Source organism: Austwickia chelonae (assembly GCF_003391095.1).
GTDB lineage: Bacteria > Actinomycetota > Actinomycetes > Actinomycetales > Dermatophilaceae > Austwickia > Austwickia chelonae_A.
Genome location: NZ_CP031447.1, coordinates 3227402 through 3284765 on the forward strand (window position 1 = coordinate 3227402; position 57364 = coordinate 3284765).

General features: G+C 63.5%; 54 protein-coding genes and 2 pseudogenes (2 of these 56 cut by a window edge). 35 read left to right on the plus strand and 21 right to left on the minus strand.

Translation table 11 applies throughout. From position 1 onward, the window contains the following. The 5 genes and pseudogenes from DX923_RS14160 to DX923_RS14180 form a co-directional block, all read right to left on the minus strand. Positions 1–159, minus strand: a pseudogene (locus tag DX923_RS14160) (IS481 family transposase); its annotated part reaches 827 nt to the left of the window's first position; the annotation flags it as partial. Positions 160–630: 471 nt separating this feature from the next. After that, positions 631–1386, minus strand: coding sequence for an ABC transporter permease (locus DX923_RS14165; protein ID WP_116115748.1), 756 nt, complete (start codon positions 1384–1386; stop codon positions 631–633). Then, a complete protein-coding gene (locus tag DX923_RS14170; protein ID WP_116115749.1) occupies positions 1383–2186 on the minus strand; it encodes an ABC transporter permease in 804 nt (267 codons plus the stop codon). The genes DX923_RS14165 and DX923_RS14170 overlap by 4 nt, the downstream gene beginning before the upstream one ends. Before the next feature lies 1 nt (position 2187). After that, a complete protein-coding gene (locus DX923_RS14175; protein WP_116115750.1) occupies positions 2188–3180 on the minus strand; it encodes an ABC transporter ATP-binding protein in 993 nt (330 codons plus the stop codon). Between the two features lie 124 nt (positions 3181–3304). After that, on the minus strand, positions 3305–3607 hold the full coding sequence (locus DX923_RS14180) for a hypothetical protein (RefSeq protein ID WP_116115751.1): 303 nt from the start codon (positions 3605–3607) through the stop codon (positions 3305–3307). A gap of 202 nt (positions 3608–3809) precedes the next feature. On the opposite strand from DX923_RS14180, the gene DX923_RS14185 reads away from it, so the two are divergent. Beyond that, complete coding sequence (locus tag DX923_RS14185; RefSeq protein ID WP_116115752.1) at positions 3810–4157, plus strand: peptidoglycan-binding domain-containing protein; 348 nt, start codon at positions 3810–3812, stop codon at positions 4155–4157. Positions 4158–4217: 60 nt separating this feature from the next. On the opposite strand, the gene DX923_RS14190 is transcribed toward DX923_RS14185, so the two are convergent. Together DX923_RS14190 and DX923_RS14195 are read right to left on the minus strand one after the other, a co-directional pair. After that, on the minus strand, positions 4218–4526 hold the full coding sequence (locus DX923_RS14190) for a monooxygenase (RefSeq protein ID WP_116115753.1): 309 nt from the start codon (positions 4524–4526) through the stop codon (positions 4218–4220). Between the two features lie 12 nt (positions 4527–4538). Then, positions 4539–6323, minus strand: coding sequence for an aminotransferase class V-fold PLP-dependent enzyme (locus DX923_RS14195; protein WP_116115754.1), 1785 nt, complete (start codon positions 6321–6323; stop codon positions 4539–4541). Between the two features lie 152 nt (positions 6324–6475). Between DX923_RS14195 and DX923_RS14200 the strand changes: the two genes are divergently transcribed. The 3 genes from DX923_RS14200 to DX923_RS14210 all read left to right on the plus strand — a co-directional run bounded on the left by DX923_RS14200 (position 6476) and on the right by DX923_RS14210 (position 9014). Next, a complete protein-coding gene (locus DX923_RS14200; RefSeq protein WP_116115755.1) occupies positions 6476–7855 on the plus strand; it encodes a UTP--glucose-1-phosphate uridylyltransferase in 1380 nt (459 codons plus the stop codon). 4 nt (positions 7856–7859) lie between these two features. Beyond that, on the plus strand, positions 7860–8534 hold the full coding sequence (locus tag DX923_RS14205) for a SanA/YdcF family protein (protein WP_116115756.1): 675 nt from the start codon (positions 7860–7862) through the stop codon (positions 8532–8534). A gap of 195 nt (positions 8535–8729) precedes the next feature. Next, positions 8730–9014 carry a pentapeptide repeat-containing protein gene (locus tag DX923_RS14210; protein ID WP_205413055.1) on the plus strand — a complete coding sequence of 95 codons (285 nt, stop codon included), beginning with the start codon at positions 8730–8732 and terminating at the stop codon, positions 9012–9014. Between the two features lie 40 nt (positions 9015–9054). Here DX923_RS14210 and DX923_RS14215 read toward each other — a convergent pair whose 3' ends face one another. Next, complete coding sequence (locus DX923_RS14215) at positions 9055–9819, minus strand: response regulator transcription factor (RefSeq protein WP_116115757.1); 765 nt, start codon at positions 9817–9819, stop codon at positions 9055–9057. A gap of 71 nt (positions 9820–9890) precedes the next feature. Further along, complete coding sequence (locus DX923_RS14220) at positions 9891–10961, minus strand: tartrate dehydrogenase (RefSeq protein ID WP_116115758.1); 1071 nt, start codon at positions 10959–10961, stop codon at positions 9891–9893. 133 nt (positions 10962–11094) lie between these two features. Between DX923_RS14220 and DX923_RS14225 the strand changes: the two genes are divergently transcribed. Then, the gene (locus DX923_RS14225) at positions 11095–11613 is read left to right on the plus strand and encodes an MFS transporter (protein ID WP_162873024.1); all 519 of its coding nucleotides are present in this window, start codon (positions 11095–11097) and stop codon (positions 11611–11613) included. A gap of 19 nt (positions 11614–11632) precedes the next feature. On the opposite strand, the gene DX923_RS14230 is transcribed toward DX923_RS14225, so the two are convergent. Both DX923_RS14230 and DX923_RS14235 read right to left on the minus strand, forming a co-directional pair. After that, positions 11633–12061, minus strand: coding sequence for a cytotoxic translational repressor of toxin-antitoxin stability system (locus tag DX923_RS14230; protein WP_116115760.1), 429 nt, complete (start codon positions 12059–12061; stop codon positions 11633–11635). Continuing rightward, entirely contained in the window at positions 12061–12474 is a 414-nt protein-coding gene (locus DX923_RS14235; RefSeq protein WP_116115761.1) for a prevent-host-death protein, read from the minus strand. Before DX923_RS14235 ends, DX923_RS14230 begins: the two co-directional genes overlap by 1 nt. A gap of 250 nt (positions 12475–12724) precedes the next feature. Here DX923_RS14235 and DX923_RS14240 point away from each other — a divergent pair, with 250 nt between their 5' ends. Next, entirely contained in the window at positions 12725–13774 is a 1050-nt protein-coding gene (locus tag DX923_RS14240; protein ID WP_116115762.1) for an NAD(P)H-dependent flavin oxidoreductase, read from the plus strand. Here DX923_RS14240 and DX923_RS14245 read toward each other — a convergent pair. Beyond that, positions 13738–14352, minus strand: a complete 615-nt coding sequence (locus DX923_RS14245; protein ID WP_162873025.1) for a TetR/AcrR family transcriptional regulator — start codon at positions 14350–14352, stop codon at positions 13738–13740. The genes DX923_RS14240 and DX923_RS14245 overlap by 37 nt on opposite strands. A gap of 182 nt (positions 14353–14534) precedes the next feature. Here DX923_RS14245 and DX923_RS14250 point away from each other — a divergent pair, with 182 nt between their 5' ends. Further along, positions 14535–17489: an FAD-binding and (Fe-S)-binding domain-containing protein gene (locus DX923_RS14250; RefSeq protein WP_116115764.1), complete on the plus strand. Its 2955-nt coding sequence runs from the start codon at positions 14535–14537 to the stop codon at positions 17487–17489. Here DX923_RS14250 and DX923_RS14255 read toward each other — a convergent pair. Then, positions 17444–18460 carry an ROK family protein gene (locus DX923_RS14255; RefSeq protein WP_116115765.1) on the minus strand — a complete coding sequence of 339 codons (1017 nt, stop codon included), beginning with the start codon at positions 18458–18460 and terminating at the stop codon, positions 17444–17446. The two genes, DX923_RS14250 and DX923_RS14255, sit on opposite strands and share 46 nt — an antisense overlap. After that, complete coding sequence (locus DX923_RS14260) at positions 18457–19713, minus strand: saccharopine dehydrogenase family protein (RefSeq protein ID WP_116115766.1); 1257 nt, start codon at positions 19711–19713, stop codon at positions 18457–18459. Before DX923_RS14260 ends, DX923_RS14255 begins: the two co-directional genes overlap by 4 nt. 256 nt (positions 19714–19969) lie before the next feature. On the opposite strand from DX923_RS14260, the gene DX923_RS14265 reads away from it, so the two are divergent. The 4 genes from DX923_RS14265 (at position 19970) to DX923_RS16350 (ending at position 23829) form a co-directional block, all read left to right on the plus strand. Then, on the plus strand, positions 19970–20491 hold the full coding sequence (locus DX923_RS14265) for a hypothetical protein (protein WP_116115767.1): 522 nt from the start codon (positions 19970–19972) through the stop codon (positions 20489–20491). A 751-nt stretch (positions 20492–21242) separates the two neighbouring features. Beyond that, positions 21243–22469, plus strand: a complete 1227-nt coding sequence (locus DX923_RS14270) for a TerC family protein (RefSeq protein WP_116115768.1) — start codon at positions 21243–21245, stop codon at positions 22467–22469. Between the two features lie 10 nt (positions 22470–22479). Next, positions 22480–23220, plus strand: a complete 741-nt coding sequence (locus DX923_RS14275; RefSeq protein WP_116115769.1) for a hypothetical protein — start codon at positions 22480–22482, stop codon at positions 23218–23220. A gap of 462 nt (positions 23221–23682) precedes the next feature. Next, entirely contained in the window at positions 23683–23829 is a 147-nt protein-coding gene (locus tag DX923_RS16350) for a hypothetical protein (protein WP_162873026.1), read from the plus strand. A gap of 54 nt (positions 23830–23883) precedes the next feature. Here the strand turns inward: DX923_RS16350 and DX923_RS14280 are convergent, their stop codons facing one another. Further along, positions 23884–24711, minus strand: a complete 828-nt coding sequence (locus DX923_RS14280) for a class II glutamine amidotransferase (RefSeq protein ID WP_116115770.1) — start codon at positions 24709–24711, stop codon at positions 23884–23886. Positions 24712–24887: 176 nt separating this feature from the next. Between DX923_RS14280 and DX923_RS14285 the strand changes: the two genes are divergently transcribed. The 5 genes from DX923_RS14285 (at position 24888) to DX923_RS14305 (ending at position 30066) form a co-directional block, all read left to right on the plus strand. Continuing rightward, positions 24888–25451, plus strand: coding sequence for a TetR/AcrR family transcriptional regulator C-terminal domain-containing protein (locus DX923_RS14285; RefSeq protein WP_240322654.1), 564 nt, complete (start codon positions 24888–24890; stop codon positions 25449–25451). A gap of 70 nt (positions 25452–25521) precedes the next feature. Then, the gene (locus tag DX923_RS14290) at positions 25522–26574 is read left to right on the plus strand and encodes a pirin family protein (RefSeq protein ID WP_162873027.1); all 1053 of its coding nucleotides are present in this window, start codon (positions 25522–25524) and stop codon (positions 26572–26574) included. A gap of 31 nt (positions 26575–26605) precedes the next feature. After that, positions 26606–27421, plus strand: coding sequence for a hydroxymethylpyrimidine/phosphomethylpyrimidine kinase (locus DX923_RS14295; protein ID WP_116115772.1), 816 nt, complete (start codon positions 26606–26608; stop codon positions 27419–27421). Continuing rightward, positions 27418–29217 carry an ABC transporter ATP-binding protein gene (locus DX923_RS14300; RefSeq protein ID WP_116115773.1) on the plus strand — a complete coding sequence of 600 codons (1800 nt, stop codon included), beginning with the start codon at positions 27418–27420 and terminating at the stop codon, positions 29215–29217. Before DX923_RS14295 ends, DX923_RS14300 begins: the two co-directional genes overlap by 4 nt. A 21-nt stretch (positions 29218–29238) precedes the next feature. Beyond that, positions 29239–30066 (plus strand): nucleoside phosphorylase, encoded by an 828-nt coding sequence (locus DX923_RS14305; RefSeq protein WP_116115774.1) that lies wholly within the window; start codon positions 29239–29241, stop codon positions 30064–30066. A gap of 94 nt (positions 30067–30160) precedes the next feature. Here the strand turns inward: DX923_RS14305 and DX923_RS14310 are convergent, their stop codons facing one another. Further along, on the minus strand, positions 30161–31846 hold the full coding sequence (locus DX923_RS14310) for a methyl-accepting chemotaxis protein (RefSeq protein WP_116116364.1): 1686 nt from the start codon (positions 31844–31846) through the stop codon (positions 30161–30163). 163 nt (positions 31847–32009) lie between these two features. Here DX923_RS14310 and DX923_RS14315 point away from each other — a divergent pair, with 163 nt between their 5' ends. The 4 genes from DX923_RS14315 to DX923_RS14330 all read left to right on the plus strand — a co-directional run bounded on the left by DX923_RS14315 (position 32010) and on the right by DX923_RS14330 (position 35569). Beyond that, on the plus strand, positions 32010–33059 hold the full coding sequence (locus tag DX923_RS14315; protein WP_116115775.1) for an NAD(P)-dependent alcohol dehydrogenase: 1050 nt from the start codon (positions 32010–32012) through the stop codon (positions 33057–33059). Positions 33060–33342: 283 nt separating this feature from the next. Continuing rightward, positions 33343–34440, plus strand: a complete 1098-nt coding sequence (locus DX923_RS14320; protein ID WP_430732281.1) for an IS630 family transposase — start codon at positions 33343–33345, stop codon at positions 34438–34440. Positions 34441–34534: 94 nt separating this feature from the next. After that, complete coding sequence (locus tag DX923_RS14325; protein WP_116115776.1) at positions 34535–35167, plus strand: Fic/DOC family protein; 633 nt, start codon at positions 34535–34537, stop codon at positions 35165–35167. Positions 35168–35194: 27 nt separating this feature from the next. After that, positions 35195–35569, plus strand: a complete 375-nt coding sequence (locus DX923_RS14330; protein WP_162873028.1) for a recombinase family protein — start codon at positions 35195–35197, stop codon at positions 35567–35569. Between the two features lie 79 nt (positions 35570–35648). Here DX923_RS14330 and DX923_RS14335 read toward each other — a convergent pair whose 3' ends face one another. The 3 genes from DX923_RS14335 to DX923_RS14350 all read right to left on the minus strand — a co-directional run bounded on the left by DX923_RS14335 (position 35649) and on the right by DX923_RS14350 (position 37461). Then, positions 35649–35900 carry a hypothetical protein gene (locus DX923_RS14335; RefSeq protein ID WP_116115778.1) on the minus strand — a complete coding sequence of 84 codons (252 nt, stop codon included), beginning with the start codon at positions 35898–35900 and terminating at the stop codon, positions 35649–35651. A 337-nt stretch (positions 35901–36237) separates the two neighbouring features. Next, the gene (locus DX923_RS14340; protein ID WP_116115779.1) at positions 36238–36462 is read right to left on the minus strand and encodes a hypothetical protein; all 225 of its coding nucleotides are present in this window, start codon (positions 36460–36462) and stop codon (positions 36238–36240) included. Between the two features lie 390 nt (positions 36463–36852). Continuing rightward, entirely contained in the window at positions 36853–37461 is a 609-nt protein-coding gene (locus tag DX923_RS14350; RefSeq protein WP_162873029.1) for a hypothetical protein, read from the minus strand. A 380-nt stretch (positions 37462–37841) separates the two neighbouring features. Here DX923_RS14350 and DX923_RS14355 point away from each other — a divergent pair, with 380 nt between their 5' ends. The 3 genes from DX923_RS14355 (at position 37842) to DX923_RS16355 (ending at position 40246) form a co-directional block, all read left to right on the plus strand. Next, positions 37842–38567 carry a recombinase family protein gene (locus DX923_RS14355; protein WP_116115782.1) on the plus strand — a complete coding sequence of 242 codons (726 nt, stop codon included), beginning with the start codon at positions 37842–37844 and terminating at the stop codon, positions 38565–38567. 117 nt (positions 38568–38684) lie between these two features. After that, complete coding sequence (locus tag DX923_RS14360) at positions 38685–40088, plus strand: IS1380 family transposase (protein WP_116113446.1); 1404 nt, start codon at positions 38685–38687, stop codon at positions 40086–40088. Continuing rightward, positions 40085–40246 carry a hypothetical protein gene (locus tag DX923_RS16355; RefSeq protein WP_162872817.1) on the plus strand — a complete coding sequence of 54 codons (162 nt, stop codon included), beginning with the start codon at positions 40085–40087 and terminating at the stop codon, positions 40244–40246. The genes DX923_RS14360 and DX923_RS16355 overlap by 4 nt, the downstream gene beginning before the upstream one ends. 395 nt (positions 40247–40641) lie before the next feature. Here the strand turns inward: DX923_RS16355 and DX923_RS16360 are convergent, their stop codons facing one another. Further along, on the minus strand, positions 40642–41220 hold the full coding sequence (locus tag DX923_RS16360) for a hypothetical protein (protein ID WP_162873030.1): 579 nt from the start codon (positions 41218–41220) through the stop codon (positions 40642–40644). Between the two features lie 952 nt (positions 41221–42172). Between DX923_RS16360 and DX923_RS14370 the strand changes: the two are divergent. From DX923_RS14370 to DX923_RS14390, 7 genes and pseudogenes are all read left to right on the plus strand, one after another. Further along, positions 42173–43286, plus strand: a pseudogene (locus tag DX923_RS14370) (IS630 family transposase). 231 nt (positions 43287–43517) lie between these two features. Next, positions 43518–44240 (plus strand): ABC transporter ATP-binding protein, encoded by a 723-nt coding sequence (locus tag DX923_RS14375; RefSeq protein WP_116115784.1) that lies wholly within the window; start codon positions 43518–43520, stop codon positions 44238–44240. Next, entirely contained in the window at positions 44240–45505 is a 1266-nt protein-coding gene (locus DX923_RS16365; protein WP_162873031.1) for a hypothetical protein, read from the plus strand. The genes DX923_RS14375 and DX923_RS16365 overlap by 1 nt, the downstream gene beginning before the upstream one ends. 10 nt (positions 45506–45515) lie before the next feature. After that, complete coding sequence (locus DX923_RS16370; RefSeq protein ID WP_162873032.1) at positions 45516–46148, plus strand: hypothetical protein; 633 nt, start codon at positions 45516–45518, stop codon at positions 46146–46148. 618 nt (positions 46149–46766) lie between these two features. Then, a complete protein-coding gene (locus DX923_RS17220) occupies positions 46767–47081 on the plus strand; it encodes a lactococcin 972 family bacteriocin (RefSeq protein ID WP_162873033.1) in 315 nt (104 codons plus the stop codon). 2 nt (positions 47082–47083) lie between these two features. Then, positions 47084–49081, plus strand: a complete 1998-nt coding sequence (locus tag DX923_RS14385) for a bacteriocin-associated integral membrane family protein (protein WP_116115786.1) — start codon at positions 47084–47086, stop codon at positions 49079–49081. An 11-nt stretch (positions 49082–49092) separates the two neighbouring features. Continuing rightward, a complete protein-coding gene (locus DX923_RS14390) occupies positions 49093–49827 on the plus strand; it encodes an ATP-binding cassette domain-containing protein (protein WP_116115787.1) in 735 nt (244 codons plus the stop codon). Positions 49828–49944: 117 nt separating this feature from the next. On the opposite strand, the gene DX923_RS14395 is transcribed toward DX923_RS14390, so the two are convergent. After that, the gene (locus DX923_RS14395) at positions 49945–51309 is read right to left on the minus strand and encodes an anaerobic C4-dicarboxylate transporter (protein WP_116115788.1); all 1365 of its coding nucleotides are present in this window, start codon (positions 51307–51309) and stop codon (positions 49945–49947) included. A 253-nt stretch (positions 51310–51562) separates the two neighbouring features. Here DX923_RS14395 and DX923_RS14405 point away from each other — a divergent pair, with 253 nt between their 5' ends. The 5 genes from DX923_RS14405 to DX923_RS14425 form a co-directional block, all read left to right on the plus strand. Beyond that, complete coding sequence (locus DX923_RS14405) at positions 51563–53167, plus strand: sensor histidine kinase (protein ID WP_275895853.1); 1605 nt, start codon at positions 51563–51565, stop codon at positions 53165–53167. Beyond that, positions 53164–53961 (plus strand): response regulator, encoded by a 798-nt coding sequence (locus DX923_RS14410; protein ID WP_240322655.1) that lies wholly within the window; start codon positions 53164–53166, stop codon positions 53959–53961. Before DX923_RS14405 ends, DX923_RS14410 begins: the two co-directional genes overlap by 4 nt. A gap of 92 nt (positions 53962–54053) precedes the next feature. Next, positions 54054–55256, plus strand: a complete 1203-nt coding sequence (locus DX923_RS14415; RefSeq protein ID WP_116115791.1) for an SPFH domain-containing protein — start codon at positions 54054–54056, stop codon at positions 55254–55256. Then, on the plus strand, positions 55253–56650 hold the full coding sequence (locus DX923_RS14420) for a hypothetical protein (RefSeq protein ID WP_205413057.1): 1398 nt from the start codon (positions 55253–55255) through the stop codon (positions 56648–56650). Before DX923_RS14415 ends, DX923_RS14420 begins: the two co-directional genes overlap by 4 nt. A gap of 91 nt (positions 56651–56741) precedes the next feature. Then, positions 56742–57364 carry the 5' portion of an LON peptidase substrate-binding domain-containing protein gene (locus DX923_RS14425; protein ID WP_116115792.1) on the plus strand. Its footprint extends 34 nt past the window's final position, so 623 of the gene's 657 nt are visible here — the first part of the coding sequence; the start codon lies at positions 56742–56744; the stop codon falls past the right edge of the window.

The following is a 57364-nucleotide window of genomic DNA, read 5'->3' on the forward strand; positions in this document are numbered from 1 at the left end:
CGCACCGAGTCCACGGTAACGAGCCACCCACTTCGACAGCGCGGTGCGGGATATCCGGAACTCAGCCGCGACGTGCGAAATCGGCCGACCAGCCTTGAATACCTGATCGACGGCACGCTGCCTTCCAGCAGGTGTGAACGGGGCATTACGGTGGGTCATGGAACGGGTCTCTTCCAGCAGGTGGACGGCTTCAACACCACCCGTCGTGCCGGTCACGGGGCCCATTCCTTCATTCCCGCCCCGTGACTACAACGTCATGACCCGCAACATCAGACGTCGTCAATCAAGGAGGGGTCCAGCACCTGCACTCCATGGTTGTTACACCGGCGGTGGGACAACCTCACCCTCTGGAGACTGGGCAGGGAGTACGCCCCCTATTGGTTTGAACTGGCCCGATGTCGCACCATAACTGGTATTTCGAGAGACCTCTGAGCCGCAGGACGTGGTGACAGCGAAGAAGGCCGAGGAGGTCAACTACGCCGTCCGCAGGTGTGTACTGCCGCAGTGCCCCGGCTCTCTGCTTCGACTGGTACCGCGAGGTGATCGCCACCCGAGGCGCTTCGCTGCGTTGACGGCCGGTCGCCGGTGGCCGGGTGAGCTTCCCCGCGGGGCGTCCGGCCACCGACGGCGTCATTTCTGGAGGAGCAGCCCGAGGCGACGCCGCGCCAGCCACAGCCCGCAGGCCCCCATGACGGCCAGGTAGACCACGGAGACGACGCTCGCCCAACCGGGGACGCCGATGGTCAGTTCGCGGCAGAGCGCCACGCCCCGGTAGAGCGGGGTCGCCTCGACGAGCCAGCGGGCCGGCCCCTCGACGGTGTCCACGGGGAAGAAGGTGCCGGAGAAGAGCGTCATCGGCATCATCACCAGGGTCACGAATTCGAAGTCCTGCCAGCTGCGCACATAGGTGCACGCCCACATGCCCACCCCGGCGAAGGCGAAACCGATGAGCAGGGTCGCGGGGACGGCCAGCAGCGCCCACCAGGAGAGGGTCAACCCCATGGCGGCCATCAGCCCGAGGAATCCTGTGGCATAGATCCCGCCGCGGGCCAGCGACCAGATGAGCTCTCCGACGGCGATGTCCCCCACCGACAGCGGCGTCGCCAAGGCCACCTCGTACACCTTCCCGTACTTCATCCGGAAGAACATGTTGAAGGTGGAGTCCATGACCGCACCGTTCATCGCCGAGGCCGCCAGCATCGCGGGGGCCACGAAGACGGCGTACGGGACGGTCTGCCCGGCGGCCTGGACGTCGTTGATCATCGCGCCGACGCCGACACCGATCGACAGCAGGTAGAACACCGGCTCCAGGAAGCCGCTGAGGAAGACCACCCAGGCACGGCGGTAGACGAGGGCGTGCCGGCCGACCAGTCGCCAGGCGTTCATGAGATGAGCCGCCTCTCCAGGCGTCGCAGGGTGACCCAGCCCCCGGCAACAGCCAGGACGACGAGGTAGCCGACATGTCCGGCGGCTGCGGGCCAGGTCACCAGACCGGACAGGAACATGCGGGTCAGTTCGACGCCGTGCCACAGCGGGGTCGCCCGGGCCAGCCATTGCAGGGGTTCGGCGAGATTGGTGATCGGGAAAAAAGCCCCGGAGAACAGGAAGAGCGGCATGACGACGAGCCGCAGGATCATCGAGAACCTGGCGTCGGTCTCGGCGGTGACGGACACGGCGTAGAAGGGCGTCGCGAAGGCCAGGCCGACGAGGAGCTGGGTGAGGAAGGCGGGCAGCGCGCCCCACCAGGTCCGGTAGACCCCGAAGGGGATCATGGCCGCCATGAAGACCGCGCAGGCGGTGGCGACCCGGAAGGTGATGAAGGCCAGGTGGGCGAGGAGGACGTCGATCGGCTGCAGCGGCGTGGAGATCTTCCCGAAGAAGGTCTTGTTCCATTTGAGCAGGCCCAGGACCGGCCACAGCACTTCCCCGACGGCCAGTTGCATGGCGTGTCCGGCGAGGATCCCCGGCGCCACGAAATGCAGGTACGACGGTGCCCCGCCGACGGTGTTCCCCGAGCCGTCGACGAGCCGCCCCAGGAGGACCCCCATCGCGGTGAGGTAGAGCACCGGGGTGATGAAGGAGTTCACCACCGATCCACGCCAGGTGCGCCGGTACACGGTGGCCCAGTAGTCGAACTGGCGGGCGACCAGGGCCAGGTGCCCGGGGCTGTCGGGGAGCGTCGTCATGTCAGTCGATCAGGGCCCGGCCGGTGAGCTGGAGGAAGACGTCCTCCAGGGTGGACCGGCGGGCCAGGGTCGTCTCGGCGCGCACCCGGGCGTGGACGGCGGCCAGGGTGTGGTCGGCGTCGTCGGTGTAGAGCAGGATCCGGTCGGGGAGGGTCTCGGTGCGGTCGACGAGACCGTCGAGCTTCGTGGCGACGGTGGCCATCTCCTGAGGGGTGATCGCCCCGAAGCGGGCTTCGACGACCTCACGGGTGGAATGGGCCCGGATGAGTTCGGCCGGTGACCCTTCGGCGACGATGCAGCCGCCGTCCATGACGACGAGGCGGTCGCACAGCTGTTCGGCCTCGTCCATGTAGTGGGTGGTGAGGATCTGGGTGACCCCGGAGTGCTTCAACCGGTAGAGCTGGTCCCAGAGCAGGTGACGGGCCTGCGGGTCGAGACCGGTGGTGGGTTCGTCGAGCAGCAGCAGGTCGGGGGTGTTGACCAGGGAGCGGGCGATGGTCAGTCGTCTTCTCATCCCGCCGGAGAGCTCCTCGACCTGGTCGTGGGCCTTCTCGGTGAGCTTGACGAAGTCGAGCAGTTCGTCGGCCCGCTGTTGCACGTGACGGCGGGAGAACCCGAAGTAGCGTCCGTAGACGGTCAGGTTCTCCCGGACGGACAGTTCCTTGTCGAGGGTGTCCTCCTGCGGGCAGACCCCGAGCCGGGCCCGGATCCGGGAGCCGTGGGCCGCCGGGTCCAGCCCGAGGACCTGAAGGTCACCACCGGTACGAGGACTGACCGTGGCGATCATGCGCATGGTCGTGGACTTGCCGGCACCATTGGGGCCGAGAAAACCGAAGAGTTCGCCACGGCGCACGGTGATGTCGATGCCCTTGACGGCCTCGAAGGTGCCATAGGCCTTGCGCAGGCCACGGGCCGAAACGAGGTCGTCGGCCGAGGGCGACGGGCTCTCCTCTTGCGCCGGATCAGGTGGCCTTTCCCTCGTACCGTCGGTCATCAGCTCTCCTCGGGGTCGGCTCACGCTAACAATTCGCCGCGGCGGTCTCCACCGCTTTTCCCGATGACGAAACCATCAGCCCACGCCCCCGGCGGGCATGGTGTTACCTGCTGTTCGCGGGTCGCTACCCGGCGCGGCTGCTCAGGAAGATCGACATCGAGAGGATGCCCCACCCCAGGGATCCGACGAAGTAGTACGGGGTGTGTTCGCGGTCCCCGCGGTATCCCTTCTTGATACCGAGGTAGAGGCAGAGCAGGCTTGCGGCCCCGGTGAGGACGATGGTCAACGCGATGCGGGACAGCGGCGGGAGCCCGCCGATCAGCAGGATCGTCGTGACGGCCATGACGACACCGAGGATCGACTCGACCCCGTCGAGCCGCGGCCAGGACCACCGCTGGTGGGTGTCCTCCGAACTGATCTCGCTCATCGCCACTCCCGGAAAAGTCTGATTTCTCCGGATTTTCACATGAGGGACGCGCTGCGCTGCGGCGACGCGCAGGACAGCGCCCGCTCAACGGCACCGGCCACCACGACGAGCCCCGGCGGAGGTGGCTTCACAGGCGAACAGAATCTCAAAATCCTCAGCGAACAAAGGGTAAAGAGCAAGGAAAAGCTGCACCTCGAAAATCATGACCGTGGGAATTGCTGCAGCACTAGCAGGAGCAGGGTTTATCTCCCCGTCCGCCTTCGCCTCAGAATCCACACAGTCCAACACCTCCACAGCGGCCTCCACTGCCATCGGAATCGCAGCGATAGACGTGGACGGATCCTTCGGTCCGGAGAGCGTCAAGGCACTTCAGCGGTTCCTCAACCGCGCCAATGAGGGTCTCGCCGTGGACGGCTCTTTCGGCCCTAAAACCATCAGCGCCCTGCAGAGATTCCTCGTCAGGTTGGGATATCACATCGCCGTGGACGGCTCCTTCGGACCCGCCACGGTCAGGGCCTTGCAGCAATTTCTCAACAAAGTGCGCGCTTGAACGGCTTGAACGGTGAAGCAGCGCGTCACTGGATAAGTGAGACGGGGAGATTCCTGTTCCTCAACGCACCGGCGCGTGGGTCTGCGCACTCAGCGGAAAATTCACGTCGAGGATCCGAGCCCGGATGTCGGTGATCCCGAATCCGGCCAGGCGGGCTTCGTGCCGGGTCAGATAGTCCTGGGCGTGGGCGCGGTCGGTGAAGAGATAGATGCCACCGGCGATCCCCTGGGCCGCGTCCTCCGTCCAGATCTTCCACAGCAGGCCGGGCTCGTCCGCGATCTGGCGGGCGAGCCCGGCGTAGGCCTCCGACATCTCCTCCCCCCACGGGCCAGGAGACGGGAAATCGATCTGCAGGGCGACGGCACTCATCGTCCTAGCCTGTCACTCCTCCAGGCAGGCCGCAGGCAGCTCGAACCACCGAAGGTGCTCGAATTCAGCTGAAGCAGCAGGCGTTCCCCAGCTCTGCGGGTCACGCTCGGGGTCTTCGGCGGCTGCAGTGAAGATCTTCTGCGCCTCCTCCAGGTATCCGGCCAAGGCGCGTTCCGGGGCGGTGACATGGGATGACGGATAGGTCAAGCGGCCTTCGTCCCAGTCCAGCATCGACAGGCGCAGCGGGGGTTCGACCGGCCCGGCCTGGTGCCGCCACCGACCGGTGGCCGGGTCGAAACGGTAGTCGGGCAGCAGCCGCCACCCCTCTTCCGCGACGAGTTCCACGGCGCGGATGACGTAGTCGACGACCCGTTCGGAGACGAAGTAGTTGAAGTTGACCCGCACCCATCCCGGTTTGATGCCCTCGCACCCGCCGGTGATCTCCACCTCGAATTCCTTGGACTGTTCCAGGTCGATACCGAGCAGGCGGTGCCCGTACGGCCCGGCGCACGAGCAGCCGCCCCGCGACTGGATTCCGAACAGGTCGTTGAGCAGGGCGACCACGAAGTTGTGGTGCAGATATTTCCCGGAGGGTGCTTTCACCACGAAGGAGGTGATCGAGAGGCGTTCGGCATCGAGGTTCCCGAGGATCTCGACCTGCGGGTGGCTGGTCCAGGCGCGGACGGCGCGACGCAGGTAGTGGTCCTCGAAGGCGCGGATGACATCGACGCCGACGGCTCGTTTCAGGTCGAAGACGAGACCGGCGCGGATCGATTCGACGATGGCCGGGGTGCCGCCCTCTTCACGGTGGACGACATCGGGCAGGTAGCTGTGGTCCACCGGGTTGACGTAGGCGACCGTGCCGCCGCCAGGAACGTCGGGTACCCGGTTGCGGCACAGCTCCCGGCGGACGACGAGTACACCGGGGGTGCTGGGCCCGCCGACGAACTTGTGCGGGGAGAGGAAGACGGCGTCCTTGTGCGCATCGGGGAAGGTCTGCTGACAGGGGTGCATGTCGATGTCGATGTACGGCCCGGCAGCGGCGAAGTCCCAGAAGGAGAGGGCACCGTGCCGGTGAAGCAGGGTGGCGACGGCACAGGTGTCGGTGACGATGCCGGTGACATTGGACGCGGCGGAGAACGAACCGATCTTCAACGGACGGTCGGCGTACTCGACGAGGCGGGCTTCGAGTTCTTCGAGATCGATGTGTCCGTCACGGTCCTCACGGATCTCGATGACATCGGCCGTGGACTCCCGCCAGGGCAGTTCGTTGGAGTGGTGTTCGTACGGTCCGATGAAGATCACGGGGCGCCGGTCGGCCGGGATGTGCTCGCCGAGTTGGTACTGGTCGTCGAGTTCGGAGGGGATGCGGATGCCGAGGATGCCGACCATCTTGTCGATGGCCGCGGTGGAACCGGCTCCGCAGAAGATGACGGCGTCGCCGTCGTCGGCACCGACGCATTCGTGGATGATCCGGCGGGCGTCCTCGCGCAGGCGGGTGGTCTGCAGGCCGGTACCGGAGGATTCGGTGTGGGTGTTCGCATAGGACGGCAGGACGGCGTCGCGGACGAAATCCTCGATGAAGGACAGTGCCCGACCGGAGGCGGTGTAGTCGGCGTAGGTGACTCGGCGGGGCCCGTAGGGGCCGGTCATCACGAGATCGTCGCCGATCACGGCTTCCCGGATGGTGCGCAGCAAGGGGGTCTCGACAGGGGCGACCGCAATGTTTCCGGGGTCGCCCGGCAGGGTGGACCCTGGTGTGTCGGTCACGTTCTGGTGTTGCGCAGCGCTGGTCATATCCCTACGTTGCGCTGCTGCGCGGCCGAGGACAAGAACAATCTGTTTCAGTCTTCCATAACATCAAGTTAATTTTTGAGTCAACAGACAAACCTTTTGTTAGCCCTACGACCTCCACCGGTAACGCCTTGTGCCCCAGATAAGCTGGTCGCATGAGCGCAGAGGGCTTGGTACAGGCGCAGGACAAGATGGCCCGCGAGGGCATCTGCCAGGAAGCGATCGACGTCTTCAGCCACTACTACCGAGAACTCGAGAACGGCGCCACCGGACTCATCCCCGAGAGCAGCATCGACCCACTCCCCCTGCCACCTCATCTGAACGAGATCGACGTCGACGACGAACAGGCCCGGGCCGCGCTGGACCGCACCGTCGTCCTCAAACTCAACGGCGGACTGGCCACCTCCATGGGCATGTCCAAGGCGAAATCCCTCCTCGAGGTCCGCGACGGACGCAGCTTCCTCGATCTGATCTGCGCCCAAGTACGTCATGCTCGCCAGGAACACGGTGCGCGTCTCCCCCTGCTGTTCATGAACAGCTTCCGCACCAGCGCAGACACCCTCGAGGCGATGAAGGCCCACCCCGACATCGCCTACGACGGGCTCCCCCTGGACTTCGTCCAGAGTTCCGAGCCGAAGCTGCGCGCCGACGACCTCACCCCGGTCTCCTGGCCGGACAACCCCGAGCTCGAATGGTGCCCACCAGGGCACGGCGACCTGTACACGGCGCTGCTGGCCACCGGCATCCTGGAGAAACTCGTCGAGCTGGGCTTCCGCTATGCCACCGTCAGCAATTCGGACAATCTCGGTGCCGCTCCCGACCCGCGTATCGCCGGCTGGTTCGCCGCCTCCGGGGCCCCCTATGCCGCCGAGGTCTGCCGTCGCACCGTCGGGGACCGTAAGGGCGGCCACCTGGCCGTCCGCAAAGCCGACGGGCGCCTCGTCCTGCGGGAGACCGCGCAGACCTCCGACGAGGACATGGCTTCTTTCACCGACGAGAAGATCCATGCCTTCGTCAACACGAACAATCTGTGGTTCGATCTCGAACAACTGCTGGACGTGCTGCGCACCCGGGAAGGCGTATTGGGCCTCCCGCTGATCCGCAATGCCAAGACGGTCGACCCGGCCGACCCCTCGTCGCCGAAGGTGTACCAGATCGAGAGCGCGATGGGCGCCGCCGTGGAGATCTTCGACGGAGCACAGGCCCTTGAGGTCGAACGCACCCGCTTCCTCCCGGTGAAGACCACCAACGATCTGCTGTTGATGCGTTCGGACGCCTACGAGGCCGCCGACGACGGCACTGTCACCCGGGTCAGCCCGACCATCCCGGCCATCGATCTCGACGACCGGTACTACCGGCGGATCACCGACTTCGAGGAGCGCTTCCCCCACGGGTCGCCTTCGTTGAAGGAGACGACCTCGTTGACCGTGCACGGCGACTGGTCGTTCGGGTCGGAGATTTCCTGCCTCGGCGAGGTCGTCCTGGAGGACCGCGACGAACCACAGAAGATCCCCGACGGCACGGTGCTGCGGTGACCGGGTGAGAAGGCCGATCGCCAGGGTTCTTCTCGGCACGGGCTGTCTCGCTGCCCTAGGTGCCGGAGCGATCTGCGGCGCGCTCGGGGCGAGTCGGCTGTGGGTCCGCCTGGCGTCCTCCGGCCGGATGTATCCGGTGGGGAGTGTTCCGGCCCGGGACGTGGCACTTGTCCTGGGGGCGGGGCTCCGCGCCAATGGCACGCCCACGCCGTACCTGGCCGGACGGTTGGACATCGCCCGCAGCCTGTACGCACGTGGCGCCGTCAAGGCGATCCTCGTCTCGGGAGACAACCGTCGGGACGACTACAACGAACCACAGTCGATGTACGACTACCTGGTCGGCAAAGGGGTGCCCGGCGAGCAGATCGTCCGGGACCATGCCGGCCTGGACACCTACGACTCGTGCCGTCGCGCCCGGGACATCTTCGGAGCCTCCTCGCTCGTCGTGGTCAGCCAGAGCTATCACCTGCCTCGTGCGCTGGCGATCTGCCATGCGCTCGGGCTGGACGCCGTGGGTGTCGGCGACGAGAGCGGGCGGCTGAGCGAGGACACCTGGGTCGCCGGCGAGCAGCGGGAGTTCTTCGCCGGGGTCAAGGCTGCCTGGGATGTGATCTCCCGACGGGACCCCGCGCTGGGCCAGGTGGAGACTTCTCTGTCGGACGCGGTACGTCACCACTGATTCTGACTCGGAACAGCCTTGGGGGACAACGCTTTCCGATCGATTCTTCCCTTCCCGTCACCTTCTGGTGAATTGCTCTGGATCCGGGGCTCCTACCCGCTTCACAGAAGCTTCACAGGCTCACTACCTGTGCTTTCACAGGGGCCGACTTGTCTGGTCATCAACAAGTTTCGCCTTTGCTTCCAGGAGGACCCCATGAATATTTCCCGCACCGCTGCTGCCGCCCTTCTCGGTCTCGGACTCGCCGGCGGAATCGGTGGCACCGCACATGCCGGAAACTTCACGCAGTCGAACTTCACCCAGTCGAACTTCACGCAGTCGAACTTCACCCAGAGCAACTTCACCCAGTCGAACTTCACGCAGTCCAACTTCACGCAGAGCAACTTCACCCAGTCGAACTTCACGCAGTCCAAGGCCGATACGCCGGCCAACGATCAGGATGTCATCGCCTTCTGGGCCGAGGCCGGGCTCTTCGGCTGACCCCGGTCACCGACCGGCTCCGTCGGCAGACCGACCCGGGTCACTCGGAGATCCCCGCTCTGGCAACCGAGTGCGCCCCCGACCAGGTGACCGGTTGGGGGCGCAGGAGGAATTTGTAACCGACACCGCGCACGGTGCCGATCATCCGCGGATGCGCGGCATCATCTCCCAGGGCCCTGCGAATATTACGGACGTGCACGTCGACGACTCGTTCATCGCCGTAGAAGTCGTAACCCCAGACGCGTTCGAGCAGTTTCGCCCGGGAGAAGACCCGCCCCGGATCCTCCACCAGCGCCCACAGCAGATCGAACTGCAATGTGGACAAAGAGACTTCGCACCCTTTGGCGTAGACCTCACGGCGGCGGCAGTCGACGATCAGATCCGGGAAGCGCCGGATCTCCCCGGCATCGATCAATGCGGGGTCCCCGATCGCCCGGCTGGCCCGACGCAGCACCGTATTGACCCGGGCGACGACCTCCCGGGGGCTGAACGGTTTGGTGATGTAGTCATCCGCACCGACCGCGAGTCCCACCAGCTTGTCGACCTCGTCGGTACGTGCGCTGACGAGGATGACACAGACGTCGCTGCCGGACCGAAGCCTCCGGAGGACCTCGAGGCCGTCGATGTCCGGTAGGCCGAGGTCGAGCAGAACGACATCGGGGTGGATACGTCGAGCCGTGCTGACGGCGTCGAGCCCTGTCGTCACTTCGTCGACAGCGAAACCGTCCTTTTCCAGGTACGGGCGCAGCAGGTGACGGACGTGGGCCTCGTCGTCGACGATGAGGACTTGTCTTCGCTGCGTCATATCACCTCCCGGCCCACCGACTCACTTCATTGTGAGTGGAATTCCTACTCCTGCGATGCCCGCTGCGCAGGTCAGCCCGCCGGGAGGCGTTCGATCACGGCGTCGGCCACCTCCCGCGTTGACGCCGAGCCCCCTAAATCTCTTGTGAGACACACAGATTGATTGACAACAGCGGTCATGGCACCGAAAACCTCGGCGGCCGCCTCCGCCTCACCCAGATGCTCCAGCATCATCACCCCGGCCCAGATCGCCCCCAACGGATTCGCCACCCCCTGCCCGGCGATGTCCGGTGCCGACCCGTGCACCGGCTCGAACATGCTCGGGAATTCCCGCTCCGGGTTGATATTCCCCGCCGGGGCGATGCCGATCGAGCCGGCCACCGCCGCAGCCAGGTCGGAAAGAATGTCACCGAAGAGGTTGGAAGCCACGATCACGTCGTACTCCTTCGGCTGTAGAACGATCTTTGCCGCGAGCGCATCGATGTGTTCGGAGGCGAAGTCCACGTCCTGGCCCGAGATACGCCGCTGCTCGACCAGGTCGGCCACCACCTCGTCCCAGAAGGGCATGGTGTGGATGATGCCATTGCTCTTCGTCGCGCTGGTCAGCCGTCCCCGACGGCGCTGCGTCAGGTCCAAGGCGTATCGGGTCACCCGTTCGATCCCTCGTCGAGTGAACAGGGACTGCTGGCTGGCCTGTTCCCAGGGCGTCCCGGTGTAGGCGCGCCCGCCGACGTCGGAATATTCGCCTTCGACGTTCTCCCGGACCACCACCAGGTCTGTGCCCACCGCGTCGCGTAAGGGGCCGGGTGCACCGTCGAACACCCGGATCGGGCGTAGGTTCACGTACTGGTCGAACTCGCGGCGTAACGGGATCAGCAGCCCCCACAAGCTGATGTGATCGGGGACGCCGGGAAAGCCCACTGCTCCTAGGAGGATCGAGTCGAGGTGACGCAGCTGGGCGACCCCGTCGGCCGGCATCATCGACCCGGTTGCCACATACCGTTCGCATCCCCAGTCGAATTCTTCGCCGGTCAAGGAGAAACCGTGCCGGGCCCCTGCAGCGGTCAGCACCGCCCAGGCCGCAGGCAGCACTTCATGGCCGACACCGTCACCAGGAATCAGGGCGACGCGATGGGTTCTCATGTGACACAGTATCGTCCGCGCGGCACGCTGTGCATACATTCTGCCTAGCACGCAACCGATGTACGCCGGATGTCGCGCTCTCCCCTACCCATGGCTGGGCATTTCGTCAGGTGCGGGAAGAAGAGATCGGGGAATGGGGGCACGACCTCGCCGGGAGTGGATCCCGAGAGTGCTGTCGGCACATGTCTGTGCCGAACCGGAACACCTGTGGACGAGCCCGTTCATCCTGCTCAGTACGAGCAATTTCTGTCTGGCCATGGTCTTCTACCTGTTCATGCCCACCATGGCCCAGTACACCCGGCAGACCTTCGGCGCTGACGCCGTGGAGGCCGGGGTCGCCGAGTCGGCGGGGCTTTTCTTCCTCGGGTATGCCGTCACCACCGTCACCTGCCGCCCGTTGACCAGTCGTCTCCTCGATGTGCGCGGCGACCGGATCGGGCTAGCCACCTCCACCTTCTTCCTGCTGTTCGACGTCGGGACCGGTGTGGGGCCGATGTTGCTCGGTGTCCTCGTCACGTCCGCCGGTTACCGGGGGATGTGCGCCGTGCTCGCCGTGGTCGTCCTGGCGGCGATCCCCTTGTACCACCTGGTGCACGGACGGCGTGGCCTCAGACCTTTGGCTGGAGTGGCTGCTACTGCTCAGGGACGTTGACCACTCGCCGGAACAGCGGTCAGGCGTTCTTGGTCCAGTAGGTCTGCGCGGCGTGGACCGCTTCGTCGCGCGTCATCTTCCGCACGTGGGATTCGGGCAGCCCTGCTTGCACCGTCAGGAGTCGATAGAGGTCGACCGGTATGCCTCTGTTCGACGGCGGAGGTACGCACCGTGGCGGAAGAACCTTGTCCTTCACGCAGTTCCAGAACTGGTCCTCGGTGACGTCCAGCTGGTCTCGCAGAATGTGTTTCCACGTGCTCGGCGCATAGCCGTCCTTGCTGTCCGGCGGGTGTGAGATCCGTGTCCGGAGCACACGCCCGTCCGGCAGAGAAAGGGTGAAGGTGAGATGGTGCGAACCTTTCTTCCCCCGGGCGTTGTGCTTCTCGACCCATCCTTCGGTGGTGCAGAACTTCTTGTGGTCTGACCGTGTCGCAGCCGGGACAGACATCAGGCCTGTTCTCCGGTCAACCAAGCTTTGAGCTTCTCGTTCGTACTGATAACGACGAAAAGGACCAGAAGAGACAGGTGCGCGTGATTAGGCGCGTGACGGAGCTCTTCCCAGTCCTGGGCATACTCACGCAGCGCCTCGATCATCTCCTCGGCGGCCTCTTCGAGATCGTTCCCTTCGGCGGCAAATGGTGCTCCGGGCAGCGCCAGGCCGACCACATCTTCTTCGAAGTACACCTCAGGAGTTATCGGTAAGGCGGCGTGTAATGCATCGGCGATCCGGTCGGCGTCGACGAGAGCAAAACGATGTCCATCACGGTGGACCAAGCCCGCTCCGCCGTTTTGAGCTGCCTCGAACATCGCCTTGAACCCTGCGCGGGCCTCGGTGACGGTAGCGAACTCCACGGATGGCATCGCGCTCTCTTCTCTTCGAGCCTAGAACCTAGTTCATGTACAGCAAGTAATTGAAGTACATAATGTACAGGCACCTATCGGCACTTGCGCTTCCGATCCAAATCAAGCACGTCCTGGGCATGTGTCGCCTCCCCCAGCCGCCCCATCGAACGCCCTCATCGCCGGTGAACGACATGGGAAGCGCCACCGTCGACCACCATCCACTCCCCAGAGCCGAAGACCCACCGGAAAACCATGACAGGGTGAGCCCATGGCCGCTCGTATCGACTTCGCCCGGTTGGATGTCCCAGTGATCGCCGCCCCGATGGCCGGCGGACCCTCGACCCCGGAACTGGTCGCCGAAGTCGGTGAAGCCGGGGGAATCGGCTTCCTCGCCGGCGGCGACCTGGACACCCGGCAGCTCGCCGACCGGATCGCCACCGTACGCGAGCTCACCGACCGCCCCTTCGGCGTGAACCTCTTCGTCCCTGCACCGCCCCCCGCCCCCGGTCGCACCGAAGAACTCCACGCGCATGTCGCCGCCTACCGCGGCGCACTGCTACCCGAGGCAGCCCGACTGGGCGTTCAGCTCCCCGAACCGGACTGGAACGAGAACGACCAGTGGGAGGAGAAGATCGCCCTGCTCACCCTCGTCGACCCCGTCCCCGTGGTCTCCTTCACCTTCGGGCTGCCCGGACAGAATGTGGTCGAAGACCTTCACGCCGTCGGCAGCACCGTCGTCGCCACCGTCACCGCCCCGGACGAAGCCGAAGAGGCCCGTGACCTCGGCGTCGACGCCCTCGTCGTCCAAGGATTCGAAGCCGGTGGACACCGCGGAACCCACCGGGTCGAAGACACCCCCAACACCCTCGATCACCTCGCCCTCCTGCCCATGATCGCCCCGACCGGGCTGCCCATGATCGCCGCCGGAGGAATCACCACGTCCGGCGACGTCCGGCGGGCGCTGTCCGCCGGGGCCGTCGCCGTACAGGCCGGGACGGCTTTCCTGCTGACCCCGGAGGCCGGAACCGGCGCGATCCACCGGATGGCATTATCGGATCCGTCATCGACCTCGGTGGTGACCAGGGCGTTCACCGGGCGTGCTGCGCGGGGGCTGCGTAACCGGTTCGTGGAAGAGCACGAGGACCAGGTGCCTGCGGCATATCCGGCGGTCAACCGGTTGACCGCTCCGCTGCGTGCGGCGTCGGCAGCCGAAGGCGATCTGGGTGGAGTGTCGGTCTGGGCCGGGGCCGGGTGGCGAGCGGCGACCGAAGAACCTGCGGCTCAAGTTGTTCGGCGGCTCGCTGCGGGGCGTGGTTGAAGGCGGTTCCGTCCGAGTGCGCGGCGGAGGAAGAGTCCGGTCTCCCGGACGACGTCGTCCAAGGGCGTGCCTCGTTCCAGGAGGGTCACTGCGCCGTGGATCGCACCTTCGGCGAGTCCGGTGACGGTGTCGACGTCCTGGATGCCGGCGTCCTCGACGATGTCCCGCAGGGGTCTTGCGATCTGCCGGTGCAATGCGCGGAGGCGTTCCCGACAGGGCTGGGGCAGGTCGCCCCCGGCGAAGAGAGAAGGGCGGTGTCCACGGCGGGCGGCGATCAAGCTGGTGCGGACGTAGGCGTCGATGCGGGCGTCGATGTCGTCGCCGGCGTGGGCGAGCGCTTCGTCGAGTTCGTGGCAGCATCCGTGGAGGAGTTCCTCGAAGGCTGCGGCGAGAAGGTCGCCAGCCGTGGGGAAGTACTGGTAGACGCTGGTGCGGGCCAGTCCGGTCATCTTGGCGACGGCGGCAGGGGTGAGCGAGGCCGGGCCGGATTCGACCAGCAGTGCGACGGCGTTGTCGACGACGGCGCGTCGCCTCATCGCACGGTGTTCGGCAACGGTGGGGGCCTGGATCTTCGGCATGGCGCTCTCCTGGCCTGGGCGATCCTCTCCTGAGGGAGTGTACGGAGGGCGGGCGGGTCGGCCGGTGTCGGCCCCGTCGGCGGGGTGTGCGACAGGCCGGTGTCGGCGGTCGGTGCGCAGTACTGTCGAAGTCTGGCTCCCGGACATGCCTGCCGGGCTGCCCCGACTCAGGAGGAGAGCCGGTGGAGAAATCTCTTCATGGTGATCGGCGCCTGGTGGTGCGCACGGATACGACGACGCGGGCTGCGTACACCTCGGATGCCGGGCTCTATCGGCGGTGGCCTACTGCGGTCGCCGAGCCCGGTTCGGTGTCGGAGGTGCGGGCTGCGGTGGCTGCGGCGCGGGAGCAGGGCTGGTCGGTGGTCCCCCGCGGCGGCGGCACGTCGGTGGCAGGTAACGCGGTATCCACGGGGATAGTGTTGGACCACAGCAGGTTCCACCGTCGGATCGTGGCGATCGACCCGGTGGCGCGGACGGCGCGTGTGGAGCCTGGTGTCGTGTGTGACACGCTGCGGGATGCGGCCCGTGTCCACGGTTTGACGTACGGCCCGGATCCGTCGACGCACAGTCGGGCGACGATCGGGGGGATGGTCGCGAACAATGCCTGCGGGTCTCATTCGGTGGCCTGGGGGACGTCGGCACAGAATCTGGTCACGGTACGGATGGTCCTGGCGGACGGGCGGGAGATCGCCGCCGGGCGAGGGTGGTGTTCGGACCCGGCGATCGAGGGCGCGCTCCGCGGGCTGGTCGCCGAGCACGAAGGGTTGATCCGCCGCGAGTTGGGCCGATTTCCTCGGCAGGTGTCGGGTTACGGATTGCACTATCTGCTGCCTGAGCACGGTTTCGACGTGGCGAAGGCCCTGGCCGGTAGCGAGGGAACCCTGGGAGTGTTCACCGAGCTGACGGTCGCGCTGGTCGAGCCGCCTGCGGCGACAGCTTTGCTCGTGTTGGCTTATGACGATCCTTTCGCAGCGGCTGCGGCGGCACCGGCGCTACGGGTTCCCGGGGTGTTGACCATTGAGGGGATGGGCGCAGACCTGTTGGCGGCGCTGCGCACCAGACCGGGCAGGCAGGACGCCGGTCGGGAGCTGCCTGCGGGGGGCGCCTGGTTGTACTGCGATGTCGCCGGGGTCGATCCGGAGTCTGCACAGGCTGCGGCCGAGGTCCTGCTGGCTGCGGCGACGGCCTGCCCGGACGATCCCGGGGATGATGTCCCGGACAGGGTGGGTGGCGCGGTCGCTCGGGGGGTCGTGGTGACCGACCCTGTGGCCTGCCGGGCGTTGTGGAAGATCAGGGAGGATGCGGCCGGGATCGCGACTCGCAGCGCGGACGGCGGTGAGGCCTGGCCCGGCTGGGAGGACTCGGCGGTCCCCCCGGAGAACCTGGGCGCTTATCTGCGTGATCTGTACGCCTTGATGGAACGGCAGGGGCTACGAGGCATCCCCTTCGGGCATTTCGGTGAAGGCTGCGTGCACGTCCGGATCGACTTCGATCTGGCCACTGCGGAAGGCGTCACCCGATACCGCGAGTTCATTGCTTCAGCGGCCGATCTGGTCACCGAGTACGGCGGTTCGGTCTCCGGGGAGCACGGGGACGGGCGGGCGCGGGGCGAGATGTTGGCCACCATGTACTCCCCGCAGATGTTGGCGCTCTTCCGAACCTTCAAGGCGGTCTTCGACCCGGACGGGGTGTTCAACCCGGGAGTGCTGGTCGATCCGGAGCCTCTCGACGAGGGCCTGCGCCCCGGGCCGGGGCTGCGCACTCACGACGTGACCACGGTGCATGCCCTGCACGGCGACGGCGGCAGTTTCGCGCGGGCGGTCACCCGGTGTGTCGGAGTGGGCCTGTGCCGGGATGCCTCCGGGGGGATGTGTCCTTCGTACCAGGCCACGAAGGACGAGGTGGCGTCCACCCGGGGGCGGGCGCGGGTACTCGCGGAGATGGTGCGCGGAGAACACGTGGACGGGTGGCGGTCTGCGGAGGTGCGGGAGGCCCTCGACCTGTGTCTGTCGTGCAAGGCGTGCGCCACCGAGTGTCCGGTGAATGTGGACATGGCGACGTACAAGTCGGAGTTCCTCCACCGTCATTACGCGGGGCGGGTGCGGCCGAGGGCGCATTACTCGATGGGGTGGCTGCCGGTGGTGTCCGCGGTGGTATCCGCGATTCCCGGTCTGGGTGCTGTCGGCGAGAAGGTGTTCTCGATGCGTCCGGTCGAACGGCTCGTCCTACGAGCGGCTGGTGTCGAACCGGGGCGACGCATGGTTTCCTTCGCGCCGATGTCCTTCGTGTCCTGGTGGCGAGGTCGCCGATCCACCGGGTCGGGTGTGTCCGGTGCCACCGGCTCCGGGGCGGCCCCAGTGGTGCTCTGGCCGGATACCTTCAACAACCATCACAGCCCGCAGGTCGCGATCGCGGCGGTCAGGGTGCTTGAAGCCTTGGGTCATGAGGTCGTCGTCCCGACGGCTCCGGTCTGTTGCGGCTTGACCTGGCATTCGACAGGCCAGCTCGACATGACCCGTCGGGTGTTGGGGCACACCTTGAACGTACTCGGCCCGCACCTGTCCGAGGGCAGACCGATCGTCGTGCTGGAACCCAGTTGTGCGGTGATGCTCGCCGAAGCTGCGGAGCTGTTCCCCGAGGACGCCCGCGCGGTCGCTCTGGGTTCGGCCGTGCACACCCTGGGTGAATTCGTCGACGTCCGTACCCGGGAGCGGGAAGCCGCCGGGCAGGGCTGGCCGTTCGCCACCTTGGCCCTGTCGGAACCGATGGTGACCCAGGTCCATTGCCATCAACGCGCCCGGCGTGGCTTCGACGCCGAACGGCGGGTGCTGCACCGACTGGGGGTGAAGATCGACGAGGTCGGTGCTGGTTGTTGCGGGTTGGCCGGCAATTGGGGTTTTGAGCCGGGGCATCTCGAGGTTTCCCGGGCCTGCGCCGAGCGGGAGCTGTTCCCCAAAGTACGCGCGCACGGCGGAGCGCAAGCCCTTGTCGCCGCGGACGGGTTCAGCTGCCGCACTCAGGTGGAGCAGGGCACGGGCGCGACCCCTCTGCATCTGGCCGAGCTGTTGTCCCGCGCCTTACCCCGTGGCGGTCATAACCATTCCCGGGGACGAGGCGTGGGCGCACCGCCGGAATAGGTCGCCTGTCGGGCGGTCTGTTCGGCGAGATCCCAGGCGAGCCTGGCGGCCCCGATCAGTGCCGCTCTGTGGCCGAGTTCGGCACGTCGCACCGGCAGTCCGGTCAGTTCCTCGACGAGGGTGGCTCGTAGGGCGGCCTCCATCGGTGACCACCAGCTCTGCCCGGCTTCGGGAACCGGCCCGCCGATCACGGCGATCTCGCAGTCGACCACATTGGCCAGGGCGCCGACGGTCGTGCCCAACGCTGATGCGCAGAAGTCGACCGTTTCCACGGCCACCGGTTCGCCTCGTTCTGCGGCGAAGATCACTCCTTGACCGGTGGGCAGGTGTCCGCCGCCGCGGCGTTCGTACTCGGCGCGGATCGCCGGACCGGATGCGACGGCTTCGACGTGGGATTCTTTACCGCAGGTGCAGGTCAGGCCGAGTGCTTGCGGGCTGATGGTGTGTCCGATCTGGCCTGCGACGCATCTGGCTCCCTGCCAGGGGCGTCCGTGGATGAGCAGGGAACCGTGCACCCCTGAGCCGACGCCGATGAAGACCGCGGTGTCCGCCCCGGCGGCGGCACCCTGCCAGGCTTCGCCGAGCGCATAGGTGTGCACGTCGGCGGCGGCGCGCACGGGCAGGTGTGCTTCTGCGGAGATCTTTACGGCCAGCTCTGTTCCGGCGTACCCGGTGAAATGGGTCGGTGCGGAGACGACCCGGCCGGAACGGTCGATCACTCCTTCGCTGCCGATCCCGACGGCCAGCGCGCGATGTTCCCGGGGCGCTGTGCTGCGGGTCTGTTCCACCAGGCGCAAGATTTGGGTGATGACGGCGTCGCCACCCCGCCGGGTGGCTGTGGCTGTCTGGTGCACGAGGCCGCCGCCGTCGCCGGGGACCAGGTTCCCGTCGTGGTCGACCAGCGCGGCTGAGATCGCGATGCCGTCGATGTGGACGGCAACGACCAGTTCACGCGCGGAACGTCCGGTCATGGGGTTGGCGCCGCCCCTGGAGTCCCGTCTTCCCGACGGGTGTCGATGAGGAAGCCTTGGGCGCGCAGCCGGTCGGTGAGGATGCTGCCGATGCCGGTGGCGGGGGTCAGCACCCCGGCCCTGTCCGGGAGCTGATCGCCCAGGGCGAGGGCGAGGGCTGCTTCACCGATCATGACCGCGGTACCGGTGTATCCGGGGTCCTTGCGAGCGCCGAAGCGGGTGATCCATGAGGCTCTGCCGGTGGTCGTCGCGTGGACCTCCAACATGAAACGTCCTTTGGCGAGGCAGGTCTCGCTGGGCCCGTTGCCCGGGTTGGGCAGGACGCGCTGCCAGAGGGCCCTGGTGGGGCCGCCGGACAGACCGCTCACGAGGGCGGCTTGTCCGGCGGCGAAGGCTCCGGCGCGGATGGCTCCCAACGGGCTCCTTCCGGTGGTGAGTGCTTCGTGGTAGCGGAAGGTACGCCCGTAGGACCAGTCGGTGAGGGCGTTGCTGCGCCGGACGATCTGGGCGTTGAAGCCGGAGAGCAGGTAGGGGGTCTCCCAGTGGGGGATGCTGCGGGCACGGCCGACGTGCATCCGGCTCCGGACGGTGCGGGGTTCGGGTTCGTCCTCGCGGGAGGGGCTCAGCGCGTAGGGGTCGGCGGCAAGTCGTGCTTTGGCCCGGTCTTCCTTCCGGACGCGGATGTCCTCGGCGAGGGAAGCAAGCGTGCCGCCGGAGGCACCACCACGTAGGTCACGCCAGTACGCGTCGACCTGGGCCAGACGGCCGTCGCCGGCCTGGTCGACGGCGAGTGCCGTGGTGAGGACGGCGAGGTCGGAAGGGACGGCGTCGGCGCCGCAACTGTGCACGATACGGGCACCGCTGTTGCGGGCGGCCTGGTCGAAGCAGTCGATGCTGTCGCGGACGAAGAGGACTTCGCCGGTGAGGTCGGTGTAGTGGGTGCCTGCGGTGGCGCAGGCACCGACGAGTCCGAGTCCTTGTCCACGGTAGGGGCCGACGGTGGAGATGACGACCTGGGTGCGCTGGGCGAGTTCTTTGAGGGAGGAAAGGTCTTCGGAGTCGGCGCGTAGCGCTGGCCAGGTGGTGGCTTCGCCTCCGAGCCAGCGGCGAACGGCTTCGATGCGGTTCAGGGATCGTCCGGCGAGGGCGATACGCAGGTCTCCGGGTGCATTCTGCAGGAGGTGCCGGGCGATGAGTCTGCCGACGTAGCCGGTTGCCCCGAAGAGGACGATGTCGTATTCGCGTTCGCGCATGGTGGTGACGCTACCGATGTCTTCGGGGTGAGGTGGCTTCTTCGGCAAGGTGTGCAGGACCGTTGTCGATCAGTGTCCGTACCGTGTCGTCGGCCGGTCGTCCGGGGCGTGTTCCTGGCCGTGCGGCGTGTCCATTCGACACGCCGTCGCAGGGCGAAAAGTGTCCGGTCCGAACTCTTCAGCGGCGGGTGGGTGAGGCCGATGGGGTGCCTGAGACCTCTTACCTCCCGCCCATCCTCGGACGTGAAGGATCACGATGGACATCGACACCGCCACCACCGCCACCGCAAGCAGCGCCGGCACTGTGATGAAGACGACCGTGACGAAGGTGCGTCCGCCCAGACATGTGCATCCGTCGTTGTTACCGGCGATGGCTGAACGGGACATGTTGACCGTGTTCGCTGCGGGGCAGGATGTTCCGCCTTTGGCGCCGAGGACGGTGCGGCTGGACGGTGAGCAGATCGTGCAGGTCGACGGGGTGTCTCCGGACGAGGATCTGTTCGTGATCCCGATTTCTTATCAGGGGGTGCTGCCGGAGGATGCCGGTGCGCACCTGGCGCGGGACATGTTCACCTTGTCGTTGGTGTCGTCGGCGCATCCGGGGAGTCGGGCTGTCCTGCTCTTCGCGTGCGAGGAGGCCCGTGATTCAGCGAAGGCTCTGGTGGGCGGGCTGGACCGACAAGGGGAGATCTCGTTGGAGGTCGTCGATCTGGGTGTGGAATGGCGTGAGCGGCTGGTGGAGAGCACCCGCCCTGCGGGAAGGCATCGCGCCGGCTGAGTGTGGTTCCCACGTCTCGTTCCGTCGTGGACGAGATGTGGGCGAGCATCACAGAGGGAGGGCTGCTCCAGGCGGCCCTCCCTCTGTGTGTGCGCTCTTGTGCCACTGAGACTTGTCGATCTTGTCGCCCTTCCTTATCCCTTTGGAAACGTTTTCAGAGTGTCGTGCAAACGTTTTCAGTGGGTCTTGGAAACGTTTTCAGATTCACTTCCCTGGGAGGCCATCGGCCAGGTCCGGCCGTTCCGTCCCGACAGGCTGGAAATGATACGGCTTGCGTCGATCCCTTGGAGTTCGACGTGGCGCATCTGTCGCCTTGTCACCGGAGTTGTTTGTGTACCCTGCGTAATCGTGGTGACGCCCATGATCAGTTGGCCTCCATAGTTCTTTCCCCTCAAGTGACTTCCGTGTCACTGTCGGCCCTCACCGACGGGGTTAACTTTACTGAAGCTTTGCAGTTAAAGTCACGAGTAAATGTCGACAATCGGTCGGACGACCTGACTGTTAAGACCCGTTCTCACTGTTTAAGTCGTGCTACCTGCGCAATCTCATGGGATGTTTGCGGCCCGTCGATCGATTTTTATGGAAAATTCACCTTGATCGCGAGCGCGTCCGGGCCGATTTTTCAGCCGGGGAGCCGATGCTCCGCACCTGCGGCGGCTCCTGGTTCATGCCGATATATCCGTTTGGGGAACAAAGGAACCGGGCGATACGTTGCCCCGTTCCGACGTCCCCCACCACCTCGAGGCCCTCCATGACCGTTTCTTCGTCGGCCTGGATCGCATCCATCGCGCTGATCGTCGCCCTGCTCGCCTACGACTTCTTCTTCCATGTCCGCAAAGCCCATACCCCGACTTTGCGGGAGGCAGCGACCTGGTCAGCGCTCTATGTCGGCATCGCCGTCCTGTTCGGCCTGGGACTCTTCGTGCTCGGCGGGCCACAGATGGGCACCGAGTACTTCGCCGGTTACATCACGGAGAAGGCGTTGTCGGTCGACAACCTCTTCGTCTTCCTCATCATCATGAGCAGTTTCCGGGTACCCAGCGCCGACCAGCAGAAAGTGCTGCTCTTCGGCATCGTCATCGCCTTGATCGCCCGGACGGCCTTCATCTTCGTCGGGGCTGCCATGATCGACCGCTTCGCCTGGGTCTTCTATCTCTTCGGAGTGATCCTGCTCGCCACCTCGGGGCACATGCTCGTCGGACATGACGAGAACGACGCCGACAATATGATCATCCGAATCGCCAAGAAATTCATCCATACAACTGATCATTACGATGGCGACCGACTTTTCACGACGGTCGACGGAAAACGCGTGATGACTCCGATGCTTCTCGTCATGGTGGCGATCGGTGGCACCGACATCATGTTCGCGCTGGATTCGATTCCGGCGATCTTCGGACTCACTCAATCCAGCTTCATCGTTTTCACCGCAACGGCTTTCTCACTGATGGGCCTTCGCCAGTTGTACTTCTTACTGGACGGTCTACTTGATCGTCTGATCTATTTGTCATGGGGTCTCGCCACGATCCTCGGCTTCATCGGCGTCAAACTGATCCTGCATGCCCTGCACGAGAACAATGTGCCGATCATCAACGACGGAAACCCCGTGAAGGTCGTAGAGATCTCGGTCGAGTTCTCCCTCGCGGTCATCATCGGTGTGCTCGCCCTCACGGTCATTGCTTCTCTGTTGAGCCCCCGCGGAAAAGCCGTCACCACGATCAACAACATCCGCCGCCATGTCGACCAATATCTCGACCTCGATTTCGAGAGCGATCAGGCTGTCCGCGAGAAGAACTACGAACGCCTGATGCAGGAGGAGGCCGCACTGCAGGAGCTGCCGGTGAAGTACCGTCGTCTCATCCGTGAAGAGCCTCAGCTGTTGGCCCGGCTGGCGGAAGCCCACGAGACGCACGACCGCTACCTCCAGCCGCAACCGGCGGAGGTCGAGAACCGGCAACCGCCGCCCGGAAAAGCCTAGGACGGAACTCGTGATCCCTTCCGAGACAGCGCTCCCCCAGACTGCGCCCACCTGCGCAGAGCCGATATCGCGGGGCCGCTCGGGCACATCGGCCAAGGCCTTCCTCGTGCTCGCCGCAGCCGCCCTGGTCCTCACCGGCTGCGGCGGGGACCAGGCCATCGCCCAGGACAAGGCCCGCAGCTCGCTCATCGAGCCGGGAGACATCCCCGGGCAGAACTGGTCCGCCGGGGAGCCGAACGAGGTCGCCCCCGAGCGGGAGGACACCTCCGTCGGTGAATTCCTCAACCAGTCCGAAGGAGTTTCCGAGGCCTGCCGAAAAGCTCTTTCCCAGTTCAACGCGCAACTCGGTAAACCATCGGCCTATGCCCAGCTCACTTTCTCCCAGCCATCGGACTCCGCTATCGGCGGTCGAGAACTGTCCGTGACCGTGCGTGGATATGAGGAGAATTTCCCGGAACTGCCCGACCCGCAGAAAGTGGTCTCCGCTTGCCCGTCCTTCGATCTCTCCCGGGATGATCAACAGTTGTCCGTGAAGCTCCGCAAACCCACATACGAGACCAAAGGTGCGTCAGCTTTGGGGATGGACATCGCCATGGGCACCGAGAAGATCTCCCTGGACCTGGTTCGGGTCGCCGAAGGCGGGAATCTGGTGACGCTCAGCCTGACCGGTGTCGACGAGAAGGCCAACAAAGAAGTACTCGAGAAAGTCCTCACGAAACAGCTGGAGAAAGTGAAGTCGAGCGTCCGCTGAACTCCCCCGGTCGGCAGCTCCCTGCCGACCGCCCCTGCATCCTGACGCCGCCCGGTCGGTGAGAACCGGTTCTCACCGACCGGGCGGCGTCGGCGTATCCATCCATATCCTGCCCAGGCCGAGGTGCGAACGTGAGAACGCCTGCCCACGAATCGGTCCGGCAGCCGCTTTTCCCCCGACACACTCCACCGATGCCGGACATCACGTGAACGGTATGCAAAATCAGTTGCCCCACCCCCCGGGTGATGAGGCAGGCTGAGAACCGACATATCGCGCACAGAAGCGCGCCCGCGGGGACACGTCCAGCACCGCTGTCGTCACCGCTCTCCGCAGACCGGGTTCACCGTCGAACCGCCCAGGGCTGCGACACCACCACTTCCACGATCGACGACACCTGCCCGGACGGCGCGCGCCCAGACCATCCGCGCCCCTCACCGAGGCCTCACCGCGAAAGACGAGGACATGAACGTCCACCTCATCCACATGACCCGGCATCTCCCGCTCCGCGACAGGGGCAGCGACCGCCCGCGCACCCGCAGCGCCGCCGAGATCAACCTCCAGGTCCGCCGCGTCGCCCGCAGCGCGCGCCTCCACGGCGACCAGCACTGATCCCCTCCCGAGGGTGGGCTCCCCGATGCCGGTGAGCCCACCCTCAGCTGGATCTCACGCCGCCGGATACAACTCCACCGGAACCTCGCCCAGAGCCCGCACCGTGACCGTCATCGTCGACAGATCGACCTGAGTGATGCTGTCCTGCGGCAACTCGTTCCAGCCCGACGTGTCCAGCCCCGCCGAAGCCACCACGAACGACCCGTCCTGGCCCAGCAGATAACGCATCGTGAAATACCGCTCGTCGTGCTCGTCGGGCAGCACCGACCCCGGCTGCTGATGGATCTCCCACAGCGGCAAAGGCGCAGCACTACTGCTGTTCACCACGACCATCTCGGAGGACGACATCGTCACACTGTTCAGGCTCGCCGCCGGATAAGCCGTACGGATCCGGGCGACCGCCGCCGCCACCGCATCCGTCAACGACATCCCCGCCGCCGTTCCCTCACGGACCAAGGCGAAGTACAGCTCCGAATCCGTGGTCCCCTCCACGCCCTCCATCGCCACCGGGCCCACCATGGCCCGCAACACCGGAGTCGGCGCGATCGACCCGTTGTGCGCGAACGCCAGACCGTCACCATGGAACGGGTGACTGTTCGTGGTCTGCACCGCCATCCGATCAGTGGCCAACCTCAGATGGAAGATCCGTGCCCGGGACAACGGTCGGTCCATCACCGTCCGCAACAGCTCGTCCTCATGACCGGGCAGAACCGTCCGCAGCCGGTGCACCACGCTCTCCCCGCTGCTTTCGTCGAGCCACGCCGTGCCCCACCCGTCGTCGTGCAACTGGGCCATCAACTGATACGTCCGGCACTGGCGCGCGCCGATCAGCTCTTCCACCGCAGCAGGTCTCGGGGCGGCATAAGCGAGCAGGCGGCACATGATCTCAGAACTCCTCGAACGGCGACAGCGGTCTCGACCCCTCTCATCGGCAGAGAAGGGCCCGTCGCCACTGTCCGAGCCGCAGTCGCTGCGCAAGGATGGACGATGATGCGGACAACGGCGACCCCGGGCGTCCGCACGCTCACCGACAGTGCCGACGACCGAGAGGGATTCATGTGAACCGTCAGGATGTTCTCGAACATGCGTTGGCCACCCTCGACGCCTACGGCTTCGCGGACCTGTCGATGCGGCGGCTGGCGACCTCCCTGGGCGTCCAGCCGGGGGCGATCTACTGGCACTTCGCGAACAAACAGTCGCTGCTGTCGGCCATCGCGGGGATCATCCTCGAGGACGTCTCCCGGATGCCGACCGGGCAGGGCTGGGCCGAGGACGTACGGCGGTGGGCCCAGACGCTGCGCTCTGCGCTGCTCGCCCATCGGGACGGCGCCGAACTGGTGGCCTCCGTGCTGGCGCTGCGCCCGCCTGAGCTCACCCCCTACGCGCCCTGCCTGACCGCGCTGACCGATGCCGGACTCGGCGAGGAAGAAGCGCACGCCGCGGCCTCCGCGCTGCTGCACTACGTCGTCGGGCACACCGTCGACACACAGAATCACGCCCAAGCCCGGGCGCTGGGCGTGAAAGGCGTCCTGGAGGACCCCGGAGCCGATGAGACGGCCGTCGGACGATTCCGGTACGGACTGGAGTTGTTCCTGGTCGGGCTCCATGCCCGCGTGCCGTGACCTCAGTTCTCCCGCACTGGTCCTCCGCAGAGTTACTGTGGAAGGACCAGACTTTCGGAGGGCCAGCCGTATGGATCCGATCAGGCTCGTCGTGTCCCCACGCCATGCGACGGACAACGGACGTCGTCGTGCCCCCGACGGGCCCGGGAGCGGGACAGACCCGGCCCCGAGCACCCCGGACGGTGACGCCGGCGGATCCTTTCGCTCGGCGGACAGGTCCGGTGGTCACGCCGGGCTGCCGACCCGCCGCACCCTGCCCGACCGGAGACTGACCGCCATCGGCGCCTGGTGTCTCCTGGAGGACTTCGGTGATCCCTCCACACGGCCCACCCTCCTGGAGACCGTGGCCTACCCCGAAGCAGGTATCCAGTCGGTGACCTGGCCGATCGACGGGCTCATTCGTCGCCAGGACAGTCTGGGCACCGACGTCGTGATGCGGCATGGCACGGTGTGCATCGGCACCGCCGGTTCCGGGATCACCGTCGCCGAGAGCGGCGTCGACGACCCCCGCGGTGGACGGCACGCCCGCCGTTTCCTGCACGGGGTGCGCCTGGCTGCCGCGCTCCCCCCGCAGGCCCGCGGTATCGAACCGGGCTGCCAGGAGATCACCGATCCGCCCCGCTTGAACACCCCGACCATGCGGGCGACCGTCCTCGTCGGCTCCCTGGCCGGACCGCACTCGGAGGTCCGTTCCCCCGCCGAGGTCCACACCCCGCTGACCGCCGCCGACATCACGCTGACCACTGGTACCGAACGGCTCACCCTCGACCCCTTGCAAGAGCACGGTGTGCTCCTCATCGACGGAGAAGTCTCGGTCAACCGCACCCCTATCCGGGTCGGTGACCTGGCCTATGTGCCGGTCGGTCGGGAGCAGGTCGACCTGGCCACCCACGCCGGGTGTCGGGTCATCCTGCTGGGCGGCACCCCCTTCGACCACGAGTTCATCCTCTGGTGGAATATCGTCGCCGGTTCGCACGACGAGATCGTTGCCGCGCGGGAGTCCTGGCAGGCCGACGACGGGCACTTCGGTCGGGCTCCGCTGGGCGCGGTGCGCGCTGTCGCACCGCCGATCCCCCCGGTGCGTCTTCGCCCGCGCCGGGGCTCGTTACGCCATCGCGGATGAAGGGAACCTCCGGACACGTGAGAATAGGGGTATGAGCGAAGAACTCCTCCCGCCGCCGCCCGTCACCCTGACCATCGCCGGATCCGAGGCCACCGGTGGTGCCGGTGCGCAAGCCGACCTGAAGACCTTCCAGCAGCTCGGCACCTACGGCATGGTCGCGCTCACCTGCATCGTCTCCTTCGACCCGAAGGCCGGCTGGGGGCACCGTTTCGTCCCTGTCGACCCGCAGGTCATCGCCGACCAGTTGGAAGCCCAGTTCGCCTGCTACGACGTTCGCACCGTGAAGATCGGCATGCTGGGCACCCCCGCCACCATCGACACCGTGGCCGCTGCTCTGCGATCGGCCGACACCACGCAGGTCGTCCTCGACCCGGTCCTGATCTGTAAGGGACAGGAGCCCGGAGCAGCGCTGGACACCGACAATGCGCTCAAGGAGCAGATCCTGCCGCTGGCAACCTTCGTCACCCCGAACCAGTTCGAAGCGATGAGCCTGTCCGGGATGGACGCCATCGACTCCGAGGAGCAGCTGGTCGAAGCCGCGAAGCGTATTCACGACACCAGCGGAGCCATCGTCCTCGCCAAGGGCGGAGTACGCCTGGCCGGGCCGGACGCCGTCGACGTCTTCTACGACGGACAGACCCTCGAGGTCCTGCGCGCCCCGAAGATCGGCGAGGTCGCCGTCTCCGGCGCCGGATGCACCCTGGCTGCGGCGGTCACCGCCGAACTCGCCAAGGGCGCCGAACCGTTGGCGGCCGCTCGCACGGCGAAGGAGTTCGTCACCCGCGGTATCCGCGGACGGGTCGCCAGTCGTGCCCCCTTCGACGCCCTATGGCAAGGACGAGGATGAAAGACCTGTTGCGGCTGCTGCGTTCGGCGCAGCAGCTGCGGCCGTACTACCTGGCGATCGCGGTCACCTCGATTCTGACCGCGGGCACCGCGCTGGTGGTGCCCTTCCTGGTGAAAGCGGCGACGGACGTGGTCGTGGCCCAGGTAGGTTCGGCGCCGGGGTCAACCGAGGACGCCGTCCGTCGCATCGTCTGGGTCGCCTTGGCGCTGTTGGCGGTGGACATCACCCATTCGCTGATCACGAATGTGGGCGGCTATCTCGGAGACGTCATGTCCGCCCGGCTGCGGGCCATCATGTCGCAGCGGTACTTCGAGCATCTGCTCTCCCTGCCGCAGAGCTACTTCGACGATGAAATGACCGGGAAGATCATCAACCGGTTGAACCGTTCGATCACGGAGACCTCGCACTTCCTCCAGGTGTTCGCGAACAGTTTCTGCCCGATGCTGTTGACCGTCGTGGCCGTCGTCGGCATCAGCGGCTACTACGCCTGGCCCCTGGCGCTCCTGTTGTTGATCCTCTTCCCGGTGTTCATGTGGTTGACCACCTTGACGAGCAGCCGGTGGCAGAAGCTGGAAGCCGAGAAGAACACTGTCGTCGACGAGGCCGGCGGCCGGTTCGCCGAGGTCGTCGGCCAGATCAAGGTGGTGCGCAGCTTCCGTCAGGAAGAACGGGAACTCGACAGTTTCGGCCGGGCCTTCCGCACCACCGTCGGTCTGACCCGCACCCAGTCGCGGTACTGGCATGTGATGGACGCTTCCCGGCATGGCGCGGTCAATCTGATCTTCTTCGGGATCTACGCGGTGATCTTCGTACGCACCGTGCAGGGGGCTTTCACGCTGGGCGTGATGGTGTTGCTCATCCAGCTGGTCAACATGGCCCGGCAACCGGTGATGATGATGAGCTACCTGGTCGACACCGGTCAGCGGGCTCTGGCGGGGACCCGGTCGTACTTCGAGGTGATGGATCTTCCTGCCGACCGGCCGAGTCTGCCGGTCCCGGCGGCTGAGGTCGACGCGCAGCATGCGCCCACGATCTCCTTCGAGGGGGTCTGCTTCAGTTATGGCGACGAAGCCGACGTCCTGCGTGAGATCACCTTCTCGGTGCGCGCCGGGGAGCGGGTCGCGCTCGTCGGTGAGAGCGGCGGCGGCAAGTCCACCTTGGTCAGTCTGCTGCTGGGCTTCTACCGTCCGCAGCAGGGCCGGATCCTCGTCGGGGACACCGATGTGGCCGCCTCGCCGCCGGAGTCGGTCCGCGAGCAGGTCGGGGTGGTCTTCCAGGATCCGTCGCTCTTCTCCGGGACCGTCCGGGAGAACATCGCCTACGGACGCCCGGGTGCCACGGACGACGTCGTCCTGGACGCGGCCAGGCGGGCCCACGCCCACACCTTCGTCGAGTCCTTCCGTGACGGCTATGACACCGTCATCGGGGAGCGTGGGGTGAAGCTGTCCGGCGGGCAGAAACAGCGCATCGCCGTGGCCCGGGCCATCGTCAAGGACGCCCCGGTCCTCGTGCTGGACGAGGCCACCAGCTCTTTGGACGGCAAGTCCGAGCGGCTGGTGCAGGCCGGGCTCGACTCGCTGATGACCGGTCGCACCACGATCATCATCGCCCACCGGCTGGCCACGATCTCCTCGGTCGACCGGATCGTCACGCTCCGCGACGGGAGGGTCGACGAATTCGGTACGCCGGCCGAACTCGCCGCGAGCGGCGGGATCTACGCGGAGCTGCTCGCCCTCCAGGCCAAGAGCAGCAAACGCGACCGGAAACGCCTGGCGGCCTATGACATCACCGGATGAGCCGATGACATCCTGGTGCACATGTCCTCCTCCGACCAGTTGACCACGACCACCGCCCCGACCTTCCCGGACGTCCTGCCGATCGACGAGCGAATCCCGCTGACGGAGTTCGACGACGACCCGGTGGATGTCGTCTCCACGGCCATCGACCACGGGGAGATCACCCTGCCGGAGAGACTGGTGCTCACGTTGGCCGGAGAGGTCACCCCGCGGTGGGCGCAGGAGCACGGTTTTCAGGAGGTCTACGCCTTCGAGACGATCACGATGACCTTCCCGGTGTGGGTCGGGGAACATCGCGGGGCGCAGATCGCCTTGGCCGAGGTGCCGATGGGTGCGGCGGCTGCGGTGGCCGTGGCCGACGATTTCTTCCGGCGCGGGGTGCGGGCCGTGGTGACGACCGGGTCGTGCGGTGCTTTGGTCCCGGCACCGGCCGGGGCCTTCTACATCCCGACGAAGGCGCTGCGGGACGAGGGCGCTTCGTACCACTACCAGCCGGCGTCCCGGTGGATCGATCTGGACGAGGACATGGTCCAGGTCTGTGTCGAGGCGGTCGCTGCTGCCGGGCATCCGTACGTGTTGACTCCGGTGTGGACCACCGACGGGCTCTTCCGGGAGACCCGGGGGAAGATCGCTGCCCGGGTCGCCGAGGGCTGCCAGGTGGTCGACATGGAGTGCTCCGCATTGACTGCTTGCGCCCGGTTCCGCGGGATCCGTTTCGGGCAGATCGTGTACACCGCAGACTCGTTGGCCGACGAGGTTCATGATCCCCGCGATTGGGGGAAGGCCTTCCGCTCCCTGGCCATCGACCTGGCCGCCGACGCCGTCGCCCGCGTCCCCTCCTTGACGTGAAGGTCCCCTCCATAACGTGAAGGTCCCCTCCAAACACTGTGGACCTGAGCACCGTGTTCGGTGCTCAGGTCCACGTTATGGAGGATGAGAGTGGTCAGACGCGGAATCTACTGACGAGGGATTGGAGTTCTGCCGCACGGCCGGCGAGTTCGTGAGCGGCCTGGGCGGTGTTGGCGGCCCCTGCCGTGGAGTCGCTGGCCGCCCGCGCCGCATCGGACACATTGCCGGCGATGCTGCTGGCCCCGGCTGCTGCATCGGTCACATTCCGGCTCATCTCGTTGGTGGTCGCGGTCTGCTCCTCCACCGCCGACGCAATCGTCGACTGCGTATCATTGATCTGCGCAATAATCGACGAAATCTCCGAAATCGCCGCCACCGCAGCCTGCGTATCCACCTGAATCGCCTCCACCCGATGCGCAATATCCTCCGTCGCCTTCGACGTCTCCTGCGCCAAATCCTTCACCTCATTCGCCACCACAGCGAACCCCTTACCCGCCTCCCCCGCACGAGCAGCCTCAATCGTCGCATTCAACGCCAACAAATTCGTCTGCTCCGCAATCGACGTAATCGTCTTGATCACCTCACCGATCTCCGCCGAACTCTCCCCCAACTTCGCCACCGTCGCATTCGTCTGATCCGCCACCGCCACCGCCGACGCCGCCACCCCCGCAGCATCCTGAGCATTCTTCGCGATCTCCCGAATCGACGCCGTCATCTCCTCCGTCCCCGCCGCCACCGTCTGCACGTTACGAGAAACGTCTTCAGCCGAATTAGTCACGATGGCAAGCTGACTCGACGAGTGCTCAGCGCTGGACCCGACCTGGGCGGAGACTGCGGAAAGCTCCTCGGAGGCTGCCGCGACCGCCTGGGAGGCGTCGGCCACCTGGGAGACGATGCCCTGCATGGACCGCCGGGTCCGCTCACCGGCCTGAGCCATCCGTCCGATCTCGTCCCCGCTGAGGATCTCCGGCTCGACGGTCAGGTCGCCGTCGCCCATCGCCTGCAGGGTGCGCTGGAGGGAGGCCACCGAACGCAGCACCATCCGGGAGGTCAGCCACGCGACGAAGCCGATGCCGAGGATGCCGATGAGGATGGTGATCGCGCTGACGGTCAAGGCGGTGACCCGGCTGGTCTCCTGGGAGGCCAAGGCCTGCTGCACCCGGAGGTCAGCCGTCTTCTGCATGTCCGCGCCGTCCTTAGCGACCTTGTCGAGGACGGCGTTCTCCTGGGCGATGACGATATCGTCACCGGCGGCGAGACCGGCGGCCGTTCCCGTCTTGTACTGCACCACGGCTTTGTCGTCGAGTGCCTGGTACTCGGCGAAGTCGTCCCCGATCTTCTTCCAGAGCCGCTTGCCCTCTTCGGTGCGGGCACCGATGTCCCCGTCGAGGGTCTTCTTCACGGCGGCAGAACGCTCGGCGAATTCCTTACGGTTCGTGGAGCTGGGGTCGACGGCTTTCGGCCCACCGACGATGTGCGCGTCCAGGGCGTAGGCGTTCTGGTAGTTGTTGACATCACTGATCTTCCACAGGACGTTGGTGACCCGCTCGTAGAGGTCCTTCGCCGTGGCCACTTCTTTACTGGCCGCTTGCGCATTGCCCAGCGACCAGATGTTCACGCCGCCGAGCAGGAGCGCGGTGATCACGCCGATGGCTCCCACCGAGAGGATCTTCGCGCGCAGGGAGAGCCTGCCGAACCAGCTGTGCCCCGTTCCCCCACCTGTATCAGCCGAAGAAGCGGAGGTCTGCTGACCAGGGAGAGCGGTGATTTCTTGGGACATGGCCACCTACTTGGCTACTGGAGCTGGGTCGCCCCTTCAATCGGCGGATCCACTCACAGTTCAAGCGATTCCGAACTGCCACTTATCGATTTCACCTGCTGGCAACGCTTTTCATTGACCGATAGGTCGCTTTCGCCCCGCACTGCGCCCTAATGTATGCGCCATGATGCATGTCGCTGCCTATGCCGCCCCCGCCGCAGGCGCCCCGCTGGAGAAGATCACCATCGCCCGCCGCGAAGTACGCGCCACGGACGTCCGGATCGAGATCACCTACGCCGGTATCTGCCACTCCGACATCCACACCGTCCGTGACGAGTGGGGCCCGCAGAGCTACCCTCTCGCCCCCGGGCACGAGATCGTCGGCACCGTCACCGAAGTCGGCCCCGACGTCGAGAAATTCGCCGTCGGTGACATCGTCGGTGTCGGCTGCATGGTCGATTCCTGCCGTGACTGCGCGGCCTGCGAGGAGGGCCTCGAACAGTACTGCCTGAACGGCAATATCGGCACCTACGGAAGCAAGGGCTACGACGGCGAGATCACCCAGGGCGGCTACTCCACGCACATCGTCGTGGAGGAACGCTTCGTCGTCCGCATCCCCGAGCCCTTCCACGGCGACCGGTTGGCCGCAGCGACCCCGCTGCTCTGCGCCGGGATCACCCTGTTCAGCCCGCTGAAGCACTGGGGAGTCGGCCCCGGCACGAAGGTTGCCGTCATCGGGATGGGCGGGCTCGGCCACGTCGGCGTGAAGATCGCCGCCGCCATGGGCGCCGAGGTCACTGTCCTCTCCCACAGCCTGAACAAGAAGGACGACGGCCTGCGCTTCGGCGCGAAGAACTATGTCGCCACCACCGACCGTGACGCGATGAAAGCGCTACGTGGCAGCTTCGACCTGATCATCAACACGGTCTCGGTGAACCTGCCGATGGACGACTACCTGGCCCTGCTCCGCTACGACGGCACCCTCGTCGAGCTGGGCGCTCCCAGCAAACCCCTTGAAGTAGCAGGTTTCTCACTGATCGTCGCCCGCAAGTCCCTGGCCGGGTCCTGCATCGGCGGGATGCCCGAGACCCAGGAGATGCTGAACTTCTGCGCCGAACACGACATCGTCTGCGAGATCGAACAGATCAACGCCGATTACATCAACGAAGCCTACGAACGGGTCGTGAACTCCGACGTGCGCTACCGCTTCGTCATCGACGCGAAGACCTTCTGAGCCGCAGCTCACCGCTCGGCCATACGGCAGGGGTGGTGCCACCGGGCTTCCGATGGCACCACCCCTGCCGTGCTGAACAGGGCCTGTTCATTGGTCACCAGGTCACGTCCGTCGTATTTGGGACATGGTCCTGGAGTGTGCGGACTCGATCGATGCGGCGGCCGATGGGGGTCGGGCGGCGCTGATGCTGGTGGCACCCGCGCTGTGCAGAAGGTTCAGTGTCGTATTACTAGTGCGGCGCGTCGTTAGTTCCTAAACGGTTAGGTTGTTGGGATGATGGGGTATGGCGAATCGACCTGCCCCGGCTCTGGTGTTGCGTGAGGGTAACCGTGAGGAGCTGTTGCGCTGGACGCGTTCGACGACGATGCAGGCGGGTCTGGTGATGCGGGCCAGGATCGTGCTGGCCGCGGCAGCGGGCGCGGCGAACGAACACATCGCCGCGCAGGAGAGCACGACCCGCACGACGGTCATCAAGTGGCGGGCCAGGTACCAGGACAAGGGGCTGGGCGGGCTGGTCGATGAGCCGCGCTCGGGCCGGCCCCGGCAGGTGGATCACCGGGACGTGGTCGCGGCTACGTTGAGGCCGCCGCCGAAGAAGTACGGGGTGACGCACTGGTCGAGCCGGTTGCTGGCCGCCCACCTGGGGATTGGGGACGCGACGGTGGCGCGGGCGTGGCGGGAGTACGGGGTCCAGCCGTGGCGGGCCGAGACGTTCAAGTTCTCCACCGATCCCGAGCTGGTGGCCAAGGTCACCGGCGTGGTCGGGCTCTACCTTGACCCGCCGGAGAACGCGATCGTGCTCTGCGTGGACGAGAAGTCCCAGATCCAGGCACTCGACCGGACCGCGCCGATGCTGCCCATGCAGCCGGGCCTACCGGCCCGCCGGACCCACGACTACAAGAGGCACGGCACCACCACGTTGTTCGCGGCGCTGGAGATCGCCACCGGCAAGGTCACCGGCGCGTGCAAGCCACGGCATCGGCACACCGAGTTCCTCGCGTTCCTGAAACAGGTCGCCCGCGCCTACCCCGAGCGCGAGCTGCACCTGGTCATGGACAGCTTCCCCCGCGAGCGGGAGGTGCCCCCAGCCACCCACAAGAAGACCGAGGTCAAGGCCTGGTTGGCCAAGAACCCTCGCATCCACATCCACCACACCCCGACCTGCGGGTCCTGGCTCAACCTGGTCGAGGTCTGGTTCTCCGTCATCGAACGCCAGGCCATCCACCGCGGGTCGTTCGGCTCCGTTAAAGAGCTCAATGCCAAGATCCGCGCCTTCATCGACGGTTGGAACGAGCGGTGCCACCCCTTCGTGTGGACCAAGACCACCGACGAGATCCTCAAGAAAGCCAACCGTCAAACAACTTCAAACACGGGCCACTAGAGACTCCCACAGAACCGATGGATTAAGCCCTAAACCAATCCTAGAACGACATCAGGAGCACCCGTGAGCAAGCGGAGGACTGGGGTATGCCCATATGAAGGCGATTCACTACCATCTGTTCCAGGATGTCTACGAGTGGGCTGGTCAGGAGCGGACAGCCCCGGTGGGGCAGTGGATGGTCAAGGACGGGCATGCGTATTACCCCGCCGGAGAGCCTTTGCAGGCTGCCGCGCGGCAGGAGTACGCCAAGCTCGCGGACAAGGGGTTGCTGCGTGGTCTGGAGCGGGAGGATTTCGTGGGGGAGCTTGCCGAGAGCCGGGGTGAGTTGAACGTGGCGCGTAGCTTCCGGGAGGGCAATACGCGATCCCAGTTCGTGTTCTTCGCTCAGCTGTCCGAGCAGGCTGGATACCGCTTGGATACGGCTGTGTTCGCGCCGGGATCTCCGTTGCGGGAGGAGTTCGTCCAGGCACGGTTCCATGGTCAGGACACCGGGAGGAATGATCAGTTGGCTACGGTCCTGGGGAAAGCCATTACTCAGGTCAGTCAGACCGGTCCCCGGCAAGACCCTGGACCTCAGCGGGGTTTGGCTGCGCGAGCGGCGAGTTTCCCGAAGGCGGGTACGCGGGTGACTCGACCGAAAGAAGCCCCGACCGCGCAGCGGGATACGTCTTACCGGTCCGGGCAGGGGTATGGGCTGCCTGAGCGGGGACAGGGGCGTCGGCGTTGACCACGGTGGGTTATGCCCGGGTGTCGGTTGGATCGGTTGGGTCGCTCGGAGCGGGTTCTGGTCGAGACCTTGCACGAGCTGGGGCAGCGGGGAATCGATGTGCGCAGCCTGAGGGAACCGGTCATCGACACCACGGCGATGTCGGGACAGGTGGTGTTGGAGTTCGTAGCGATCCTGGCCCGGGCAAGACGAGAGCTGACTGGGGAACGTACCGTCCAAGGGCTGGCCCAAGCCCGGCGTGGTGGGCGCAAGCTGGGTCGCCCGTCGGCGTTGAGCCAAGACCAGGTGGCCCAGGCCCGACTACGGCGCGCCGGCGGAGAGAGCATCGCAAAGATCGCTGAAGACTTCGGAGTGGGTGCCTCGACGGTTTCTCGGACGCTACGGGTAACCTCCACCACATAGAAAACCACCCGCAGAAGCGTGCGTCTCCTCTGCGCTACCGATCTGAAGCAGGGCCATGTCAAGACGGGTAAGGCAACGGCTAGGAGCCGCCTTGCTGGCTCCGGTTCATCGCATTGGTCTTGTGCGTACGAAGGAGATCACGGGCCGCTCCCAGCCCCCGCCGTTCAGGGCCGTCTCTGCCGTCGTCACCTTCCCCACCAGGCGCTTTGAACTTGGCATGGTCATAAATTTCTCCCAAAAGGTCATAGGCCAGGTTCGCGCGTTCGGCCTCAGAGGTGCCGTCAAGCAGAGCCTTCAGCTGGCTGATAAGGGCTTTTTGTTGATCCTGCATGCGTTCTCCTCTTCGTACTGATGATGTTGTCAGCTTAGATGAGGTCGGGTTGCTCAAGCGAGAGCCAAGCGCACATAACTACTTATGACGAATCAGCGGGAATTCCTCGGGCAGGGGATGACTGCCTCGACGTGGAGTCCTTGAGCTGGGGCGTCTGACCAGAAAATCTTTCAGGGGTACTGGTCGGGGAGGTAGTTCTTGAACTGTGGCCCTTACCCCGGTGACCAGGGTCATCGAAGATGCCCTTGACGAGCTCAGTGACCCTCTGGCAGGTGGCCAGATCAGTTTGTTTCCGAGGCGTCCAGCTGTTCCCGCACGATCTGGAAGTACATCCAGTTCACGCGGAACGCCGGGCATGGCGAACGGTCGGGCTGGGTGCTGCCTCACTCAGGAGGCCGCGTAGCTCTTCGCAGGTCTCGTACTCGCGTTGCGCATCGGTCACGAACTGCCCTGGCTTGAGAACCACGGTCCCGTCCGGTAGCTCGGTCTTGAGGAAGTACTGGTTCTTGCGACCCGACAGAGCGACCCGCCCCCGGGAGTCAGTTTGGACGATCTCGCACATGCCACCACGCTGCCCATCTGCCCATTATGGGCAACTATTTAGAGGGCCTCATCGAGGGAATTTTTTCAGCAGTAGATTAATAGGCTTTAAAAGCACCTGTCTTAATTGCTTTAAACACTAGGGTGCGGTGTTCGAATGATTAAATGCGAACACCGCACCCTAACGGCCTAGGACCTATTGGCCGCCCTGGATATAGGGCCTCGAACTAGAAGAACACTTATAAGAACGATGGCCAATAAGTATGTGATCGAGATGATGCTCCATCCTTCATTGTCCAATGATCTTGGGAAATCAAAGAAGGCAAACCTGACGCACATTATGAGTCCAATAATCCTGATGACCCACTGGATAGGTGTGTAGGTTTTGGAGCTGTTCATGCTTCCTCCTGTTTTACCAGCCTAGTACCGCAGTGGCTGCGCCAGACGCACAGCTGACGGCAAGTCCCCAACCCACCTTGCCACCAAGCCACTTGACGAAGGCCCAGTAGCTAACGCGTTTTTCAAGGATACTCAATACGGCATCGAAGCCGACCACGCCGGAAACGCAGCCTACGACGGACTTTGCAAACGCCCGAGCTGCGCCTTTGAGCCAGTCAGCTGGGCCACGGAGAGACATCAATTCGGCAGACTCCTCGCCTGAGAGTGTGCTGAGGCTCCAGGTCTCCACCAGATTCCCCTTGGCGTCGTAGGCAACCAGATCCGCGTTGGGCTTGGTGTGCAAGGTGACTGCACTTGCCGGAAGTGGGCTGTGGCCGGTTTTCTGAAGGAAATCAGAAAGCTTAACTCTCATGGAATCATCGAGAGTTTCAACGATATTGCCAGCCTTATTCTTGTCAAGGCTTGCAGTGTAAGTCTCGCCGCAATCTACGCTCACGCTTTGTGAAGCCGTGATCGCGCTAGGACTGTTAGCTTCAGCTGCATGAATTGGGCCAACTGATCCAAAGATCATTGCAATAGAGATAAGCCCGGATGTAACCAGCGTGGAGCGCCTAAGGCTCACGTTAAACCACTCCTTTGTGATCTGGGTACGGGAGCAGTCCGTGCGTGCCCCCGGCGGCCTAAGCCGTGAGTGAAGTTATCTTCTTTTTCGTCTGTATGCAATGAGTCGTTCAGGCGTGTCTCGTATGAATTTTTGCGGGCGCAAGTAAACGTGCTTCCGATGACATGGATGGGATCGTGAATGATAAAACTTTAAGACATGAATTAATGATCTAACTTACGCATATATGTTTTAACATGGCGTATTGAGGTATACCCCAGTCCCTCGCTTACTCCTGGATGCTCCTGATGTTGTTCTAGGGTGGGTTGAGGGCTTAATCCATCGGTTCTGTGGGAGTCTCTAAGGATTCATAGGCTCAGGAGAGGGCGAGAGGGAGCGGCATGGTGTCTTCTGGGGTGCGGGTGGGGTATGCGCGGATCTCGACGATCGATCAGAATCCGGATCGGCAGGTGGCCGCGTTGAAGGCTGAAGGTATCGAGCGGGTGTGGATCGATCGGGCTTCGGGGAAGAATCTTGGTGGCTGTCCGGAGCTGGCTGCGTTGTTGGGGTGGGTGCGTGAGGGTGACGAGGTCGTGGTTGCCAGTCTGGATCGGTTGGGTCGGTCGTTGTCGGATCTGCTGGCGTTGGTCGATGAGCTGACGGGGCGTGGGGTGCGGGTCACGGTGTTGTCCCCGCGGTTGTCGTTGAGTCAGGACGCGGGGGATGCGGCCGGGCGGCTTCAGCTGGGGTTGCTCGGTGCGGTTGCGGAGTTCGAGCGGGCGTTGATTCGGGAGCGTCAGCGTGAGGGCATTGAGGCTGCTCGGGCTCGGGGTGCGTACAAGGGGCGTAAGCCCACGGACCCGGCCAAGTTGGAGCAGGCCCGGGCGTTGGTGGCGGCGGGAGTTCCTGTGGCTCAAGCTGCTCGCCGGGTCGGGGTAGATCGTTCTGTGCTGGTCCGGGCTGGTATCCGTGCTGTTCGGTCATGCCGGGTCGCTCCCCCGCCAGTGTCGAGCCCGCCACCGCCGGCACAGTCGGTACGGCTCGTGGCCCCGGTGATTCTCCCAGAATCACCGGCCAGTCCCCCGCCGGTGCCATGTAGGCCGGACACAGTTCTGTTCTCTGGGTAGAGGACTAGCCCGGAGATTTCGTGGTGTTGAGCGTGCCGTGACATGAGAAGTGCCCTTGACCTGCAAGGATGTTGATTTCGACGTCAGTATCCGCAGGATCAGAAGGGCACTTCCCAGGTGAGTAAGCGTAGCGGGCTCTACCCCCATGTCCGGGTCGACACCGCGGCGGTGCCAGCGGTCGCTCAGGCCGGTGGGGTCCTGTTGACAAAGACGGCGCGCGTATCGGGTCTGGACCGGGCGTTGAGTCAGGCACTGCTTCCGTGGCGGAAGCCGTTGGCCAGGCACGACCCGGCTAAGGTCCTGCTGGATCTGGGGATGTCACTGGCGTTGGGTGGGGACACCTGCCGGGACGCGGCCCTGTTGCGGGCCGAACCGGGGGTGTACGGGCCGGTCGCCTCAGACGCCACGATCTGCCGCACCATCGCCGCGCTGGCCGCCGACGTGGCTAGGGTCGAGAAGGCCGTTGCAGGTGCGCGGGCGGTAGCTCGCGCCCATGTGTGGGCGCTGGCCGGGCGGCACGCCCCGAACCACGGCATCGACGCCGCGAATCCGCTGGTCATCGACCTGGACGCCACGTTGGTGAGGGCCCACTCCGAGAAGGAGCAGGCCGCGCCAACCTTTAAACGTGGCTACGGGTTCCACCCACTGTGCGCCTTCGTCGACCACGGTCCCAAGGGGAGCGGGGAGGCGTTGGCGATGTTGCTGCGCCCGGGGAACGCCGGCTCGAACACGGCCGCCGACCATGAACATGTCATCAAGGCGGTCCTGGCCGCACTGCCCGACACCGATGCGTCCCGGCCTGGCAGGAAGGTGTTGATCCGCACTGACGGCGCCGGGGGCACTCGGAAGCTGTTGGGGTTCCTGCACCGCCGCGGCCTGTCGTACTCCATCGGCTGGACCCTGCCCGCGAACACCCCCGAGTTGTACAACCTGATTCCCGAGCAGGTGTGGCAGGGCGCGTACAACGCCGACGGCGCCGTACGCGAGGGTGCTGACGTAGCCGAGTTCACCGACCTGCTCACCGGCGCCGGCAAGCTGAAAGGCTACCCACCGGGGATGCGGATCATCGTGCGCCGGGAACGGCCCCACCCCGGCGCGCAACTGCGCTTCGATGACGTCGCCGGCTACCGGTTGACCGCGTTCGTCACCAACACCACCCGCGGGCAACTGGCTGACCTGGAGCTGCGCCACCGCCGCCGGGCCCGCTGCGAAGACCGCATCCGGATCGCCAAAGACACCGGCTTGACCAACCTGCCCCTGCAAGGCTTCGCGCAGAACCGCGTCTGGCTCCTGATCGTGCAGCTCGCGAACGATCTCCTGGCGTGGATGGCCATGCTCGCCCTGACCGGGCACGACGCGCGCCGGTGGGAACCCAAGACCCTGCGCCACCGCCTGTTCACCATCGCCGCCACCCTCGCGCGCACCGCCCGGCAACGGGTCCTCCACATCAAGAACACCGCCCCATGGGCCGGGCTGTTCACCACCGCGTGGACCAACCTGAGCGCACTGTCACCGCCTTGACCAGCGCACTCAACCAACCCCTACCAACCCCGAGACACCCTCGTTCGTGGAAAACGACGCCCACCGGCAGCGACATCCCGGCCACTGTCGTACCCACCTGCCAGAATTCACCCCACAACAACGGCAACGGCGCCGACTACACCGACGCCGCGCCCTGATGAAACATCCGGGCTAAATTACATGAGAATCACTCGGCGTAGATATGGACCCTTTTCCTCACCTACGCCAAGTGATTTAGCGAGCGTTATTCGTGATCATTTGGATCCAAATGATCACATCATCGCCACATTCTCTTCCCATGAGGAAACTCAGCCCGGCCTCACTTCAAGTTCCTTATTTATGGTCTTGTTTATCTGCAAAATAATTGAATAATCTTGCAGAGATGTTAACAAAGATGCCACAGAGGAGCAGGGTGAGCATTGAAACGACGATGGTCTCTGCGCTGAGTCTTTCCTTCCACACTCCCAATGCCCATAGAATACATATGGTCATGAGGATTGTGGAGATTATCTGATCGCCGCGCGTAGTTCTCCAGTAGTTTTTCATTCGCAGCTCATGAATTCCATCGGATGATGATCGCCAGAACTGCCGCGACCATTGGTTTCTTCAACTTATTCGCCAGCGCCCTCAATGCTGGAGGGATGACACTTGTGATACAGCCGCCAATAACGGCCTCGACTCGCGACTCAGCGCTAGCTTGTTCTCCTGTTCTCACGAGGTGAACAATTTCCCCAACCGCTGCACCCCCAAGCGCCCCAACGGCACACCTTCCGAGTACCGCCACAAAAGGAATAAGTAATGCAGGAAGCGCTCTAAAATCAGATCCCTCTTCTGAGGTCGTTGCCACTTCGACCAAGGCGGCAACTTCCGCTTGAGCTGCTAGATCGTCAGGGAAAAGAACTCGGGCAAATTCTTGAGGTGTTCTCGTGGTAGCTGCTTTGTCCAGTGCGTTCAAGAGCTGTTGCAGCTTAGCGTCATCGATGCTTGTTCCCGTTGTCCCCACGGTGGTCGAGCATCCTACAGATGAGGCCGGCTGAACTTCAGCAGCTTGAGCTGAGCTCGTGCCAACAACTGCTCCAAACCCCATCACCATCGCTGCGACCACTGTGGCTGCGATTGAACTCTTGAACATCGAATCTCCTGAAAGTCATATTGTATGGAACTTCGAACATCTGACGATTTCTCACTCATGTGCGTGGATTGAACTAAATACCTCTCTTGGGTGCTAAGCTCCAATCAGAACAGGCCCCCCTCGTCTCATAGATGCATGTTCTATAACTTTTTGATAAAGTTACTAAAGTGGTCAGTCTGGGCGTGGCAAAAGGTCATACCTTATGAAAGTCGCAGCAATAGATCGCGGCGGTCTTGCCTGATAAAAGGTGAGCGCCAATGGAGACTTAGGTTCGTTTATTCATTGAGGGGCGGGTCGAGGTTGAGCCCCTTTGTTGGTGTTGAGAGGCATCTTCATGCCTTGGAGTGGGGACGACAACTCTCTAGTCTGTAGCTGTTCGGTGGGGTGCGACTTCCACATGACGAGCGTGGTGCGGCAGTGGCTGGTATGGGTGGGCGTTCGCGCTGGACGATGACCCACGCCCCCTCGGGGTAATCGTGCCGCAGATTTTACTTGGCCAAAAGGTCGATGAGCTCGACTGCCACAGCGCCGTCACGGACCTAGTTGTGGATCTTCCACACAGGGCGCACACATGTGCCTAGGAACGATGCGGCACAGATCAGCGGTGGCGGTGGGAAAGGATATACCCCATTGCGACAGACAGTAGTCACTGATGGTCTTAACTTCTGACGGGTTGGGTAACGACGCGTGGAGCGCAAGGTCTCGTTGCGAGATGCCGTGGGCTGCTGATGGCAGTCCACGGCACGCCAATGCTTTTTAAATAAAAGGTAAATTGGTAGACATAACCCACTATATCGGTATAGTACGTTTTATCAGGGATGGCCGATTCTAGGTGTCCCCGGGGGCTTGCATGACATCTCGGAACAAGAAGCTTTTAACGATCCTGAGCCTAGAAAACAGGGCTCTAGTGTCGTGAGTCGTTAATGTGTTTCCTTTTTGGTTGGATGGGTTCGTGCCGGGTCCTGCTGCGAAGTCTCTTGTCCTGACTGATCATGAGCGGTCGGTGCTGTCGGGGTGGGTGCGTCGGCCGACGTCGTCGGCGCGGTTGGTGCAACGGGCCTCGATCGTGTTGGCGTACGCCGAGGAGTCGTCGGTGGCCGGTGTGGCGCGGCGGGTGGGGGTCAGTGCCCCGACGGTGACCAAGTGGCGCGACCGGTTCCTGACCGAGAGGCTGAACGGGTTGGATGATGCGCCACGGCCGGGGCAGCCCCGCAAGCTGACCGACGAGCAGATCGAGACGCTGATCAGCCGCACCCTCAGCGGGGTGCCGCCGAACGGAGATACTCGCTGGTCGACTCGGTCCATGGCCAAGGACCAGGGGTTGAACCAGACCCAGGTGTCGCGGATCTGGCGGGCCTTCGGTCTCAAACCGCACGCGGTGGACTCCACCGAAGTCGTCCAAGGACCCGGCGTTCGTGGACAAGGCCTGCGACATCGTCGGCCTGTACCTGCCACCCCCGCAGAACGCCCTGGTCCTGGTGGTGGATGAGCAGTCCCAGGTCCAGGCCCTGGACCGGGCTACGCCGATCCTGCCGATGATGCCCGGCACGCCCGCGCGGGCCACCCACGACTACATCCGCCACGGAACCACGACAGCGTTCGCGGCGATGGACATCCTCTCCGGGGCAGTCATCGCACGGAACCACCATCGCCACCACTCGGTCGAGTTCCTCCGATTCCTCACAGAAGTCGACGCCGCCACCCCCACAGACCTCGAGCTGCACCTCGTGCTCGACAACTTCCCCCGCGAGCGGGAGGCGCCCCCAGCCACCCACAAGACCCCAGCCGTGAAGGCCTGGCTACTCAAGCACCCCCGCGTGGTCCTGCACTTCACGCCCACCAGCGCGTCCTGGCACAACCTCGTCGAACGCTGGTTCGCCGAACTCACCCGCCGCAAACCCCGGCGCTCAACCCACCGCTGTGTCATCGAGCTCGAACGCGACATCGTGACCTGGACCCAGAACTGGAACAACGACCCCAAACCCTTCGTCTGGACCAAGACCACCGATCAGATCCTCGACACCCTCACCAGCTACTGCCAACGAACCAACGACTCACGACACTAGCTGCGCTGAATATATGTGAGGAGGTAAAAAAGTCCATTGTCGAGACACGGACGCCTCCTGTTGTGGAAACTATCACTGCGGGTGACCGCACCCAGAGCAACCGCTACGATGACACAAGTTTGATCAGTGCTTTCCGTGAAGATTCTCTTCAAGAGATTCAACTTCCGGATTGCCCCAGATAGGGCAACACGGAGGGGTGCTGCCTAAAATCTAAATACCATTGGGGGCTTCATGCTTCTGGCCTTACAAAATATATCCTTCACTTACCAGGATACGGGTCGGGTAGAGCGCGTTTTTGATGGACTCAGCCTTCAGATTAACCCTGGGAGTTTCGTCAGTCTGATGGGGTATTCTGGTTGTGGAAAATCGACCTTGCTGGGGCTCTGCAGTGGAAGATTGCGCCCTGACGCTGGTCAGATAATTTGGGGAGAGCAAGATTTATGGGCTTTACCTCCAAAGAACCGCTTGCATTTGCGCCGGTCTCATGTGGGAATGATTTTCCAAGATTTTCGGTTAATTGATACTATGTCCGTTGCTGACAATATCGCTCTCCCCGCCCATCTGTCTGGGACCAAGCCAGATGTTTCTTGGCAAAAAGAACTGCTTGAACGTATCGGACTGACCAAGTGGAGCAAGTCCTTACCTCAGCAGCTTTCCGGTGGCCAAAGACAGCGTTGTGCAATTGCTCGGGCACTTCTCCTGCGCCCTCCGTTGATCCTTGCTGATGAACCCACAGCATCTATCGATTTAGCCACCGGCGCATCGGTCATTCAACTTCTGACTGGTCTTTGTCAAGAGACCGGATCGACTCTAGTTCTTTCGACTCATGACCCATCAGTCGCGACGGCAGCAGACCGAGTAGTAAATTTGCTTGATGGACGGGTTGTTGACGACTACGAACCGATAGACAGCAGGGATGTTGCTCGTCGGGTGACTTCCATAGGTGCTTGCTGATGTGGTGGATTGCCATGAGGACTGTTCCTCGTCGTATAGATCAGCAGGGGGCTCTTTTCTTAGCCGCTGCAGTCTCTTCAGCGATCCTTACTCTGGTCATAGCCGCAGGGATGAACATCTTCTCGCTTGAAGATAGCCGGGCAGCGAAAGCTGCTTGGTCTCTTATCGGCACTAGCTGCTTCATCTCGGGACTCTCTTTGCTGATAGTCGGGGCTCAAACTGTCACTGACGTGTATGCCTTACGTAGAGACGAACACAGAACGTTACTTGACCTAGGCGCATCCCCTCACTTACTGATCAGCATCTTTACTTTAGAAGTTCTCCTTGCTAGCTCAGTAGGAGCAATGGTTGGCAACCTCATCGCAGCCATAAGTATCAAGTCTTACATTCAGGCCATACAAGAGACCGGTCTTCCAGTATCAGCCGTTCCTCATACTATTCCGCTAGCTGCAGCTTTAATCGGAAGTTCTGTGACAATTCTCATCGCTTTTTTCTGTTCACTCAGCGGGGTATCGGTAGCCAGATCTTCTACTCGAGGAGATAGCAAAATTACCCCCTCCCTGTGGACGAAGAGTCGTGCAGCCTGGTCTTTCATCTCGATTGGCTTGCTCATAGCCGCTTCTCAGCACGAACCCCGATCAGCCAGGAAGTTAGATCATTCATTACAGTATGCGGCGGGCATCGGCATCCTTGCGGTCTTCGTTGCTGTCACTCTCTTACCTATTTTTGTCGCTATTGTTGGTCAACTTGCTAGAAGACTTAGCCTGCAACTTGGCAGTCCTGTTGGCATAGTTGCCATGAATGCAAAATGCATTAGATACGGTAGTTCTTCAGCTACAGGAACTGCCACTGTCCTACTCACTGGAATATCCACCGTATTACTCTTAACATACGCCTCAGGGCTCCCTCGAGAACAATTAATTAGAGTACTGGTGATACTACTCTTACCAATGATATTTTTCCTTAACCTATCCATTATAAATACCAGTATCCTCAATGCTCATAGCCGCAAGGATTTTTCGATATTGCTGTCTGATCTGGGATTTACTTCTCGTCAAATTTGCAAGGCACATCTTCTTGAGATCTTCTTCATTTGGTCATGCGCATCAGCGCTTTGTCTGGCCATCAATATTGCAGTTTCAGCTATCGGTAATGTTTCCCTAGGCCTAGGCATGCTATTGCCGATTATTGTATGCTACTTAATGCCACTAATGGTGGCTTTTTGCGCTATCGCAATTAGTTATAGTCGAAGCCGCCTTCCATGAAAGGATGATCGTGAGAATAGCCGCCCTTACCAAAGTAGTCTATCTGAATCTCATTCTATTATTTTTTGTCATATCATTGAGCGGATGCGGTAGGTCCATGTCAAAGCACTCCTCTGCTCCTCGCATAGATATCGAAGCTACGATCCGTTCTGCGGGAGCTACTTGTGCAGACATTCTGGATGAGGGAAAACAAAATAAAATCCTTAAAGGAAGTCAATCTCTAGACGTTAAGGAGATTATTCGTGATGAGGCGCGACTCTGTGAGTTCCACGCCCATGGAGTGGAGCTTGTTCCTGCAAACGGTATCGATCTTGATGATGAGAAAGACGATCAGCTAGTAGTAACTCTCCCCGCCGCTGGGTTCGAGTCTCCATTGCGCCCTGATTCGTTAGAAAAACTCTTTTTGACCTTTCCTTATCCGATTCGTCACTCCACTGCTGGCAGCATAGATAGCACTAGGGTTGTTTTTACAGACCCACTCCAAGCCAACGGAGCCTTGATATTTTCGAGAGCTTCTTCCGAGCAGGATGCCTATCAGCAAAACCTTTGGGATCGTAACAAAACACTCATTATTGGCGCTGGAATTGCTGTTATGCTGACCGCTTTTAGTGTATTAATTATTAAATCTCGCAATTCGAGGTAAAATAAATTTGCTCGGTAAACTTGCATATATTAAATTTCTCAGCTAAGGATCTTTAATATAAATGTGTCAGCGCCTCGCCTGGATGATCTGAGGGTCTCCTGGTGGAGAAGCTGTGACATCGCTCGCTGTGGTGGCCAGTCTGGGCATCAGGAGTACTTAGCTGCCGCCCTGGCGAGGATGCCTTCCCGTCAGGCGAATCTGGCGGAAGGTCGAGGCGTGTCCGGCGTTGTTGTCGCTGGCGAACGCCGGGCTGGGGGGATGTTCCCCGTATCACACAGGACAGCTAGTGAAGGACCACCCTCTACCTCGTCCTGTAATGGCTCCCTTACGACCGCAGCGCGTCCTGCGTCATGACACTGCTCTCTCCCCCTGGCGATGTCCACGCCTGTAACGCGGACCTGAAGCTCTCCTGAGCAGCGCGGATGCTACCAGCATCAGCGCCGAATCCTCATCGGCCGACGTATCGAACGAGTCCTCACACTCCTCGACCACGCCCCCATAATTTTCCGCTTCCAACAGACTAATTGTTTTAGATAGATAATAGTTTTACATTTTAAAGCAAAGTCTCTTAGGGTCAAACAAACACCCTCAAAAGAGGGTCGAAAAGCCTTCTTATGCTTGCACGCACCCAGTTATTTCGATATTTTCAGAGCGCTCAGAGTCTGGGATTACGGTCACGGCTGGAACAGTGTCTGGTCGAACTATTGGCATCCCAGCAATGTGCACGGAAGCTCCGTCACCAAGAACGGCACGCGTTTCGATTCTGGCTGCACACCTGCACATCAGCGTTCGTATGCATCCACGATGCACCACATGGTGGGACACCGCCGCGCGATACTGTCCTTCGACCGGCCCAGACCACCCGAATCTTTAATAGCCTGGGCTGGAGTGACTGTGCACCAGCCCAGGCTTCCGGTTCGATATAAGGAATAACGATGCGCCTCAGTCGAACCCTGACATCTGCAGTGGCACTCGCGATGATATTCGGCTTCTTGTTCTCATTTTTCTGCTTCAAGACACTTTCTGAACAGACCGAAATGGGTGCCATGGGCAGGATCATGCCGTACGGCGACCGCAAGAACGTCTCTCCACAGGAATATTTTTCCGGCCTCCAACATCTGGCCTCCACTGAACGTATTGATGTCGCGGTCGTGGCAGCCGACCCATCAGGCGCTCAGAGCGCAGAGATTCTCTACATGATTGCGGGTTCAGGCCCGCAGGGCCCCGGACAGAAATGGGTCGATGGCCATGTTCAGTTCAGTCCGGATGCGCACTTGACCACTCAGCAGTTCTCTCCGGAGACCAGGCTTGCCCCCACAAGCCCGTTGCTGATATTCGAGGAACGCGCGAGACTCCCCGTAGAGAATTTCATCGCCGCTCAAGGCTACCAATCTCGATATCAGGATGAGTTCAGTTTCCGCCACGCTCTTGAGTTCTTTCTTACAGGGGCAAAATTATATGCATTCGCCATGACAACACTACTGGTCATGGCGCTCGTTGTCGCAGGCGTTGTGTACCAAGCCAAAGGATTGGCCGTGCAACAGCTACATGGGCACAGCGCTCTCCAACAAGCCCTCTCTCTTACACGAGTACTCGGTCGCGCTGCAATCGGCATGACGCTGCTGGCAGGGGCCCTTTCCGTGTTATTGCTTCTTCCTTACAACGGGCTTGCCTTCTTCGGCCAATTCTTCGGCATTTCAGTTCTGCTGGCCTGCCTTCCCCTGGCAGCTGGCCTCCTAGTCGGATTACTGGCGCTTCACGCGATCCGTTCAATGGACATGATCGCCTCCATTAAAGGAAGACTGCCCTTCCGGACGGGTCATCTCATTGTCTACGTGATCCGGATCCCAACTATCGTGCTCATGCTCGCCGTCGTACATGGTTTGAGTGCGGGCGCTTTAGCGATATCGACACTGACCTCGGCACGCGCAGACTCGCTGAAATATGGCACGACTTATGCAACCACGATGGCTGATGTACCGGATGGTGAGAGGGCAGTTGAGCTAAGCCGAAGTCTCCAAGACGCGCAGCAAGCCGGTGACCTGCGGACAGCCACCTATCTATCCCTCCTGACTGACGAAAGCCAGCCCAGAGCACTGCTGATGGATGCCGATCTCTACCACCGATTAGGGCACACCGAGTCACCCGATAAAAGGGAAGTTCTCGTTGTCACACCACCCGGCATCGCCATGGGCGACAGCGAACTCAGACAACGACTGCTCCTGGTGCTAGGGCCCCAGCTGGAAGACTGGAAGGTCCGCAAGATTTCTTCCCCACATAGCAATCTGTTCGCCCCTATCACCACGATGACCGGGATACCTCGCGGAGACCGCACCCATCAAATACTCGTAGTAGCCAGCCAGCCGCTGACCCTCATGACCCCTTACAACGTAGCCAGCGCTCTCAGCCGAGGGGAGATCCAGTTCACTTCGAGAGAAGCCGCAGAAACCATGGTCGATGGCCCTTTCGGGCGATTGTTCACTTCCATCATTTCAACAACGGACCGCTCCGACCAAGACCTCGCTGCTGTCCGTAGTGAGTATCACGTTCAGTGGGTCAACGCTATTATCGTCGCCCTCGCGCTCGTAAGCAGCGCCTTGACCGTCTCGATGATTTACATGGCTCGGCGAGGACGACGTGATTTCATCCGGCGTCTATTCGGATGGCGGTTCCTTCAGTCGAACCTCGGAATTCTGTCATTTGAGGCCTTTCTGGGGTTCGTGGTGGCGGGGCTGTTGCTGCAGCGGGTGTCTCATCAAGCGAGCCTGCTCACGCAGGGACCGGTCCCCGTGGCGAGCATGCTTGATGACCGCTATACGACCAGCGAAGTGATCGGAACTCTATGCTTGTTAGCAGTGAGTGTCGTTATTTTTTCGCTTGTGCTGGCCCGGGTCAGCTCTTCCTCGCTGCGTCGGCTAAGTACACATCCTTAAGGAACCCACCGATGAGTCCTTCCTCCGATTCCACAGCAGGTGCGACCCTGCTTGTACATGCGCTCAGCAAGAGCTTCGATGAACATACTCTCTGGTCGGGGCTGAACTTGCGGTTACAACCAGGAATGCGGGTCGCTTTAACTGGCGCGAGTGGCAGTGGAAAAAGTACACTCTTAAATTGCCTTGGCCTGTTGGAGCGGCCCACAAGCGGAACCATCTGTTGGGGCGATCAACATCTCACGGAACTCAAGTCAGCTGGCCGTCGCCGATTCAGGCGAGATCACCTGGGTTATCTATTTCAAGACTACGCCTTGATAGAAGACGCGACGGTCGCAGAAAATCTGCGGGTCGTATTGGATGCTTGGGGTTCGCGGAACAGCATCGAGGGAAACAAGCGAACAGCCGTGGCGCGCGCCTTGGACCAAGTAGGGCTGGGCGGTAGAGAAAGAGATCGAGTCCACATCTTGAGCGGCGGAGAACAGCAACGTGTCGCCATGGCCAGGATTCTGCTTCGCCTTCCGGAGATTGTTCTTGCGGACGAGCCGACGGCCGCTCTCGACGGTGAGAACGAGGAGCGCGTGCTCCACTTCCTTGACGAAATGGCACAACGTGGGGCAATCGTCGTGATTGCGACCCATAATCTGAACATTCGAGACAGATGCGATGAAGTAGTGCACCTCCCCGGAAACGCGGGCGAAGTTTCAGTAACGTCGCGCATCGGAGCCCGATCGATAGAAAACATGTAGCGACCGGCTCACGACGAGCCGATCGCTACACACCGTCTGGACCACACTGCGCCTCCCCCCTGCGCATTGGTCACCTGCTCAGCCGTACGGCAGGGGCGCTGCCCGACGAAGAAGGGATCACCCCAGGAACAGCCGGGCCAGCGCCGTCCCCACCAGGACGCTCGTGATCACGCAGATGAATCCCGGGATCATGAAGCTGTGGTTGAGGATGTACTTCCCGATCCGGGTCGTGCCCGTCCGGTCGAAACCGATGCAGGCCACATCGCTGGGATACGTCGGGAGGAAGAAGTAACCGTAGGAGGCTCCGAAGAAGCCGACCATCATCACCGGGTCGACCCCGATCTTCAGCCCGATCGGCGCCATCGCGACCAGAGCAGCCGCCTGGCTGTTCACCAACTTGCTGACCAGGAAGAGCGCCACCGCGAAGGTCCAGGGCTGCTCCTTGACCATGTCGGTCAACACCGCCTGCAGACCCACGATGTGCGCCCCGAAGAAGGTCTCCGCCATCCAGGCCACACCGAACACCGAGAAGATCGCGACCATCCCGGCTTTGAAGACACCCGTGTTCGGGATGTCGACCGACTTCACCTTGCAGAGGATCAGGATCAACGCACCGGCCAGCAACATCAGGATCTGGATGGTCAACGTCATCGACAAGGGCTGCATCTTGCCCTTGGCGTCCAGGAACGACGGCCGCAGACCGGAGAAAGCACCCAGGAGCACCGTCACCGCGATCGCGCCGAAGAAGATCCACGTCGCCCAGTACGCCGACCGGGGCAGCTCCTTGTCCAGCAGCGTCGAGTCGTCGTTCCGCCCGTAGATGTAAGCCCGCTTCTCCGGGTCGGCGATCTTCTCCTGGAACTCCGGGTCGTCGTCCAGGTCCTTACCGCGACGCATGCTCCACAGCGCCGCCAGGATCACGCCCAGCAAGGACGCCGGGATCGACACCGACAAGATCTGCAGGATCGAATAATGCGGCCCACCGGGCACCGTGCCCAGGATCGCCGCCAAGGACACCGTCGCCACCGACACCGGCGACGCCGTGATCCCGACCTGAGCAGCCACCGAAGCCACCGCCATCGGCCGCTCCGGACGGATGTTCTTCTCCAGGGCGATGTCCTCGATGATGGGGAACATCGTGTACACCACGTGACCGGTACCGCACAGCAAGGTCAGGAACCAGGTGGTCAACGGAGCCAACACGGTGATCTGCGTGGGATGGGCCCGCAGTACCCGCTCCGCCGAACGCATCATGACGTCCAACCCGCCGGCGGCCTGGAGTACCGAAGCACACCCGATCACCGCCAGGATCGTCATCATCACGTCCACCGGAGGATGACCTGGTTTCAGCTGAAAAACGAAAACCAGAATGAGCAAACCGAATCCACTGATGAGGCCCAGTCCCATACCGCCGTACTTGGTGCCCACCAACAGACACGCGATGACGATTCCGAGCTGGAGCCCGATGATCAAGGCGTCCATAGGTTCACCCTGAGGCCGCCACCTCCGCAGGAACACGGTTTCGTACATTCTGTTCGTGAAACCCGGGCCTAAGTCCCCCACGTAAAAGCACAGCCAGTGGCGACGAAAACACCGCAGAAAGGAAAGAACCCTGACCGCGGAACCCCGGAAAAACCCATTTCCGAACACCATCGATCCCGGCAACCGTTCCTACTACAGCCACCCCCGCACCTGGGCGCTGGGCACCCATGTCCTCCTCGTCCAAGCCGTTGTCATCGCCGCTGCCGTCCTCGTCGGCCTCGCCGCGTCCTACCTCCAGGCCACCGGCGATGCCCACCGCACCGCGACCGTACGCACCCTGGGGATCGCCCGCATCATCGCCACCTCCCCCGAAGTACACGCCGCCCTCGGCAGCGACGACCCCTCGCCGCGGATCCAAGACCTCGCCGAACGCTGGCGGGCCGCCACCGGCTGCGACTTCATCGTCGTGATGACCCCTGAAGGGCGACGGCTCTCCCACCCCGACGTCGCCCGGATCGGCAAGGAATACCTCGGTCACCGCGACGAAGCCCTCGCCGGACGGTCCTTCACCGAGGAGTACACCGGCACGCTCGGTGCCTCCCTGCGCTCGATCGTCCCGATCCGCGCGAACTCCACGGCCGACGGGCCGGTCGTCGCCCTCGTCTCCGTCGGCATCGCCAAGGTGTCCGTCGCCGACGACATCCGCCACGAACTGCCCACCATCCTCGGCGGTGCGCTCCTCGTCGCCGCACTCGGTGGTGCCGGATCCCACCTGGTCGCCCGCCGGGTACGCCGGGAGACCCACGGCATGAGCAGCAGGCAGCTGCGCGAACTGTACGAGTACTACGACGCCGTCCTGCACGCCGTCCGTGAAGGCGTGGTCCTCGTGCACACCGACGGCACCCTGCGCATCGCCAACGACGAAGCCGTCCGACTGCTCGGGCTCGGCGAGGACGCCGTCGGCACCCCGGTCGACGCCCTCGGCCTGGACCTCGACCTCACCGAAGCCCTCACCGGCGCCCGACCCTGCGCCGACACCGTCTTCGCTGCGGCAGGCGGCTCCGTCGTCGTCAACGCCGCCGCAGCACACCACCAAGGTGAGCCCCTCGGCGTCGTCGCCACCCTGCGCGATCGCACCCAGCTGGAGAAACTGACCGGTGAGCTCGACTCGACCCGTTCGCTACGCGATGCCCTGCATGCTCAGGCCCACGAATCGGCGAACCGGCTGCACACCGTCATCTCCTTGGTCGAACTGGGCCGCAGCGAAGACGCCGTCCGTTTCGCTCTCGGCGAACTGGCCACCACCGAACTGCTCAGCGACGCCCTGGTGTGCACTCTGGAGGAGCCTGCCCTGCGCGCCTTGATCCTGGGAAAGACCGCCGAAGCCGCAGAACGACGAGTGGAACTCAGCGTGGAGGAGACGACCCACCTGTCGGCCGGGCTACTCCCGGCACGGGATCTGGTCACGGTGGCAGGCAATCTCATCGACAATGCCGTCGACGCGGCCTGCCCTGGGCCGGACTGCGCCGAAAGGGACCGGGGCCATGTCACTTTCGCGGCCTGGGTCGAGGACGGCTGTTGTGTCGTCGAGGTCGCCGACGACGGGCCGGGCATTCCTGAAGCGAATGCGGCAAAGGTTTTTCGCCGAGGCTGGTCGACGAAGGATTCCCGGGGCGACGACGTCCCCACCGTGGGACGAGGCTTGGGGCTGGCTCTGGTGAACGACGTGGTGACCCGATGGGGCGGCCGGGTCGAGATCAGCGGCCCACCGGGTGCCGTACTGACAGTGCATCTACCACTGCCTGAAACCGCCGAGAACACCCGGGCTGCTACGACAACTCAAGGGGTGACCGGGTGACTTCCGCCACGAAACCGCCCACCGGGCTGCTACAGGTCCTCGTGGTGGAAGACGAGCCGGTCGCGGCAGTCGCGCATGCAGCCTATGTCCGGCGGGTGCCAGGTTTCGACGTCGCCGGAGTCGCACGGACAGGACAGGACGCCTTGTCCTCCTTACGGTCGCTACCGGTCGACCTGGTGCTCCTGGACCTGCACCTGCCGGACATGCACGGCCTGTCGATCGTCCGGGCGATGCGGGCCGCAGGCGTTCCGACGGACGTCCTGGCCGTGACCTCGGCCCGCGAAGTGGAGACGGTGCGAGCTGCGGTCTCCCTGGGCGTGATCGGTTATCTGCTGAAGCCCTTCGTCTTCGCCTCCTTGGCGGAGCGGCTTCAGTCCTACCGGGAGTACCGGTCGGTGGCAGCAGCCCGAGGGATGAGCACCCAGGGGGAGGTCGACCAGATGCTCGCCGGGCTCCACCAACGACGGGAGCCCTCGTTGCCGAAGGGCCTGGCCGAAGACATCTGGGGTCAGGTGGTCCAGCTGGTGCAGGCATCAGGGCAAGGATGCACTGCGGCGGACACTGCACAGACCTTGGGGGTCTCACGGGTGACGGCGCGCCGCTATCTGGAACACCTGGCCGACAGCGGCCTGGCCGATCGCCGCACCCGACCCGCCGGAGCCGGACGACCATCAATCGAGTATCACTGGCGTGAAAACTCTTCGGCGACACCTGGTGCCATACTTCGGATCGACGGGCTGGGAATACCGAACGGTACGGGATCGCTCCGTCCGATCTCAGGGCATGATTTCTGATCACCACCCGGTCCACCGGTGCCAGGTCGAGCTACCATCGACCCTGCACGCGGCGGACCAGCATGCATGCCAGAGACCCACGAGGAGCGGACATGGGCCTGTTCGACGGGATCCGTAGCCAGTTGATCGACGTCATCGAATGGCTGGACTCCAGCCGGGACACCATCGTGTGGCGTTATCCCCGCAATGACAACGAGATCAAGAACGGCGCGAAACTGACCGTCCGGGAATCACAGGCCGCGGTCTTCGTGAACGAAGGACAGATCGCGGACGCCTTCGGCCCCGGCATGTACGAACTCACCACCCAGAACCTGCCGATCCTGTCGGACCTGAAGGGGTGGAAGTACGGCTTCCAGTCGCCTTTCCGCGCCGAGGTCTACTTCGTGAACATGCGCCGGTTCACCGATCTGAAATGGGGCACCCAGAACCCGATCATCATGCGCGACCCCGATCTGGGAACCGTCCGGGTGCGTGCCTTCGGTGGTTACGCACTGCAGGTGGTGGACCCGCCGAGGCTGCTGCGTGAACTGGTCGGCACCGACCAGCATTTCCAGACGGAGAAGGCCAGCGAGCACATCCGGCAGATGATCGTGGCCAGGTTGTCCAAGGCCTTGACGACCGCAGGGGTCGGCGTGCTGGACCTGGCGACCAGGCAGTCGGAGATCGGCAACTCGGTGGCTGCGGTGCTCTCCGAAGACCTCAGCCCGTACGGCTTCAACATCCCGTCGTTCTTCATCGAGAACATCTCGGTCCCCAAAGAGGTCGAGGAAGCCCTGGACGCGCGCTCCCGGATGGGCGCACTCGGCAACCTCGACAACTACATGAAGATGCAGACCGCCGACGCGATCGAGAAGGTCGCGGAGAACCCCGGCAGCTCCATGAGCGACAGCATGGGCATGGGTGCGGGCATGGGCATGGGGATGGGCATGGGAATGGGCATGGGGCCGATGATCGCCGGAGCCATGCATCCCGACATGCAGGGCGGGCCCGGCCGGCCCGCAGCTGCTCAGCCTGCCGCACCGCCGCAGGCCGCACCGGCACCAAGCCCCCAGGCACCTGCCGCACCTCCTGCGGCGGCACCGCCGCCGTTGCCGCAACCCGAGATGTGGTACGCCGGGGTGAACGGCCAACAAATGGGACCGATGGAGAAGCCGCAGCTGATGGCAGCGCTCTCCTCCGGTCAGTACGCCCAGGACACCCTGGTCTGGAAAGCAGGAATGGCGGGCTGGGTCCCGGCCCGCGAGGTCGCCGACCTGCGTGACCCGATGCAACCGCCCGCCCTCCCACCCCAGTGACCGAGGCACCGGCGGCGCATACCTACCCGTGTGAGGCCTGCGGCGCCCAGATCCAGTTCCATGCCGGAAGCGGCTCGATGCAGTGCTCGTACTGCGGAACCACCCAAGGGGTACCGACCGACGAGCACTACGACGGCAGTATCGACGAGCACGACTACGAGGAGTGGCTGAACTCCGCGAACAAACCGCGTGGGTTCTCCGGTCCGCACACGGTCTCGTGTCCACGTTGTGCTGCGACGACGACCACAGCAGACATCTCTCTGCCCTGCCCGTTCTGCAATGCACCGATCGTGCTCGCGCAGAACCCGGCCGAACAGATCGTGCCTGAAGGCGTGGTGCCGTTCAGCCTGACGAAAGAGCAGGCCGTCGACTCGATGCGTGCCTGGGTGAAATCCCGCTGGTTCGCACCCAATGCCTTCCAGAAGGTCGACTCGGCCGACCGGATCAATGGCACCTATGTCCCCCACTGGACGTACGACGCCGACACCAGCAGCTCGTACGCCGGTGAGCGCGGTGACCACTATTACGTCACCGAGCACTACACCGACAGCGACGGCAAAGCCCAGACGCGGCAGGTGCGGCGCACCCGGTGGACGTCGGCCTCGGGCCGGGTCTGGCGCGACTTCGACGACGTCCTGGTCGTCGGCTGTCTTCAGCTGTCACCGAAGCAGATCGAAAAGCTGTCTCCATGGAAGCTGGAGGGGGCTGAGCCCTTCCGGCAGGCCTATCTGGCCGGCTCCCGCACCTTGCGGTACGACGTCGAACCCGAGCAGGGGCTGGTCACCGCCAAGGACCACATGGCCGGGGTGATCGCCGATGACTGCAGGTCGGACATCGGTGGTGACGAGCAGCGACTCTCCTGGGTACGCACCTCCTATTCCGATGTGACCTTCAAGTTGATGCTCTTGCCGGTGTGGGCTGCCGGTTACATCTACAACGGGCGCACGTACACGGTGTACATCAATGCGCACACCGGTGAGGTCGTCGGTGACCGCCCGTACAGTTGGCGCAAGATCACCGCTGCGGTGATCGCCGCACTGCTGGTGGCCTGTTTGGCGTTCATGGTGTTCGTGTCCACCCGTGGGTCGTCGTCCACCAGGAAACCCTCGGGCCGGACGACGTACAGCAAGCCGTACTACAGCTCGACGAGCAGACCTTCCTCCACGCCGAGCAACCGGTACTCGTACAGTTCCAGTAGTAGCAGCTACTCGTACAGTTCCACCCGGTGGCCGTCGTCCACCTCGCCCAGCAGGTCGTACTACCAACCCGGTCTCTCCGATCAGTCGGGCCAGCCGGTTCGTCACGATGAGTCGAAGCCTGCGAAGACCCCGGACCCGAGCCCGACGCTGCCGGGAACCATCCCGATGGGGGCGCTTCCGACCACCGCACGCTGAGGTCTGACCGGTGCGTCGGGGTTCGTTCGCCCTCAGCGGAGTTCCCGCGCGCCCGCGACGAAATCCCTGATCGGGACTTACGCTGGGGCCCATGCCCGCCCTGTCGCTTTTCCCGCTCGGGGCCGTCGTGGTTCCCGGTGAGCGGCTCAGTGTGCGTGTCACCGAACGTCGCCATCTCATGCTGTTGCGGGACCTCCTGCGCAGCCGTGCCCGCGGAGACGGTTCAGAATTCGGGGTGATAGCAGTCCGATGGGGGCAGGAGCAGGGGGAGGAACTGCCGCTGTCCTTGCACCAGGTGGGCTGTTCCGCTCGGATCCTGGAGGTGAAGGAGTCGGGGAATGCCTATCAGCTGCGAGCGCTGGGTGTGCAACGTTTCCGGTTGGACGGCTTCGACGAGGGGACCCGCACCCCCTATCTGAAGGGCTATGTCACCTGGTTGACCGATCGGGTCCGTGATCCTGAGCTGGTGTCGGTCCTGGCTCAACGGTTGCGGGAAGCGATTTCGGACTATCGGGACGACCTGGGGTTGGAGGAGGTCGAGCTTCCGATGGAGTCGGCGGAGCTCTCGCATCTGGCGATGCGCCATGTGATGTTGGAGCAGCATGACCGGCAGCGGCTGTTGGAGTCCAGGGATGTCGATGCCCGGCTGCTTCTGGCCTTGCAGCTGACTCGGCGAGAGTCGACCTTGCAACGGGAGCTGGGGGCTTTCCCGGG

Excerpts from the sequence above, each read along its gene's own strand:
- DX923_RS14165 (WP_116115748.1), bottom strand. The coding sequence starts at position 1,386 with ATGAACGCCTGGCGACTGGTCGGCCGGCACGCCCTCGTCTACCGCCGT.
- DX923_RS14170 (WP_116115749.1), bottom strand. The coding sequence starts at position 2,186 with ATGACGACGCTCCCCGACAGCCCCGGGCACCTGGCCCTGGTCGCCCGC.
- DX923_RS14175 (WP_116115750.1), bottom strand. The coding sequence starts at position 3,180 with ATGACCGACGGTACGAGGGAAAGGCCACCTGATCCGGCGCAAGAGGAG.
- DX923_RS14180 (WP_116115751.1), bottom strand. The coding sequence starts at position 3,607 with ATGAGCGAGATCAGTTCGGAGGACACCCACCAGCGGTGGTCCTGGCCG.
- DX923_RS14185 (WP_116115752.1), top strand. The coding sequence starts at position 3,810 with ATGACCGTGGGAATTGCTGCAGCACTAGCAGGAGCAGGGTTTATCTCC.
- DX923_RS14190 (WP_116115753.1), bottom strand. The coding sequence starts at position 4,526 with ATGAGTGCCGTCGCCCTGCAGATCGATTTCCCGTCTCCTGGCCCGTGG.
- DX923_RS14195 (WP_116115754.1), bottom strand. The coding sequence starts at position 6,323 with ATGACCAGCGCTGCGCAACACCAGAACGTGACCGACACACCAGGGTCC.
- DX923_RS14200 (WP_116115755.1), top strand. The coding sequence starts at position 6,476 with ATGAGCGCAGAGGGCTTGGTACAGGCGCAGGACAAGATGGCCCGCGAG.
- DX923_RS14210 (WP_205413055.1), top strand. The coding sequence starts at position 8,730 with ATGAATATTTCCCGCACCGCTGCTGCCGCCCTTCTCGGTCTCGGACTC.
- DX923_RS14215 (WP_116115757.1), bottom strand. The coding sequence starts at position 9,819 with ATGACGCAGCGAAGACAAGTCCTCATCGTCGACGACGAGGCCCACGTC.
- DX923_RS14220 (WP_116115758.1), bottom strand. The coding sequence starts at position 10,961 with ATGAGAACCCATCGCGTCGCCCTGATTCCTGGTGACGGTGTCGGCCAT.
- DX923_RS14225 (WP_162873024.1), top strand. The coding sequence starts at position 11,095 with ATGGGGGCACGACCTCGCCGGGAGTGGATCCCGAGAGTGCTGTCGGCA.
- DX923_RS14230 (WP_116115760.1), bottom strand. The coding sequence starts at position 12,061 with ATGTCTGTCCCGGCTGCGACACGGTCAGACCACAAGAAGTTCTGCACC.
- DX923_RS14235 (WP_116115761.1), bottom strand. The coding sequence starts at position 12,474 with ATGCCATCCGTGGAGTTCGCTACCGTCACCGAGGCCCGCGCAGGGTTC.
- DX923_RS14240 (WP_116115762.1), top strand. The coding sequence starts at position 12,725 with ATGGCCGCTCGTATCGACTTCGCCCGGTTGGATGTCCCAGTGATCGCC.
- DX923_RS14245 (WP_162873025.1), bottom strand. The coding sequence starts at position 14,352 with ATGCCGAAGATCCAGGCCCCCACCGTTGCCGAACACCGTGCGATGAGG.
- DX923_RS14255 (WP_116115765.1), bottom strand. The coding sequence starts at position 18,460 with ATGACCGGACGTTCCGCGCGTGAACTGGTCGTTGCCGTCCACATCGAC.
- DX923_RS14260 (WP_116115766.1), bottom strand. The coding sequence starts at position 19,713 with ATGCGCGAACGCGAATACGACATCGTCCTCTTCGGGGCAACCGGCTAC.
- DX923_RS14265 (WP_116115767.1), top strand. The coding sequence starts at position 19,970 with ATGGACATCGACACCGCCACCACCGCCACCGCAAGCAGCGCCGGCACT.
- DX923_RS14270 (WP_116115768.1), top strand. The coding sequence starts at position 21,243 with ATGACCGTTTCTTCGTCGGCCTGGATCGCATCCATCGCGCTGATCGTC.
- DX923_RS16350 (WP_162873026.1), top strand. The coding sequence starts at position 23,683 with ATGAACGTCCACCTCATCCACATGACCCGGCATCTCCCGCTCCGCGAC.
- DX923_RS14280 (WP_116115770.1), bottom strand. The coding sequence starts at position 24,711 with ATGTGCCGCCTGCTCGCTTATGCCGCCCCGAGACCTGCTGCGGTGGAA.
- DX923_RS14290 (WP_162873027.1), top strand. The coding sequence starts at position 25,522 with ATGGATCCGATCAGGCTCGTCGTGTCCCCACGCCATGCGACGGACAAC.
- DX923_RS14295 (WP_116115772.1), top strand. The coding sequence starts at position 26,606 with ATGAGCGAAGAACTCCTCCCGCCGCCGCCCGTCACCCTGACCATCGCC.
- DX923_RS14300 (WP_116115773.1), top strand. The coding sequence starts at position 27,418 with ATGAAAGACCTGTTGCGGCTGCTGCGTTCGGCGCAGCAGCTGCGGCCG.
- DX923_RS14305 (WP_116115774.1), top strand. The coding sequence starts at position 29,239 with ATGTCCTCCTCCGACCAGTTGACCACGACCACCGCCCCGACCTTCCCG.
- DX923_RS14310 (WP_116116364.1), bottom strand. The coding sequence starts at position 31,846 with ATGTCCCAAGAAATCACCGCTCTCCCTGGTCAGCAGACCTCCGCTTCT.
- DX923_RS14315 (WP_116115775.1), top strand. The coding sequence starts at position 32,010 with ATGATGCATGTCGCTGCCTATGCCGCCCCCGCCGCAGGCGCCCCGCTG.
- DX923_RS14320 (WP_430732281.1), top strand. The coding sequence starts at position 33,343 with ATGGCGAATCGACCTGCCCCGGCTCTGGTGTTGCGTGAGGGTAACCGT.
- DX923_RS14325 (WP_116115776.1), top strand. The coding sequence starts at position 34,535 with ATGAAGGCGATTCACTACCATCTGTTCCAGGATGTCTACGAGTGGGCT.
- DX923_RS14335 (WP_116115778.1), bottom strand. The coding sequence starts at position 35,900 with ATGCAGGATCAACAAAAAGCCCTTATCAGCCAGCTGAAGGCTCTGCTT.
- DX923_RS14340 (WP_116115779.1), bottom strand. The coding sequence starts at position 36,462 with ATGTGCGAGATCGTCCAAACTGACTCCCGGGGGCGGGTCGCTCTGTCG.
- DX923_RS14355 (WP_116115782.1), top strand. The coding sequence starts at position 37,842 with ATGGTGTCTTCTGGGGTGCGGGTGGGGTATGCGCGGATCTCGACGATC.
- DX923_RS16360 (WP_162873030.1), bottom strand. The coding sequence starts at position 41,220 with ATGTTCAAGAGTTCAATCGCAGCCACAGTGGTCGCAGCGATGGTGATG.
- DX923_RS14375 (WP_116115784.1), top strand. The coding sequence starts at position 43,518 with ATGCTTCTGGCCTTACAAAATATATCCTTCACTTACCAGGATACGGGT.
- DX923_RS16365 (WP_162873031.1), top strand. The coding sequence starts at position 44,240 with ATGTGGTGGATTGCCATGAGGACTGTTCCTCGTCGTATAGATCAGCAG.
- DX923_RS14385 (WP_116115786.1), top strand. The coding sequence starts at position 47,084 with ATGCGCCTCAGTCGAACCCTGACATCTGCAGTGGCACTCGCGATGATA.
- DX923_RS14390 (WP_116115787.1), top strand. The coding sequence starts at position 49,093 with ATGAGTCCTTCCTCCGATTCCACAGCAGGTGCGACCCTGCTTGTACAT.
- DX923_RS14395 (WP_116115788.1), bottom strand. The coding sequence starts at position 51,309 with ATGGACGCCTTGATCATCGGGCTCCAGCTCGGAATCGTCATCGCGTGT.
- DX923_RS14415 (WP_116115791.1), top strand. The coding sequence starts at position 54,054 with ATGGGCCTGTTCGACGGGATCCGTAGCCAGTTGATCGACGTCATCGAA.